The organism is Parasphingorhabdus sp. (assembly GCF_048269915.1).
In the GTDB taxonomy this organism is placed as follows: Bacteria; Pseudomonadota; Alphaproteobacteria; order Sphingomonadales; family Sphingomonadaceae; genus Parasphingorhabdus.
Genome location: NZ_JBLWTY010000001.1, coordinates 985,607 through 1,040,348 on the forward strand (window position 1 = coordinate 985,607; position 54,742 = coordinate 1,040,348).

Sequence of the window (54,742 nt, forward strand, 5' to 3'; positions counted from 1 at the left end):
TGAAGCTTTGTGGCAGAAATGGTATAGACAGGAGGCCCAATGCGACCGCAACGCCACTATATAGCAACCGGTAGCGGACAAAGCGCAATTGCAGCACCGCCAAGACCGCTATGCACACCAGGCCGGTTCGCGCTTGCGTGCCAATGGGAATGAGCAGGGCGGCGAATATAAGGGCGTAAGCAAATAGCTTGACTCGCCAGTCCGGCGGAAAAATCGTCCCGAAGCGTGCGAGCCAGAGGATGAGCGGGATGATGCAGATGGCGACAGTCGAGATAATTGATCCCTCGTACAGGCCACTATTATTGTCGACCAGCAGCACCAGGACACCATAGCCGCCGCCGGAAGCCAGAGTCTTTATCCCGCCGTTTATGATCAACGTACCGGCGCACAGCACCATGAACAGTGCAAGCGCTTCCATCCGCAATTTGGTTTTGAGGGTTAGCGGCAGGAAAATCGCAAAGACCAACGCTTTCCATACCCAGTCCCACTTCTCCAGCGCGGCGACCGGCACTTCCGCCTGCACTGTGGTATATCCACAATATGCAAGCAATAGAATCATCATCCCTTGCCGGATAGAAAAGCGGCTGTCCTGCTTGTTATCCGCGAATATATAGCCAAGAAAGGCTAGGGCAAAGACGATCAACGAGAGCGGCACCGAGTTGAGCATGAAATAGCTCAGACGCTGAGGAGCCACTATGTCGACATAGGCATAGACCAAGGTGAACAAAAACGGCCGCTTGAAGGCGAGGAAAAGCAGCGCCAGCAGATATCCGACAAAGAGGAGATCACGCATCCGGCGACGATCCTTTGGCGGAAGATTGTATCAGAAACCCTTCGGGCTCTTTGTCGCGTTCCGGCGGGTCCTCAACATCGAGATCGCTGCGGTGAATAAGGCGCCAGGCGGCAATCAACAGCAAGCCATGCGTCAATGCGATAGAAAAATTGTCTATCATCTCACCCCATTCATCCCGGCTCGAGCAGCGAAAACACGCTCTTCTATGACCGCGCGATACAGGGTTTGGGTTGACGGGACGTTAATCCTTTTTTGGCAAGGCTTTGTGCCATGATGCGGATATTACACATTCTTGATCACAGTCTGCCGTTGCACAGCGGATATTGCTTCCGGACTCGAGCGATCATGAAGGCTCAAATAGCCAGTGGCCTGACGGTGGCGGGGATCACCGGTGTTCGCCAGAATCAACATGGCTGTCGCACGAACCTGCCCGAGGAAAAAACTGATGATCTTCAGTTTTTCCGAACACTGGCCCAGGTGCACGGGCCATCGCCAGTGCGCGAGTGGCGGGAGGTTGCCGTTCTGGCCGACCGTATCGAGCAAGTCATCGGCGAGTGGCAGCCGGATATATTGCACGCCCATTCGCCCGCTCTCAATGGCATGGCCGCCTTGCGTGCGGCAAAAAAAACGGGATTGCCGCTAGTCTATGAAATCAGAGCATTTTGGGAAGACGCAGCGGTTGGCAATGGCACAGGCAAGGAAAATAGCCCGCGTTACTGGTTGACGCGGCAGCTGGAAAACCATGTCATTAACGGTGCGGACGCGGTCGCGGTGATCTGTGAGGGGCTGCAGACAGACTTGGTCGGGCGTGGAGTGAAACCGGAAAAAATAACCATTTCGCCCAATGGCGTCGATCTGGAATTGTTTGGGAAACCGCCGGCACGCGATCAGCAGTTGCTTGCTGAACTGAACTTGGCAGGAAAGTCCGTGCTCGGGTTTATCGGCAGTTTTTATGACTATGAAGGGCTCGATGATCTAGTCGCTGCCCTGCCAATGCTTCAGGTTTCGCACCCTGATGTCCATCTGCTGCTGGTCGGCGGCGGCCCGATGGAAGATGCTTTGAAGGCGCAAGTCGAGCAGTTGGGAGTCGGATCTGCAGTGACCTTCGCTGGGCGTGTATCCCATAGTGACGTTGAACGCTTCTATGGCTTGATGGATATCATGGTCTATCCCCGGAAGGCGATGCGGCTTACTGATCTGGTCACTCCGCTGAAGCCGTTAGAGGCGATGGCGCAAGGCCGGCTGGTCGCAGCATCGGATGTTGGCGGGCACCGGGAGCTGATCGAAGACGGTGTAACGGGCACGCTGTTCCCGGCTGGTGATTCCAAAAAAATGGCGGAGAAGCTGGCCAATTTGCTTGATGATTGTAGTTCGTGGCCGCAAACTATTGAAACAGCCCGGAAGTTTATTGACGCCCATCGTAACTGGTCGTCAAACATTTTACGTTACAAGCCCGTTTACCAAAGGTTGATTGCGCGCAAATCTTTCGAGTGCGCTGCCTGAGATGGTGGAGAATGATGTGAACGCTATAGAGCAGGATCTCGAACGCTTTAAGCAGCCTGCAATGGCGCTTGCAGGTGGTATTGCGGCAGCGCTCGTGATCGCGACCTTGCCACATGTCTATCTCGAAAATATTGTCGGCGCGACGGGGTTGTCCGAAATTTTGCCCGCTGCCGCGCCACCGTTGGGCAATACGGCGCGGAGCCTGATTGCCGTTGTAGCAGGGGCAATATCTGCTTCCGCAATTTATATGTTTTTAAATCATAAACCAAAATTTCTGGGAGGAGGCTCCGATATGAGCTTGGCTATTCGCAAAAATTTGACGACGGAACCGATCAACGGTGAGCAGGAGGGCAAGTCGCGATTTGCCGTATCCAAACTGAATCTGTCGGCCAGATCACTCACCAAGTTTCTCAAAAAACCAAAAAAATCTGCTGGCCAGATAAGCGAGTTGAAGGATTTGCCTGATGTCAGAGCGGCAGATCGTCATCCCGATGCTCCCGCACGGCAACCGATTTTCGCCTCTTCGGACCTGGGTGCGCCCCTTGCCGAGAAAATCCAGCGATTTGATCATTCGAAAATCGAGCAAAATGGGGCGGAGTCGACAAAGCAAGCTGAAGCGTCAAGTGAGGCTGAAGCGTCAACTGAGAAAGCTGCTGCCGTCGCTACGGATATGATATCACAAGCCTCAGTTAAAGAAGCGCAAGCCCCAGTCAAAGAAGCGCAGGCCCCAGTCAAAGAAGCGCAGGCTCCAGCCGAAGCTGAAGTGGCGCAGAAATCTGATCGATCGGGAAATAATATTCAGCGAGAAGCATCGGCCGGATCCCGTGAAGATCTGTCGAGCCTTTCAATTGCTCAACTTGCTGACCGTCTGGAAGCTGGTCTACGGCGTCTGGAGGCCTTGGAGCGCCGCGAGCGAAGTGCGGCACCCGCAGCACGCACCGAATCGCCGCCAAAAACTGAAAGAAAACTGCCATTGGCCAAGGTTGCCGAATCGCTCGCTCCGGTGGCTATTCCTCCGCTACGGTCGGTAGAACCAACAGAGGTTGAGACACAAGCCAGTCGCCAAGCTGATATGGATGCAGCCCTGAAGGCGGCGCTGGGGACTTTGGAGAGAATGACGGCCCATCGCTAATCTCTATTGATTTCGGTAATCTTCGACCGGGTCAATGATCGACAGGGCCTCGATTTGCACTCGATTTCCGGACCGTTTTGTTACCAGTATATCTGCGATGAAATGGCCGGCGATTGCGAAGTCATGGTCAGGTATCACTTTGGCGAGATTTTGGGCCGCTCGGGGATTGCCCGAACCCGCCCAATCGACGGAGAAACTATACAGCGTTCCGGTAAAGGTTATGCTAGCCCAGCGCCGCTCGCGCTCTAGTATAACGCAGGCTTGATCGCCGGCGAGTGTTTGTATCTGACTGGTAAGAAGCGAAGCGGAATCTCGTCGGCAGATTTGCGGGCGCACTGGATCAGTCGGCATCGCCCGCCCGCCATATGTTCATGAAATGTTCCACTCGTTGCGATACGGTTTTGCCGGGCTGGCGTCCGTTGCGCAGGTCCTGCACAAAGCGCGGGTCGCAAACGGCCAGCCGTCCGAATTTTGTCCAGGGCATGTTGGTTTCGTTCAGGAATATCTCTATTTTTCGCAATAATGGCACCGGGAATCTCCTTTTGGCTACTGATCGCTCTTCACAGCGACTCGCTGAATAGGGAAATTCCTATTTGAAATGCAATTTCCTACATGTCTAGGAATAATCCTATTGCCCCTTTCGGCCGATACCGCTATCTTGCGATCATTATGCCCGATGATCCGCGTGCCAATCTGGAAAAATTGATCCGTAAAAACGGCCATGATTTTGCGGCCATTTCCAAAATGCTTGGTAAAAATCCAGCCTATATTCAGCAATATCTGCGCCGTGGTTCTCCCAAGAAGCTGGATGAGGATGACCGGCGCAGGCTGGCGGAATTTTACGGGGTGGAGGAACGCTTGCTTGGCGCGCCTGACGTGCGCGCTGCCCGCCAATCCCATGACATCGTTCACGACGGGCTGCTTCGAATCAAGCAATTGCACGTGGGCGCTTCGGCTGGGCCTGGATCAATGGTGGATGATGAATATTCCGAGTCAATGGGATTTGGACCCAAATGGCTCCGGCGACTGGGTGCAGATCCCGCCAATTTGTCGCTCATTGCCGTTGATGGCGATTCGATGGAGCCAACTCTGGGCGACGGTGACGACATCATGGTAGATCATAGTGCCGCGTCCCGGCCCCTGCGTGACGGCATCTATGTGTTGCGTATGGACGACGTTCTGTTGGTCAAGCGCGTCGCCATGGGGCCTGCCGGGGCCTTGTCGATCCGTAGTGACAATCCGCAATATCCCGACTGGGACGATGTAAGCATCGAAAGCGTAAACATCATTGGCCGGGTGGTGTGGACGGGGCGACGCCTGTAAACGGCTAGCCGGCAGACTATGCAATAGGCGGCTTGCAACTTGGTGATGTTGACGCCACATAGCGAGACATGACAGATGCCCCTCTCAAGGCCGTGATTATACCGGTCACGCCACTTCAGCAGAATTGTACCCTTCTGTGGTGCACAAAGACCAACAAGGCTGCGCTCAGCGATCCTGGCGGCGATTTGTCGCGGCTTAAGGCAGCGGTCGAGGAGCATGGCGTAGATCTGGAAAAGATTATCATCACTCATGGCCATCTCGACCATTGCGGACAGGCAGGTATGCTCGCCGAGGAACTGGGCCTGCCGATAGAGGGGCCGCACGAGGATGACCGCTTCTGGATTGACCAGCTTGACGGCGACGGCGCGCGCTATGGCATGGTGGCAAAAAGCTTTGAGCCGGATCGCTGGCTGAAGGATGGCGATCAGGTGACCGTCGGCGACCTCGTCCTAGATGTTATTCATTGTCCCGGCCATACGCCAGGCCATGTGATTTTCTATCATCAGCCTTCCAAGCTGGCGGTGGTTGGCGACGTCCTGTTTCAGGGCTCCATCGGCCGCACCGATTTTCCGCGCGGCAATCATCAGGACCTGATCGATGCGATCACGCAGAAGCTATGGCCGCTGGGTGACGATGTAACCTTCATTCCCGGTCACGGCCCGACCAGCCAATTTGGCTATGAACGCCAAACCAACGCGTTTGTCGCGGATGATGTTTTGGCCGCGCGCTAGAACGGTTCAGGCGATATACGGGATCAAAATCGCGTAAATTCCAAGGCCGAGAAGCGTCAGCATAGTCACAATCGTACCGATCATCCGGCCTTTGCCGAACTTGCCGTCATCCATTCCAACGCCGTGTGCAACACGCCCGAGCAGAAACAGGCCACCGACAATCCAGAGCCAGGTGGGAGATGTGGTACTGGCCAGTTCGATAACTCCGACCAGAACCAACACCAATGGCGCGCTTTCGATATAGTTGCTGTGCGCCCGCATGCGGCGGATGACTTTCTCGTTGCCGCCATCGCCAATGCTGACTTTCTCGCTTCCCCGAACCTGGCCCACGCGCATCATTAGCCAGAGATTTATCAGCGCCGCAGCGCCAGCCACTGTCAATGTTATCGGTAAAATCATCCTGTCCCCCTAGATATGTTGAAATTATCGCTCTTCCATAGAAGCTCAATGCTTGCAACGCACGGGAAAATCATTATACGCGCCCCTTCGCGTGCAATCTGCTGAGCTTCAACCAGATGATTCTCCACTATATGGAGACTGGTATGTTTGGCTTGGATGCAAGCATAGGATTTTAAAATTAAAGAACAGGCTTAGCAATGGCTGTACCAAAAAGAAAAACTACGCCGTCCAAGCGCGGCATGCGCCGGTCTCATGATGCTTTGAAAGTCGAAGCTTATCAGGAATGCCCGAATTGCGGTGAATTGAAGCGTCCACACCACATGTGCGGATCGTGCGGTCATTATAATGGCCGTGAAGTCTTGGCCACCGATCTTTAATCGGCTAGTCTCTCGGCTTCTGACGCGCAATAAGGGGGAATAACCGGTGGGAATGAGGCCGCGAATCGCGATTGATGCGATGGGCGGAGATGAAGGCCCGCGCGTGATGGTTGCTGGTGCCGCTTTGGCGCGCAAGCGGCATGCGGGTTTCCAGTTTCTGTTCGTTGGCGATGAAGCGCAGATCCGCGAAGCCTTGAAGAATCACCCGAATCTCAGCGCTGCTTCCGAAATATTGCATGCAGAAAATGTGGTATCCGGCAATGACAAGCCGGGGCAAGCGCTGCGCAGCTCGAAGACAACATCGATGGGCATGGCCGTTAATGCTGTGAAGACCGGGGAAGTCAGTGCTGCTGTCAGTGCTGGCAACACCGGTGCCCTCATGGCTATTGCCAAGCTCGCGCTGCGCACCATGCCAGGCATTGATCGCCCCGCTTTGTCGGCGCTGCTTCCGACGATGAAAGACAGCGATGTCGTGATGCTCGATCTCGGAGCAAATGCGGAATGCAACAGTCGTAATCTGGTACAATTTGCGGTGATGGGCGCTGCCTACAGCCGGATTATGCACGGATTTGACCGTCCCAAGGTGAAATTGCTGAACATCGGGACCGAAGATGCAAAGGGTACCGGCACCATTCAGGAGGCCGCTGCGACGTTGAAAGAAGCCGCCGGTCTTCATATGAATTTCCAGGGCTTCACCGAGGCGGACAAGATTTCGACCGGTGAGGTTGACGTCATTGTAACCGACGGTTTTTCTGGCAATGTAGCGCTCAAGGCGCTGGAGGGCACCGCCCGTTTCGTCACTGACTTGCTGAAGCAAAGCTTTCTGAGCAGCCTCCGTTCCAAAATCGGGTTCCTCATATCCCGGCCGGCAACGGAAATGTTGCGCGAGCATCTTGATCCCAATAATCATAACGGCGCTGTGTTTCTCGGCCTGAACGGCGTGGTCGTAAAAAGTCATGGTAGCGCGGACGCCAAGGGCGTAGCCAATGCCGTAGAAGTTGCTGCACGACTGGTTGAGGATAGTATTTTGGAACGAATTAGCGAAGATCTGACAAAAATCAGTCAAGCGACACCAGTGTCAGCGGTAGCCGAATGACCGTGGTTGCAGCGAGGCGAGCGGTGATAAAGGGAACCGGTTCGGCCTTGCCGCGAAACCGCGTATCCAATGCTGAACTGGCAGAGCGAATTGATACATCCGATGACTGGATTGTCGAACGCACTGGTATCCGGTTCCGCCATATTGCAGAGGATGACGAAACAACGTCGAGCCTCGCTATTGAGGCTGCTGAGAAGGCTATGCAGGCGGCGGGTTTTAGCAGCGCGGATATTGACCTGATCATCGTTGCAACCGCGACACCCGACCAGACATTTCCGGCAACTGCCACTATTGTTCAGGATGCGCTGGGCTGCAACGGTTGCGTAGCGTTTGATGTCGCTGCAGTCTGCTCCGGTTTTCTCTATGCGCTTTCGGTGGCGGATAGCATGATCCGCGCCGGCAGCGCGCAAAATGCGCTTGTGATCGGTGCAGAAACGTTCAGTCGCATTTTGGATTGGGAAGATCGTGGTACCTGCGTGCTCTTTGGCGATGGAGCTGGCGCAATCGTGCTCGCGGCCGAACATGGAAAAAGCGGCGTTCTTGCGACCCGATTGCATGCGGATGGTGCGCATAATCAGCTGCTATATGTCGATGGTGGCCCCGGTACGACGGCAACCGTCGGCAAACTGCGCATGAAAGGTCGTGAGGTTTTTCGCCATGCGGTCGTCAATCTGTCTTCGGTTCTGAGCGAAGTGTTGAATGCAGCGGGAGAATCGATCGATCATGTCGATTGGGTGGTTCCGCATCAGGCCAATGCCCGGATATTGGATGCCACTGCCAAGAAGCTCAATCTTCCGCCAGAAAAAGTGATCAAGACCGTCGATATGCACGCCAATACTTCTGCTGCGTCGGTTCCATTGGCTCTGGACACTGCGGTGCGTGATGGCCGAATCAAGGCCGGGGATTTGCTGGTGTTGGAGGCCATGGGTGGCGGATTTACCTGGGGAGCGTCGGTCATCCGCTATTGAATCCGGTGCTGCGGCTGGCAGATTAGTCCGGATTGGTCGTCTTCATCGACAATTTTGCATCTTTGTCGAAAGCCAGTTGAGAAAATTGCACTCCGACCTTTAGCGTGGGGGCATGGACTATCCGACATCCACCCGCCTGACGATCTCGGCCCAGTTTCTGTACCGCGCCTATCTCGGCTGCTATGCTCTTCAGGCGCGCAAGCCGCAACTTTTGAGCGCGTTGCAATGTTCCGAGTCGGAATTGCGCGATCCCGGCTACCAACTCGGGGATGGCGCCATCGTCAATCTTTGTGCAGCGGCCCGGGGAGAACTCAACCGGATGGATATTCATTCGGCGATCGGCAAGAAAATGGTGCCGCAGGGATTTTCTGACCTAGGATTTTCTGCTTTTTTCCAGCCCAGTTTTGGGGAAGCATTGATTCAGCTTGTAGCAGAGCAGGGCTTGGGCGGTGAAAAGCCCATGGTAAGACTCATGCCGCTTTCCTCCGGTGATCGGCTGGTGTGGAATGAAGATATTACAGCGTCGCCGGATCTCGTGCATATCGTCTTCGCGCTTATCTATTATTTCGGCGAAGCGCTTTCCGGTGGAAGCTTCGACAGTGTGAAGTCGGTCCATTTCACACAGCCGCGGCCAGACGGTTTCAGAGGGTTGTCGCAAGACAGTCCCGACAGGAATCCAATTCCCTGCCATTTCAATCGCCCGTCCACCTATGTCGAATATCATCCCTTTGTTATGACCACGCCGACGCTGCGTCCCAATCCCGAGATTGTTTCAGCTGCCAGGCGCCAAAAAGATTCGTTCGCACGCCGCTTGTTCGAACCAGAAAATCACGCAAAGCTGATGTATGAATATCTTTTGTATCTGCTCGACAAATCCGGTCTCAGCCTCGACTCTGCTGCCGAAACATTTGGTATGGCGGAGCGCACATTACGGCGCAAACTGGTGGCCGAAGGTCTGTCTTATCGCCAGTTGCTGGAACAGGTCCGGCGGGATACCTGCCAGCTCTATTTTCTCGAGGGTCGTCGGAATCTTTCGGAAATAGCGGCAAAGCTGGGGTATAGCGAATTGAGCGCTTTTACCCGTGCCTATACAAGCTGGTATGGCCATCCCCCGAGTCAGGACACCGGTGCGTCGGCAGCGCTCGCCGCTTAAGTTTTCAATGTCCCGGAAATGGTGGGCGTAGAGAGAGTTGAACTCCCGACCCCTTCGATGTCAACGAAGTGCTCTACCACTGAGCTATACGCCCACACTGGAGGCCCTCTAGCCAGCCGCTTCGGCTGGCGCAAGGCTTAATTCAGGTCGCTAATATCATCCGGCTCAAACAGCCGGTCGACCTCCAAAACGAGATCCCGCAAATGAAACGGTTTTGATAATATTTTTGCCTTCGGAACAGTTTCCCCTGCGCGCAGCGTAACGCCGGAAAAACCGGTGATGAACATGACCTGGGTTTCCGGGCAGACGGCTGCGCAATGCTGGGCCAATTCGATTCCGTCCATTTCCGGCATCACGATGTCGGTCAGGAGCAGATCAAACTTCTGGGCATCAAGCAACGGAACGGCCGCTGTTCCGCGGTCTACGGCAACAACTTCATAGTTGGCTTTCTCGAGCGCCCGTGTAAGATACTCACGCATCGCCTGTTCATCTTCCGCGAGGAGAATCCTGATCATTTTTTCGCGCCTTCCAGAATATGCCTGAATACAGGCCGGCTCTTATGCCGAGGCCGGTATATAAGTGCAAATCGGTTAATTTTTTGCCGAAATCCATGAATTTTTGGCTTTCGACTGCCAGCCAGCGGGGCAGTCATCTTGTCTCCTATTAATTCCAGCGAAGATTTTCCAGTGGACCCTCTTTATTTCCTGTCCAATGCCGATACACCCAAATTTCCGATACTGGTCAGTGTGCCGCACTCCGGACGGGAATATCCTCCGCAGCTTCTCGACAATCTGAATGTTTCGGCATCCCATTTGTTGCGCCTGGAGGATCGTTATGCGGATCGACTGGCCGCTCTGGCCATTGCAGCCGGGTTTCCAGCAATTATTGCCCGAAAACCAAGAGCATGGGTTGACCTCAATCGCAGTGATATGGAAATCGACCCGGATATGATCGTCGGAATGGACCCGGAACGGATTCCACGAATCAGCAAAAAGGTCAGAGGCGGATTGGGCATATTGCCCCGTCGACTGCATGGTGCCGGAAATCTGTGGCGAGAAAAATGGCAGCATCAGGATGTCCTGGATCGGATTGAGCAGGATCATGAGCCTTATCACGCCATGGTTGGGAAGCTTCTCGACGAGATACGATCGGCCTTCGGCTGTGCGCTCCTTCTGGATTTACACAGCATGCCATCGGTGTTGGACGAGAATCGTCGTAAAATCGGGTTTGTCATTGGTGACCGTTTTGGGCGTAGCTGTGAATCTCGATATGCCGAACTGGCCGCGGTTCATTTCCGGATGGCAGGGCATCATGTCCAGACGAACCACCCCTATTCTGGCGGCTATATTCTGGAGCGACATGGCAAGCCTGAACGCAATATTCACGCATTCCAGCTCGAAGTCGACCGGTCCCTGTATCTCGATCAGGATCTGCGTGAACCAGTTGCTGCTGCCCGTTCCATTGCCGCGCTAATCCGCGATTGTTGCGTGATGCTATCCGAGCAACTGTCCGGTGGCTATCAGCTCGAAGCAGCGGAATGAGGGCGTAGCTATAAAAAAACCACCTCGCCAGATCGGCGAGGTGGCCAAGGTTCAGGGAGGTGGCATTTCAACGAAATGCCTGTATCGGCCTGATCGGGGGATGCAGACCCATACAATTCGTAATGTGGGCTCTCTCAACATCAGTTGCAAGACCCAAACGGCAGAAAATTATTCTCCCAAACGGTCACACTCAAGGACTGGTTGGAAAACCCCTGCGAACTGCCAGATTAAGCGCTTATATCTGTACGGATGGCGCTTCGGTTACCTGTGGCATCTTGCCCGCACTAACCTGTCTCGCGAACACATCGCGCATGAGCTGTAGCGAGAAAAGATGGGCGTAAATCAGCGGCAACATTCCGTTCTGGTTGATCTTCCGAAGCTCATCGCCGCGCATGTCGCGCAGTTTTTCTTCATTCACCATTTTGAACCCGCGATAGACGAATGGCTTTTCAACGTCGGCTTGCTGAATGGAGACTTCGCCATCCATTAGCAGGCCCATTTTTTCCAGTTCACTGACAAACTGGCCGGTCCGTTGACCCGCCTGTTCAAACTGTTCGCAAAAATTCAGGATATTCTTGGTGGTTTCGCTCGGTTGATCCTTGTCGAACAGAGCGTCCCCTTCCTTATAATCGCCAATTGCATCGGTTGTCGGGTCGAAGCAAAGCGACAGCTCTTCGGCATCCGGACGCAATTTTGCGAGCATGAAAGGATAGCGGCGAACATAGGCAGGGACATATGCAGGTTCGCTGAAATGACCTTCGTCGTTCATGAAGGTGTTCACCCCTTCGTTCAGGCCCATGAGAATCAGTGGAACGCTATTTTCGCCGACGGAGAACACAATCGGATAATTGCGCGACGCATTGGCGAATTCATCCGTGGTAATCGGAATGGCGTGTTGCGATTGCATGAAGGATGCATTGTCGAGCCCTTTGACTTTCCAATTCGCATGTTCTCTAGAGTTGAGTGGAACAAGGTCCTTGTAGAACATTGGTAGTGCTTGTGCTTGCGGCGTGCTCGCCATGGTTAGATTCTCCGAAAAATTACTGTTGAAACCGAATAGTTGACTTGCGCTTTAAGAGCCTGACTGGTTCGACGCAAGAGGGACAAGTTTCCCGGGGTTCATAATGTTTTTTGGATCAATCGCCGTTTTAATGGCGCGCAACATAGAGAGGCGGGCACCGGAAGACAGTCGCTCCAATTCTGTGCGCTTGTTTTGACCGATTCCATGTTCTGCCGAAATCGATCCTCCTGCTGCGATGACGAGATCATGGACCAGTGGCGTGATTAGCTCCCCGAATTCCTCCATCCATTCCGGTGTCTGTACACCGGGGGGGGCTTTGACATGGAAATGAACATTGCCATCTCCCATATGCCCGAACGCAGCAACTCTTGTGCCCGGGAATTTTGCTTCGATTGTCGGCGAAGCCTCATCGATAAACCGGGCCATGTCAGGGACCGGCACGCTGATATCATGTTGCAGCGCGGGACCGTTCGCCCGCTCCGCTTCGGAGATGGAATCCCGAATTTTCCAGAAGTCCTCGGCTTGCTTCTCATTGGCCGCGATGGTTGCATCTTCGATCAAATCTTGTTTCATCGCTTCTGCGAGCAGATTTTCGGCTACCAGCCTGGGATCTTGCGCGTCCGGTTGATCGCGGACAATTTCGATGAGTATATGCCATTGATGCTTGCCTTCAAGGGGAGGGCGCGTGCCGGGAATATGGCGTAAAACTGATGCCAGGCAAGTTTCGGGTATAATCTCAAAGCCTTCCAGCGATTGCGCCGTCCGGCGATTGAGGAAGCGGAATAGTTGATAGGCAGCGTTCGTGCTATCGACCGCAGCCCATGCAACGCAGCGATCAATCAGAGCGGGAACGGTTTTTAATGTTGCCGCCGTGACCACTCCGAGCGAGCCCTCTCCGCCAATGAATAATTGCTTCAGATCATAACCACGATTGTCCTTTTTCAGCGCCGCTAGTCCGTCGAGAATGCTGCCGTCTGGCAGCACGGCCTCAATTCCGGCCACCAGCGAACGCATTGTCCCGTGGCGCAATACTTGGGTTCCGCCCGCATTTGTAGAAATCAAACCGCCGACCGTGGCGGACCCTTTGCCGCCCAGAGTTAGCGGGAACCTCATCCCTTCGGCCGCGAGAGCCTCGTGCAAATTCTGGAGAATCACGCCAGCATCGCAAACGACCAATTGGTCTTCCGCGGCGATCGACCGGATTTGGTTCATACGGCGGAGTGACAGGAGCACAGATTGGCCACTGGCATCCGGGGTTGCGCCTCCGACCATGCCGCTATTGCCTCCCTGAGGAACGATAGCGACGCTGTGTTCATTTGCGATCGTGAGTATCGCTGCCGTCTCGCGGGTGTTTGCAGGGGATATCATGGCTGCGGCAGCGCCATGATAGCGGCCGCGCCAGTCGGTGAGCCAGGGGGCCATATCATCCTTGGCCCCGGTGAACCCCTTTTCCCCGACAACCGCCAGCATCTGGTCCTGCCATATTGGTGTTTGTGGCATATCGATTATTCCTGCTCTGCGGTTTGCATGACCGCTATCCGTTCGTTAAATTCCATTTCACCATGGAGCCGCTACAGACGGGTTGCCACGAGACAACAATAGATGGCAAACTCTCAGTTCATGCAATATTCAATCGCTGCTGATATAGCGGTGGCAAGGGTTAGTTAAGGGATTTTGGTGAGCCTGTCACTTACAGCGATATTGTTGCTATCTGTGCCGGAAACGCACGAGATACAGCCAGCGGATGCCTTGCCTTCAGGCGTGGCCGTCAACTATGTGGCGGCTCGGCCTGTCGCCTATGCACAGGTTCGAATCGAAAAACGGGTGATCATCCGCGTGCCTCACAGGCGACAGAATAGCTTGGCTCCAATGGCCGACTTTTCTCGGGAAACCCCGCCACAAACCTATCAAGAGAAAAAAATTGGCAAATGCCTGCCGATGAACAACATATTGGGTGTGCAGATGTTCTCGGATCGATTTCTCGATCTTGTCACCCGTGATCGTAAACGGATCCGGATGCGGCTGGAAAAAAACTGTCAGGCGCGAAGCTTCTATTCCGGCTTCTATATGGAAAAATCGAATGATGGCAAAATGTGTGCAGGTCGTGATATCCTGCACTCGCGCACCGGAGCCAAATGTGAAATTGATCGATTTCGCGAACTTGTTCCGGAACGCTAGATCAAGCGAGAAAGCTTGACAAATCCGGGATATGCGATCATGGCCCGGCATGGCCCAAGAGGCTAAGGCAGGATGCAAGGGTGCATCCTATATTTTTCCGGAACCACTATGAAATTTGCCGATATCGGCCTGTCTGAAGAACTGCTAAAATCCGTAGCCGAAGCTGGCTATGACGAACCGACGCCAATTCAGGCGCAGGCCATACCCTCCGTTCTGATGATGAAAGATATCATCGGCATTGCCCAGACCGGCACCGGCAAAACGGCGAGTTTCGTGCTGCCGATGATTGACATTTTGGCGCACGGTCGCTCGCGGGCGCGCATGCCACGGTCGTTGATCCTGGAGCCGACGCGCGAATTGGCAGCGCAAGTCGCCGAGAATTTTGAGAAATATGGCAAGAACCATAATCTTAGCATGGCCCTGCTTATCGGCGGTGTTTCCATGGGCGACCAGATCAAGGCGCTGGAAAAAGGTGTCGATGTTTTGATCGCTACCCCCGGACGTTTGATGGACCTGTTCGAGCGCGGCCGGATATTGATGTCGGGCTGCGAATTGCTGGTTATCGATGAAGCGGACCGGATGCTGGATATGGGCTTTATTCCGGATATCGAATCCATCTGTTCGAAACTGCCGGCAACGCGGCAAACGATGCTGTTTTCGGCGACGATGCCGCCACCGATCAAGCGGCTATCCGACCAGTTTCTCAACAATCCCAAATATATCGAGGTCTCGCGCCCTGCGACGGCCAATACGTCGATTGATCAATCGCTGATTGATGTCGCGCCAAAGGCCAAACGCAAGTTGCTGGTCGATATTCTGGATCATGAAGGCGTCGAAACCGCGATCATTTTCTGCAATCGCAAGACCGAGGTTCGCGATCTGTGCCAGAGCCTGCGCAAGGACGGCTTTGATGCCGGGCAGATTCATGGTGATATGGATCAAAGTTCGCGTCTGGCCGAACTGGAGCGGTTCAAATCCGGCGAGATCAATATTTTATGTGCGTCCGATGTCGCTGCACGGGGGTTGGATATCAAGGGCGTCAGCCATGTCATAAATTACGATATTCCCTGGCACCCCGATGACTATATTCACCGGATTGGTCGCACCGGCCGTGCTGGTGCAACCGGTGTTGCGATTACCTTTGTCACCCGTAGTGATTCGGAGCATGTTGAGAGCATCGAAAAGCTGACCGGTATGAAAATTCCCGTTCGCAAGGAGCGCAAAGAACGCAAGGGGCAAGCGGCCGATAAACCGGGCGGAAAATCTCCGGCAAAAGCGGACACGCCCCGGCAAGGCAAGCCACCACAGAAAAAGCAGGCACCGCAACAAGATAATTCACCACGGCAGGAAGGTGCGCCGAAGAAGCCGGTCCGGGCTGCAAAAGTCCGAAAAGAAAAACCGCCTGTGGTTCAGGACAGTGATGAGGATGGAGATAAAGGCAGCTGGAACGGTCCGATGCCCAGCTTCCTGGACGCCAAATTCGGTCGCTAGACTGCTGCTCCGCTAGACTGCTGCTATTGCAGGGTCAGGCTGTCGAGGATCGTTGCGGCCAAGGGATCGTCCGCCTCGGCTTGGTCGGCGGCATAGGTGATTTCTGCTTTTATCATCGTACCATCCGGTTTGCGCAGCATCCGCAGGCTTGATTTCTGGCCGTTGGTCAAGATTCCCGATGCCCGATATTCATTTTCCCCTACAGCAGCACCGGCCATGGCTTCGCCCCGATCATCGACGGTCTGAACGGCTTTGCTCCAGGCGGCATCTTCGCGATTTTCTATCCACGTGACGGCAAGTTTGGCACCGCTTTCTGCATCGGTATAAGTCTGACCATTGTCGTCGCTGTTCGCCTCGTCGACCTCCCAGCCGCCCGGAACCATGATCGTGTAGCCGCGCAAGGCGTTGGTATAACTGTCGAGCGTGGTGAGATCGATCGCCGTAGTCGCCTTGCCGCCCTCCGCGGCAGCCGCTTCATCGCGGATCGCCTGACTGGCAGCATCTGCCTGCTGGGCGAGTTCTTCGCTTGAGGGAACGTCACCCACTGCTTCCTGTTTTCCGCAAGCGGACAGGAGCAGCGCAAGCGTCGTGGTTGCACCGATTGGAAGAATTGGAAACATGTTTTTCATAGGGGGCAGACTTAAGACGAGCGGTCGGAAACATCAATGGCGATGTTGGATTTGGCAAATATCGGTGCGGCAATTGTTCTGGCCGAAAATGTCAAATTCCAACAAGCCGCAACCTTTTTGGCTGACGCCATTGCCGAGCATTTTCAGGCGGCGTTATCGATGCCGAGATCTGCCAGCTTGCGATAGAGAGTCGAGCGGCCGATACCCAGGCGCCGGGCAACTTCGGTCATCCGGCCGCGATAATGGCCGATGGCCAGGCGGATCACATCCGCCTCAATTTCTTCCAGCGGCCGTAAATTGCCATCTTCGCTGTAGAGCGTGATGCCAATGCCTTCCGGGCTGCTGACCAGATGCGGGTCGGCTTCTCCCGATTCGGCGACAAAAGAGCCGATTTGCGGAAATTCATCGCAGGTCAGGGCATTGTGGTCGCACATGACGGCGGCGCGGAAGAGCACGCTTTGCAACTGGCGGACATTGCCCGGCCAGCGATAGCTGCGCAGCAGATTCAGCGCTTCGTCGGTGATGCCGAGGCTGCGCAGGCCCGGCTGATGGGCAAGGCGCGCCAGAAAATGGCGGGCCAGTGCCGGAATGTCCCCGGTCCGGTCGCGCAGCGGCGGGATGGTCAGCTGGACGACGTTCATCTGATAGTAGAGATCCTCGCGGAAATTATCTTTCTCGACCTCTTTTTGCAGCTTGCGATTGGTCGCGGCGATGATGCGGACATCCAGTTGGAAACTGTTCGGACTGCCCAGAGGCTGGATATCGGAATGTTTCAGGAAACGGAGCAGGCGCACCTGTGTCTCGGGCGGGATGCGATCAACCTCATCGAGGAAAATCGTACCGCCCTCGGCTTGCTGGATCAGACCGATCTTGCGGTCGAAGGCGCCAGTGAACGCGCCCTTTTCATGACCGAACAGGATCGAATCGAGCAGATTTCCGGTGATCGCGCCGCAATTGAGTTTTAGCATCGGCAGCTTGGACCGCGGGCTGGCGGCATGGATCGCATCGGCGATCACTTCCTTGCCAACCCCGCCTTCGCCTTCGATCAGGACCGGAACGCGGGCCCTAGCGGCCTTGGCCGCGATGGCAAGGGCTGCGCGGAACGCCGGCGCGGCGCCAACAATTTCTTCAAATTCAAGCGGGGCCGAGATTTTTTCGGTTAGCGGACGCAGTTCGCCGTCATCCTTGGATGATTCGACGGCCGCATCAAGTGCCTGAAGCATCTGTTCGGGCGCAACCGGCTTGATCAGATAGTCGGTTGCGCCGGCGCGCACGGCATCAACCGCCTCGGCAATGGATCCGACGGCGGTGAGCATCAGGATCGGCAGGGCGGGGCGACGCGACTTGAGCTCGATGATCAGGTCTGTGGCTTCGGAACCCGGTACCCAATGGTCGAGGATGATCGCATCCAGCATCATCCCGTCCTGTGTCCCGAGTGTGGCAATCGCAGTTTCCGCGTCACGGGCATAGATCGTGCGAAATCCGGCCCGTGAAGCGAGCGCCGAAATCAGCCGACATTGCGCCGGCTCATCATCGATCAGCAGCAGTAATTTTGTGCCGTTTTGTGCCATTTTTGTCCCGATTGTCCCACAATGAAGCATTTTCATACCGGCAACCGGTAAAGAGCCGATTAAGGGATGGATAAATTTTCTATCCAAAATGACGGTGGGTAGGACTTGAGCAGGCGCTAATATAGGGTTACACCTCGCGCCAGTTTATGAACGAAAATGAAAATATGGGGAAATCATGACATCGGATAATAATTTGAGCGCCGCACAGGAAACCTACGCAGGCTTTTTGTCGATGCTGAAAGTCGGAACAATCCTGACCGCTATCGTGGCAATATTGGTGGTTATACTCATTTCCTAACGGATTGGAATCTAGCGTGAAAATAGCGGTATTGAAGGAACTCGCCGAAGGCGAGGCGCGCGTGAGCGCGTCGCCCGAAACGGTCAAGAAGTTCATTGCTCTGGGCGCCACCATGGCCGTCGAAAAGGGGGCGGGCGAATCTGCTGCTGTTGCCGATACGGACTATACCGATATGGGCGCAACGATCGGAACACGGGCCGCCGTCCTGAAGGATGCCGACATCGTTCTGGCCGTGCAGGGTCCCGATCCGCAATCGCTAAAAGGTATGAAAAAAGGCGCGTGGCTGGTGGCCAGCCTGAATCCTTTCGGTGAGCGCGAGCGGGTCGATGCTTATGCCAAGCTGGGCATTGATGCGCTGGCGATGGAATTTATGCCGCGGATTACACGCGCTCAGTCGATGGATATCCTTTCCTCGCAATCCAATTTGTCCGGTTACAAAGCGGTGATAGAAGCCGCGTCCGAATATGGCCGCGCCTTTCCGATGATGATGACCGCAGCAGGCACGGTATCGGCGGCACGCTGTTTCATCATGGGCGTCGGCGTTGCCGGGCTGCAGGCGATTGCTACGGCACGGCGGCTCGGCGCTCAGGTCAGCGCGACCGACGTGCGCGCCGCGACCAAGGAGCAGATTCAATCGCTCGGCGCCAAACCGATTTTCGTCGAATCGGTTGAAGGCATCGAGGGTGAGGGCAGCGGCGGCTATGCTACCGAAATGAGCGAGGAATATCAGAAGGCCCAGGCCGAACTGGTGTCCAGCCATATCGCCAAGCAGGATATCGTCATCACCACCGCACTGATTCCCGGGCGTCCCGCGCCGCGCCTGATTTCGGACGCGCAGATCGCGACCATGCGGACCGGCAGCGTGATCGTCGATCTCGCGGCGGAGCAGGGTGGCAATGTCGAAGGCGCGGTTTCCGGCAAGGTCGTCGAGAAGCACGGCGTCAAGATCATCGGTGCCAACAATATGCCGTCGAGCATGGCGGCCGATAGCTCGGCGCTTTTTTCGCGGAACCTGTATAATTTCCTCAGCGCTTACTGGGATGAAGAGGCGGGGCGGCCCGTGCTTCCCGATGATGACGAGGTTACGATTGGCATCCGTCTCACCAAGGACGGCAAGGTCGTCAACGAGCGCCTTCTGGCGAACTAGGGGGTTAGCAATGGACTTCATTTCAATTCTTTCAATTTTCGTGATGGCCTGTTTTGTCGGCTATTATGTTGTCTGGTCAGTGACTCCGGCTTTGCACACGCCATTGATGGCGGTGACCAATGCGATCTCCTCGGTGATCATTGTCGGGGCGCTGATTGCCGCGGCGGCGGGATCGCAGGCTGATGGCGGGCAGACCGCCAAATGGCTGGGTCTGGTCGGCGTTGTTCTGGCCAGCGTGAATATTTTTGGCGGCTTTGCCGTGACCGAGCGCATGCTCGCAATGTACAAGAAAAAGGAGCGCAAATAATGGGTGCTTCTTCTGATCGTCACCCCAGCGAAGGCTGGGGCCTAAACCAAGGGCGCCGTATCGCATCGAGATTGGGTTGGATCCCAGCCTTCGCTGGGATGACAGTTTTCGCGGCTTCCCCCGCGCTCGCCTCTTCCGGTGAACCGGTAAACCCGTGGGTTGCCACTGCTTATCTGGTTGCAGGCGTTCTGTTCATTCTCGCGCTGCGCGGCCTGTCTTCGCCTGAATCGAGCCGGACGGGCAACCGTTTCGGCATGGCCGGGATGCTGATTGCCGTGGTCACCACTTTATGGACCCACAGCATTGCCAGCCTGCCGGAAATTGCCGGTGCCATTGCCATTGGCGGCGTCATCGGTTTCGTCACCGCGCGCCGGATCGCGATGACCGATATGCCGCAGCTGGTCGCTGCCTTCCACTCGCTTGTCGGTCTGGCTGCCGTACTGGTTGGTATCGCCGCCTATCTCAATCCCGGTGCCTTTGGCATTTTGGATGCGACGGGCGAGATATTGACGGTCAGCCGCGTCGAACTGGGTCTTGGTGTTGCCATTGGTGCGATCACTTTCTCCGGTTCTGTGATCGCCTTCCTCAAGCTCAACGGCAATATGTCAGGTGCGCCGATCATGCTGCCCTTGCGTCATGTCATCAATCTCGGCGTGCTTGCCGGGATCATCGGACTGACCGCCTATTTCGCCATTGCGCCGACCATCGGTACGGGCGCGATTTTCTGGACCATCGTTGGCCTCAGCTTCCTCATCGGCTTCCTGCTGATCATTCCGATCGGCGGCGCAGACATGCCGGTCGTGGTGTCGATGCTGAACAGCTATTCCGGCTGGGCGGCTGCGGCCATGGGCTTTACCCTTGGCAACACGGCGATGATCATTACCGGCGCGCTGGTCGGTTCGTCCGGTGCGATCCTGTCCTATATCATGTGCAAGGCGATGAACCGCAGCTTCATTAGCGTGATCGCCGGCGGCTTTGGTGCCGACAGTGGTCCTTCGGAAGGCGCGGCCAAGATCGACCGTCCGTGGAAACGCGGTTCGGCCGAAGATGCCGCCTATATGATGAAGCAGGCCGAGAATGTGATCATCATTCCCGGCTATGGCATGGCCGTGGCGCAGGCACAGCATGCCCTGCGCGAAATGGGCGATATGCTGAAAGAAGAAGGCGTCAGCGTCAAATATGCCATTCACCCGGTTGCAGGCCGGATGCCGGGCCATATGAATGTGCTGCTCGCCGAGGCCAATGTGCCTTATGACGAGGTGTTCGAACTGGAGGATATCAACAGCGAATTTGCCCAGGCGGATGTCGCCTTCATCATCGGTGCCAATGACGTGGTCAATCCGGCGGCGAAAACCGACAAGGGATCGCCGATTTACGGCATGCCGGTGTTCGATGTTGAAAAAGCCAAGACGATTTTCTTCGTGAAACGCTCGATGGGCGGTGTCGGCTATGCCGGGGTCGACAATGAGGTCTTTTATATGGACCAGACGATGATGTTACTTTCCGATGCCAAGAAAATGTGCGAGGAAATCGTCAAGGCGCTCTAGACGCCGACTTCGTATATTTCAGGGATTGTAACTTCAATGCGGAAAATTGGCCTGATTGGCGGGATGAGCTGGGTATCGACTGCCAGCTATTACACGCGGATCAACAGCATCGTGCAAAAAAGGCTGGGCGGTTTTTCCAGCCCGCACATGCTGATCGAGAGCGTTAATTTCAGCGATTATGCGCGACTGCAGTCGGATGACGACTGGGATGCGGCTGCCGGCCTGATGACCCGGTCGGCCAAGCGGCTGGAGAATAGCGGTGCGACCGCAATATTCATCTGCTCCAACGCAATGCACAAAATCTATGATCAGGTGCAGCCGGAAGTCGGCGTGCCGATCCTGCACATTGCCGATTGCGTGGGCGACAAGATGGCGGCCGATGGCATAAAGACGGCGACTTTGCTCGGTTCCCGCAATGTGATGACCGAGGGATTTTATCGTAAACGTCTGGTTGCCAAGGGGATAACCCTGACCCCGCCCGATGACGAACGGGTCGAGGAGATCGACCGGATCATCTACGAGGAACTGATGTTCAACCAGGCCAAGCGCGAGTCCGAAAGGACGATGAAAACCTATATCACCAATATCGCCAAGGGCGATGTCGAGGCGGTGGTTCTGGGTTCCACGGAACTGGACCTGATCATCGACACCAAGGCCAATATCCTGCCAATCTACGACAGCACCGAAATTCATTCCGATGCGGCGATCGAATGGATATTGAGCGAGGCGTGAGCCTCACGCGCACCCCAATTCACCGACATTAGTCACTGACATCAATGTCAATGCTCTTGGCATCGGCCAGATTTTGCGGCACACTCTCTCGTTCCTGGAGGAGAGAGATATGATCCGCAGCTTATTGTTCGCCACCGCGCTGTGCCTGAGCGCGCCGACACTCGCAAAAACGATTACGGTGGAAGCCGGTGATGATGCCCAGGAGCGGATACAGGAGGCGCTGATTCTTGCCGAACCGGGTGATGTGGTGGAACTGGGCGCTGGCCGCTTTGATCTGATCGATGGTCTCTCGCTTGATGTCGACAATGTCACCGTCCGCGGCGCCGGGATGGACCAGACGGTGCTCAATTTTGCCGGACAGCTGGGCGCCGGTGAAGGCTTGCTGGTCACGTCCGACCATGTCGTGCTGCGCGATTTCGCGATCGAGGACAGCAAGGGCGATGGCATCAAGTCCAAGGGCGCGGACAATATTGTCTATTATAAAATCCGGGTGGAATGGACCCGCGGGCCGCATCCGGAAAATGGTGCCTATGCGATTTATCCGGTCGAGAGCCGCAATGTGCTGGTCGACAGCGTGACAACCTCCGGCTCTTCGGATGCCGGGATTTATGTGGGCCAGTCTGAGAATATCATCGTCCGCAACAGCGTGGCGCGCTTCAACGTCGCCGGGATCGAGATCGAGAACAGCATTGGCGCGGATGTTTATAACAATATCGCGGTCAACAATACCGGCGGAATCCTGGTGTTTGATCTGCCCAATATTCCGAAACAGGGTGGCCGCAATGTCCGGGTGTTCGACAATATCGTGGTTGACAACAACACCCCGAATTTTGCCCCCGAGGGCAATATCGTGGCGGATGTTCCGACCGGCATGGGGATCATGGTGATGTCCCATTATGAGGTCGAGGTGTTCGGCAACAAGCTCGCCGAAAATGGCACCGGCAATGTCCTGATCGTGTCCTATAGCAAGGGGCAGGATGATCCGAATTACAATCCCAAGCCGATTGGTGTGCGGGTATTCGAGAACGAGCATGGCCGCGCGGGCTACAAGCCGGCGTTCCCGGGCGGGGATCAGCTGAAAGCGGCCTTTGGCGGGGCGATCCCGCCGATTATCGAGGATGGCACGGGCGAAAACCTGTTGATTGGCGAGGATGTTGCGGTCCTGTCCATGGGGCTGACCACGCCCGGCCAGTCGCTGGCCGAGGCGCAGCCGACCATCTCGAGCGGCGCAACCGAGCCGTTTGACGGAAGGCAGCTGAAGCCAATCACCCTGCCCGAGGCGATGGAAGCCGCAATCCGATAATGCGCTTGCTGGCGTCCGCATGCGCTGTGCTGGCGCTGACCTTGACGGCGGGCGCGGAGGTGTCCGTTGCGGGCGAACCGGCAGGCGTCGCCGACGCAGTGATCCTGTCTGATGGCCTGCCGCGCAGCCTGTCGGACTATCGCTTCTTCAAGGATAAAGCAGGGTGGCAGCCGAATGACCGGGTCGTGCCCTATGCCCTGAACACGCCCCTGTTTACCGACTATGCGGAGAAATACCGGTTCATCTATGTGCCGCAAGGGAAGCAGGCGAAGGCCGATGGCGACGGATTGCTAGACTTTCCCGTGGGATCGGCGCTGATCAAGAGCTTCGGCTATGAGATTGATGGCAAGCCCCGCTTGCTCGAAACCCGGGTGTTGCTCCACCGCGCCGATGGCTGGCTGGCACTGCCTTATGTGTGGAACGACGCGCAGACCGAGGCGAAGCTGAAGGTCGCGGGCGCGCGCATCGCGGTGACCTTCACCGATCCGTCCGGCAGCGCGCGTTCGATCAGCTATGGCGTGCCCAACAAGAACCAGTGCAAGGAATGTCATGCCCTTTCGGGGGCGGTGACGCCGATCGGACCAAAAGCGCGCAATCTGACTCATGGCGGGCAACTTGTGGATTTTGCCAGGCTCGGTCTGATCGACCGGGAGCCGCAGGTCGACTATCCTATCCTCGCGTGGGGAGAGGCGACCGCATCGGTAAACGACCGTGCGCGTGGCTATCTGGACGTCAATTGCGCCCATTGTCACAATATCAACGGCTCGGCGAGCAACTCCGGCCTGTTCCTGACCTATGAGGAACAAATGCCGGTGCGCCTTGGCATCCACAAGCGCCCGGTTGCAGCGGGGCGGGGGAGCGGCACGCATGATTTTGATATTGACCCGGGTGCACCTGGCGACAGTATCATGATCTACCGGTTGAACAGTCTTGAACCTGGCATATCCATGCCCGAAGTGGGGCGGACGACAGTCCATGAAGAAGGGGTGGCTCTGCTCAGTCAGTGGATCGCGGCGATGGAAAAGAAGGATTGATTGTTTTAGACTAAAGCAAAACCTTATTTCGCCCGGGTCCAGTTCTGGCCCCGACAGACAAAGGCGATACAGCCTTTCATCTTGAGGCTGTTGGGCGAGTTCAGGCTGACTTCCGAGCGATAGGTTTTGCCGGTTTTCGGATCATAGACCTTGCCGCGCCAGATATCGCCATCGGGCTTGAATCCGGTCAAAATCGCCATGCCAAGCAGGGTACGATTGCGGAGGCTCTTGTCGGGATTGTGAATATCCTTTTGCCCCACGCCATTGGGCGGGGTCACCAGATATTTGTCGATGCGACCGCAAACATTCGCACCACATTTGGATATCTTGATGATCGCGTCCCGGTCTGCGGTAATCCATTCGCCGTTGATCGAATTTGCCGCCAGCGCAGGCGTGGCAAGCAAGAGACAGGCCGGCAACAGGCCTGCGGCCAGTGTAGAAAATGCAAGATTCAACCATGTCATGGCGCTGTCCTCCTGTCCGCTATTTACAGTTTTTGCCTATAGCCTGTCGATATTCAATAAAGATTCCCTGCTTACATTGGTCTGAACGCGGCGGAACAACCGACCCCTTTCTGCCCAGACAATTACCGCGAGGGATGCGGTTCCGCACACCAGAAAGCCCAGCGCCAGTGGCAACACAGTACCGTCAAATTGCAGTCCGACCGTCGCGCCGATCGATGCCGACATCGCAGAGCGGGCGAAATTCTGGAAGGAGGACGCGACACCCGCGATTTTGCCGAACGGCTGCATCGCGATCGAACTGAAATTCGCACCGGTCAGGCCGACCATCGCCATTGAGGGCACCAGCAGCGCGGTGAAGGTCCAGATATTGATGCCGCCCGCCATCGCGAGGACAAAATGGATGATTGAGACCAGAATGAAGAAAATGAGCGCCGACTGGGACACGCGCCGCGCGCCAAAGCGCATGACGATCCGGGAATTGGCAAAATTTCCGAGTGACATGGCGGCGGCGTTGAGCGCGAAAATATAGACAAAAATATCCTCCGCTCCGAATATATCGACAAATATCTGCTGCGCCGAAGCGATATAGGCGAACAGGGGGGCCATCATCAGGCCGCTTGCCATGACATGGCCGAAACTGTTGCGGTTGAAGATGACCTGATACCATGCGGAGGCAATCGCCCGCGGCCGGATCAGCGTCTTGTTGTCCGGGTGCAGCGTTTCCGGCAGACGGGTGAGCACCCAGAGAAACACCCCCAGTCCCGCTGAGGAAAGGACCGCGAAAATCGCCTTCCAGGGGGCAACCATCAGAACCATTTGGCCCAGCATCGGCGCGATAATCGGCACGATCATGAACACCATCATGATCGTCGACATTGTCCGCGCCATGGCGTCGCCTTCGTAGCGGTCGCGGATGATGCTGTTGACCAGCACGCCCATTGCCGACGCGCCGAGTCCCTGAATGAACCGGGCGATCAGCAGCAGGTCATAGTCCCATGCGAGGGCGCAGAATATGCCGAAGACGATGTAGATGGCGATGGTCACCAGCAATACCGGCTTGCGCCCGAAGCGGTCGGCGAGCGACCCGTGAGCAATCGAGCCAATCGCCATGCCGTAAATATAGGAAGTGATGACCCATTGCCGGTCATTGACGGCCGGCAGAGCAAAATCGGCGGATATCAGGCCCAGCGCGGGCAGCATGATATCGATTGCCAGTGCGTTGAGGGCCATCAGGCTTGCCATCAGGATGACAAGTTCGATGCGGCCGATCGGGAAGGGGAGAGCTTTGCTGTGCACGGACGGCCTATGGCAAGAACGGGCGAGTGTGGCTATAGCATATATGCTAGGCGAGATGCCACGGCCGGGCGCGGATATCGGGAGGTGCGGGTGACCAGACGATTATTTCTGACACTGTTATGGGTTGCCCTGATCCTGACTGGGGGCGGTTCGACAAGGGCGGAGGCTGATGAATCTGCCTTGTCCGACTGTCATTTTGCTCTTGGCGATATTTGGGACGATCGTGACATCCCGCAACATGAAATTGACGGCAACGAGCTTGGAGCCCTGTCCGATTTTATCCGCATGCTTGATCGTCGCGAGCCCGGTGTCACGATTGTCAAAGGTGGGGATTTCTCCGGTTGGGATTTTCGCGCGATAGTGCTGTCCGGCGTCTGCTTTGAGGAAAGCAATTTGGCGGGCGCCAATTTCGCCGGTGTCTCGGCACCCGGTGCGGGATTTATCAAGGCCGATCTGACCGGGGCCAATCTGGCCGGGGCGCACATGCCCGCTGTCATGTTTCGCAACGCCGGACTGAAGCATGTGGTGGCCGCGGGTGCCGATTTCTCCGGCGGCCATTTTGATGGCGGCTGGTTCGAGGGTAGCGTCGAGGGCTGGAATGTCGATGGTGCCAATATGACCGGTTTCACCTTCGTATGCGGTATGACGGTGTCGGACGGCTGCCCGGTCTATCAGGGCGGCGAAGGGATCAGCGCGAAGGGCGCGGATTTCACCGAAGCCACGCTGCACAGCTTTGGTCTGCACGATGTCGACCTCGCCGGTGCCCGAATCGACCGGACGATTATCGGGCCTGGACAGATAACCTATCTGGCGCAGGCCGACTTTCGTGGTCCGGTGATCCTGCGCGGCGGAGATCAGGATGTGTTGGTCAGTGCGGCAGAAACGCAGACATTATTGGTAGAAAATGCCAAGCAGGCGGCGCTCGAAAAGGTGGCTTCCTTTGATTGCGCCAAGGGAGCGAGCAAGGTTGAACGGGAGATATGCGGCGAATATGCCAGCGATCTGCGGCGGGCGGATCGCGATATGGCGGCGCTCTATGAGCGCGCAAAAGACGTCGATCCTGACGCCAAGCCAGGGCAGCTTGCCTGGCTGAGGCAGCGCAACAAATGCGCGGTGGCGGAATATTCCTCGGATTGCATCCGGGACAGCTATGATAGGCGCAAGGGCGCGCTGCTTGGCCTGCTCGGAGAAACGGCGTGGCTGGCTCCGGGGGAATCCGCCCTGTTCATCGATGATGTTCTTCCGGTTCCCGCCGCTTATCGCCAGTCAGAGCTGTTCGCCCGTATCACGCCGGCTCTGGTCGGGGCATCGATGACCAATATTTTGGTCGAACGGACCGGTGACGGACTCTATGCGATCAAGGGCAGCGCGGTCGGCGCCAATGCGCATTTGTGCAGCATCGGTGCGGCATCTCTCTATATCGATCGGGAGTCCGGCTGGTATATCCCGGTCTCGGAAGGTCCGGCTATCCCGATTTTCCGGATATTGGATGGCCGGCTGGAGATATTTGCGAATGGAAAGCCGGATTATGAGCAATATCCCGAGGTATCGGATTTCATGAGCTGCGGCATGCGCGCCGCTTTCGGGGAGACGACCCGTATCCATGCCGGTGAGGCGCTGATCAAGCGCTACCGCCAATCGCTGAGCGAAGAAATGTAGCTGCTCCCCAAGCAGGAAAACAGGCGCTAGACTGGCAGCATGTCCGATTCCGCTCCTGATCTGCTCCAGCGCAAGATCATCCATATTGATATGGATGCCTTTTTTGCGAGCGTCGAGCAGCGGGACTTTCCTGAATTGCGCGGCAAGCCGGTGGCGGTTGGTGGCTCCTCCAAGCGCGGCGTGGTCGCGGCGGCTTCCTATGAGGCCCGGAAATATGGCGTGCGTTCGGCGATGGCTTCGATCACTGCCAAGCGCCGCTGCCCGGACCTGATCTTCGTCAAGCACCGGTTCGAGGTCTACCGCGAAGTATCGCAGCAGATTCGATCGATTTTCCGGATGCACAGCGATCTGGTCGAGCCCTTGTCGCTCGACGAGGCGTTTATCGATGTTACGCAGGACAAGATGGGGATCGGCAACGCCACCCGCATCGCCGAGATGATCCGCGCCGAGATCCGGAAGCAGACGGGTCTCACCGCCAGCGCCGGGGTGAGCTATAACAAGTTTCTTGCCAAGATCGCTTCCGACCAGAACAAGCCCGACGGGATATGCGTGATCAAGCCGCACCAGGGGGCGGATTTTGTCGCACAATTGCCGGTGCGGCGCTTCTTCGGCGTCGGCCCGAAGACGGCGGAACGCATGGCGAAGCTGGATATCCACACGGGAGCAGACCTGCGTGCGCAATCGCAGGATTTTCTGCGCCAGCATTTCGGCAAGTCGGCGGGCTATCTGTTCCGCGCCTCGCGCGGCGTGGATCACCGGGAAGTGCGGTCGAACCGCATCCGCAAGTCGGTCGGCGGCGAACGAACCTATGGCGACGATCTGGTCAGCGACAGCGACATGCACGACGCGTTCGAGCATATCATCGATATCGTCTGGAACAGTATCGAGAAATGCGAGGCGCGCGGCCGGACGGTGACACTCAAGGCCAAATATGCCGATTTCCGGCAGGTGACGCGGTCCCGGTCGGTGGATCATTATGTTGCGGGCAAAGAGGAATTTGCGAGTATCGGTCGTGAATTGCTGGCGAGCATCATGCCGGTGGAAAACGGGGTGCGGTTGTTAGGCCTGACGCTGGCTAATCTTGAAGGTGTGGAAACTGTGGACGAAGATGAACCAACCGAGACGGAGCAGAAAGCATTTGAGTTTTAGAGGAGCGCCGCTCTTCACACATTACCTTGCTATAGATTATACCTTGCAATACATAGTAACAATGTTAAGCAAGGTAGTATGATGGGTGTCCCGAAAAATATAGAGTCGAAATGGGATGCCCAGCTTCGCAAAGGAACCCTGGAGCTTGTCATATTGGCGGTGCTAAAAGAGCGACGGCTATATGGTCTAGAGTTGCTTGGTCAGCTTCAGTCGCTGGAGACAACGGCGATAACCGAAGGCACTTTATATCCGTTGCTGGACCGGCTGAAACGGGATGGTCTTGTTGATGCCCATTGGCAACAAGACGGTGAGACCCGACCCCGAAAATATTACAAACTTACCCAGAAGGGTGAAGAGAAACTATCCGATCTCACGATCCGGTGGCGGAAGTCTGCCGAAGATATCGAATTTTTATTGAACAACCCGGGGCCTGGAGAAATCCGCCCGAAAGGAGATTAACATGTCAGACCGCGAGATGATTCACGATTATTTGAAATCGCTGATGAACTTCTTGTCCCGACTGGACAAAGAAGATGCTGATGATGTGTTGCGCGAAATTGAATGTCATATTTATGATGTGATGGAAATTCGGGAAGAAAACGGACAGATGATCGATGCTGCGACCATTCTCGAAGGTTTCGGGCAGCCGAGGGAACTCGCCAGCCAATATGTCGACCATATTTTGAAAGGCTCGCCGCCGCCCCGCGGTTTTAAAGCAATCCAGAAGGTCAAAAGGGGGGCCACCAAAGGCCTTGGATTGGCCACCGGATTTTTTGGTTATATCCTTGCCACTGCCTTGATCGCTATCGGACTGTATAAGCTTTTCGACCCGGATGCCGTCGGGTTTTGGGCGAGTGAATCGGGTGAGTCCGTTGTTATCGGTGCATTATCGGAAGTTCCCGCCGGGACGCGGGAATTATTGGGCTGGTGGATCACACCGGTCGCGATCGGACTGGGCATAGTCGCCGCCTATTTGACCAGTAGATTGCTAAGGATTGTAAAACTGAAAAGCTGATTTCTTCCAGCAACCTTCTGTCAGAAGCTCATCTCGTCATAGATCCGGCTGAGATCGCCGTTCCATTCGCCCTGATAGCGTTCGAGCAATTGTGCCGCCGGTGATTTGCCCTTGGCGACCACTTCGCGCAGCGGGTCGAGGAAGCCGCTTTCATTGTCGCCGCTGCTGTTCAGGCGGTTGCGCGCAGTCAGACCAGCGGAAGCAATTTCCAGAATTTCTTCTGCGAGATCCTTCAGCGTCTGTCCATTGGGGATCGGTGTGTCGAGACCAAGTTTCGGGACCGTGTTGCGCAGCGCCTCGCGTTCTTCCATGTTCCAGCCCTTCACCCGGTCCCAGGCGGTATCCAGCGCCGTCTGATCATAGAGCAGACCGACCCAGAATGCGGGCAGGGCGCAGATCCGGTTCCACGGACCACCGTCGGCGCCGCGCATTTCGAGGAAGCTTTTCAGACGCACTTCGGGAAAGGCGGTGGAGAGATGATCGGTCCAGTCCGACATGGTCGGCTTTTCGCCGGGCAGCACCGACAGTTCACCCTTCAGGAAATCCCGGAAGCTGAGGCCGGCGGCATCGATATACTGGCCGTCGCGGAAAACGAAATACATCGGCACATCGAGCATATATTCGGCGTAGCGTTCGTAGCCGAAGCCGTCCTCAAACACGAAGGGCAGCATACCGGTGCGGTGCGGATCGGTGTCGGACCAGATATGACTGCGGAAGCTCTGATAGCCGTTGGGCTTGCCTTCGGTGAACGGTGAATTGGCAAACAGGGCGGTCGCCAGCGGTTGCAATGCCAGCCCGACGCGGAATTTCTGCGCCATGTCGGCTTCGCTGCCATAATCGAGATTGACCTGGATGGTACAGGTGCGCAGCATCATGTCGAGGCCCAGATTGCCAACTTTCGGCATATGGTTCATCATGATCTTGTAGCGGCCCTTGGGCATCACCGGCAATTCCGCGCGGGTCTTGTCCGGCCACATGCCCATGCCCAGAAATCCTGTACCGGTTTTTTCGCCAATTGCCTTCACCTGTTGCAGATGGCGACCGGTTTCGTTGCAGGTTTCGTGCAGATTTTCCAGCGGGGCGCCGGATAGTTCAAGCTGGCCCGCAGGTTCCAGGCTGACCGCACCATCGGCACCGGTCAAAGCAATGACCTTGCCGTTTTCCTCTACCGGTTTCCAGCCGAATTCCTGCAGCGCGAGCAAAAGATCCTTTATCCCGCCGGGTTCATCATAGCTCGGCGCATGGTGATCTTTTGTACAATAGACGAATTTTTCGTGCTCGGTGCCGATCCGCCAGCGGTCTCTGGGCTTTTCGCCTTTAATCATTGGTTCAACCAACTGGGCGATATTTTCGATCACAGGATCGTTGCTGTCTGAAACCTGTCTGGTGCTCATGTTCCGGCCTTAGAAAATCATCGGCTGCGAGGCCATAGAAAAAAATGCTGTTGCGCTAAAAGCATTTGTTCCTTGTCACAGCAACCAGCGCAGAGCGGCGAACCCGCCGACGAACAGGACGCCGACCACGGTGGTGGCCAGGGCGAAATTCTTGTCGATCCAGTCTTTCATCGGCGGCCCGAAAAAGCGGAGCAGGACGGCGACCAGAAAAAAGCGGGCGGACCGGGCAATGATCGCCGCGCCAATCAGGATGTGCAGGGGCATGGCGGTGCTGCCGGCGGCGATGGTGATGACCTTGAATGGCAGCGGCGTGAAGCCGGCCAGCAGAACTACGATCCAGCCCTGTTCATTGAAATTCTGCGCGAAAATTTCAAATTTATCGGTGACACCGTAAAATTCGAGGATCGGCATGCCCACCGTTTCGAAGACGAAATAGCCGATGGCATAGCCGAGCAGCGCACCCAGCACCGACGCGACCGTGCAGATCAGGGCATACCACCAGGATCGCTCCGGCTTGGCCAGGCACATAGGCGCGAGCATGACATCCGGCGGGATCGGAAAGAAGCTGGATTCGGCAAAGCTGATACCAGCCAGCCATTTCGGTGCCTGCCGATGCGCTGCCTTGTCGAGCATCCAGTCATAGAGTTTTTTTAGCATTTTTTTTAAACCTCAAGCGCCGGGCGCAGGCATCCGCCTGCTTGGCTTTCCTCGCAAAAGCTCGGGCGCGCGGTCGCGCTTGCCTCGCTTCGCTCGGTTTGTCGGAGATAATTACGAGCGTAGCGAGGCAAGGCCGACCGGCCGCCGCGCCTTATTGGCGCGAAAGCCAAGGGCGCGGATGCGCCCGCCCGGCGCTTGAGGTTCAAGAAAAATCCCATCTAGTGACCGGGTGCGCCGGTAACTTCTTCCAGCAATTCCTTGGGTGTTTCGCGCCCATGATCTGTGCCAGCGGCGCGATTGCCCTTTGCCAGCGCGAAAACGACACCGGAGAGGGCGAGCAGGGCAATGATATTCGGTAGGGTCATGACCGCGTTGGAAATATCGCCGAGACGCCAGATCAGCTGCAACGGGGCGAAGGAGCCGATGAAGATCACCAGGCACCACAGGATCCGCCAGGCGAAGTGGAGCCGGTTTTCACCTTTCAGAGTGGCTCCGGGAGTCTGGTCATAGAGATAGGTGATTGCCCGTTCGCCATAATAGCTCCAGGTCAGCAGCGTCGTGAAAACGAACAGGATCAGCGCGACCGAGGCGATCAGCGTGCCGATCGGAATGCCGAAGACGGGAAAGGGGAAGGCGGCTGCATAGGCCCCGGAGGTCATGGCAAAGCCGTTGAGGTCCGACTGCCAGGCGTGTTCGACCACCTGTTTGACGCCATTGGCATCGGTAAAGGTGAAATCGCCGGCAACGGTAAGCATGACCAGTGCGGTCATCGTGCAGATCACCACGGTGTCGATGAAGGTACCCATCATCGCGAACCGGCCCTGTGCAGCGGGATCGTTGGTTTGCGCCACAGCATGGGCAATCGGGGTTGAACCCTGTCCCGCTTCATTGGAGAAGAGGCCGCGCGCGACGCCGGCGCGAATGGCGATGATGATCGCCGCACCCAGAAAACCCCCGCTGGCAGATTGTGCGTTAAAGGCACCGCCGAAAATACGTCCGAAGGTTTCCGGCAGGTCGGGCAGGTTGATGATCAGGGCGATCAGCGCCATCAGCAGATAGGCACCGGCCATCCACGGAACGATGGTTTCGGCGACCCGGCCAATGGATTTGATTCCGCCAATAATGACGACGAAGACTGCGATGGCCGCGACCGCGCCGCCGATCCATTCCTCCACTCCGAACAGCTCGTTGGCACTGTCACCGAGGCTGTTGGCCTGAATGCCGTTGCCTGTTACGAGCGCGGAAAATAATGTACCGACGCAGAATAATATGGCCAGCCATGTCCATTTCGGGCCGAGGCCGATGGTGATATAGGTCATCGGTCCGCCACGATAGGTACCGTCTTCTGCTTGCGAGCGGAAACGCACGGCGAGCGAACCTTCGGCAAAGGCCAGCGCCATACCGAACAATGCGGTCACCCACATCCAGAATATTGCACCGGGTCCGCCAAGGGTGATGGCGGTGGCTACGCCGGCCAGATTGCCCGTACCAACCTGACCGGACAAGGCTGTTGATAGCGCCGCGAAAGGCGAAATCTCGCCCGCGCCCTTGCTTGAGGATTTTCTGAACAGACCGGCGAGAGAGGGGAAAAGCCGGCGCAGGGGATAGCCGCGAAGACCGATCATGAAATAGATGCCGGCACCGAGCAATATCACGACCATGGGCGGTATCGGGAGTATTTCGGAACCTTCCCATGTGCCGGCCCAGATAAAGTCCGAAATATTGGTGATCGGCGCGATCGCCGCTTCAAAACCTGAAACCGGTGCTGCACTCACAAAAATTCTCCCCGATGGCGCACATGGGCGCATATTCTGTCCCGTGCGGCAGGATTAGCAGGCGGAGGGTTTTTGGCAAATGCTTTTGCCATCTGGTCTCCAGTCCGTATGCTGGGCGGAATAAGCAAAACAGGATGGAGCGGGATTGATGCAGAGCTTGTGGGTGAAGAAAGATGAACTCTCGCAATCGGAATGGCATGAAAGTGATGTGCCGGCTCTGGCCGAGGGTCAGGTGCTGCTGGCGGTCGAGAAATATGCCCTGACGGCGAATAATATTACCTATGCCGTGGTCGGCGACGGCTTTGGCTACTGGAATTTCTTCCCGACCGGTGATGCCGCTTGGGGCATTGTCCCGGTCTGGGGCTTTGCCAAAGTTGTCGCCTCGGAAAATGCCGATATCGCGGTGGGGGAGCGGGTCTACGGCTATTTGCCGATGGCCAGCCATTTGCTGGTTGCGCCGACCAATGTTCAGGATAGCGGCTTTGTTGACGGTGCGGCGCACCGGCAGGGGCTGGCGATCATATATAATCAATATCACCGGCTGGGGCTGGGAGAGGGGTCTCATGAGGCGGAGCGCGCGATCTTCCAGCCGCTTTTCACCACCAGCTTTCTGATCGAGCATTTCATGCGGTCGAATGACTGGTTCGGGGCCGAGGCGTTGCTGATGACCAGCGCTTCCTCCAAAACCGCGCTGGGCCTGGCGATGGTTGTGAAAAACCTGAGCCCCGCCATCAAGCGCATTGGTCTGACATCAAGCGGCAACAAGGCATTTGTCGAGCAATCGGGGCTCTATGATGACGTCCTGACCTATGATGATCTGTCGACAGCCGATGCCACCATGCCGACCGCGTCGGTCGATTTCGCCGGCAATGGTTCGCTGCTCGGCGCTATCCACGCGCATTGGGGCAACCGGCTCAAGTTCAGTTCGCTGGTCGGTGCAACCCATGTCGCGGAACGGGGCGGCGCGGATGATCTGCAAGGGCCGAAGCCGGAGCTGTTCTTTGCTCCGACGGCAGCGGAAAACCTGATGAAGGAAATTGGGCCAGCGGAATTCCGCGCGCGGGTCGATGAACAATTTGTAGCCTTTGTAACCGGAGCCAGCGCCTATCTGAAGGTGGAGGATCTGGAAGGGTGCGATGCTCTGCAATCCGCCTATCTGGCGATGCTCGCGAATGAGGTTGCACCCAGTCGCGGGTTGATCTGTCATCTGGCGTAAAGGCGCTTTGACTTGATTGTGGATCAACTAGGCTGGATAACAGGCGAAGGCGGGTCGCACCGATAGGGGATTTAGCGTGGCTGAACCGACTGAAATGCCAGATCTCGGGCGGCATGCCTTGTTTGAAGACGTGCCGCTGGAGGCGCTGACCGCGCTTCAGTCCGTTTCTGCAACGAGACATATCGCGGGCGGCGAAGTGCTGGTTCATCAGGGCGATGATGCCGATGCGCTCTATTTTGTCGAATCCGGCCGGTTTCGCGTGGTCATTAACAAAAATCGGATCGTGGCGCATATCGAAACGGGAGAAGCGGTCGGAGAGCTTGCCTTTTTTGCCGACGGCCAGCGAACCGCCGATGTTGTTGCGATGCGCGATTCGATCATCCGGGAAGTCTCGCGAAAGGCGTTTGATGACATTGCCGTGCGCTATCCGGAACTGAACGCCGCGATGCTGAAGCTGGTCTCGGAGCGGCTGGTGGTTGCGACGGCGCGAACCTCGTCCATATTATCGAGCCATCCGCGGGTGATTGCCTTGCTGCCCGCCGGAACCAGCACGCTGCCGGATGGATTTCTGATGCGCATGGCAGAGGCGTTTGATGCGGTGGTACGGCCGGATACGCCAGTGGTGCCGATCGACCGGGCGACGAGCGAAGCAGCCGATGCCCACGAATATCAATCGTGGCTGGCGGAACAGGAAGCGAGGGGTGCCTATGTCCTGATCGATGGCAGCGGATCGGAGGATTGGGGCCAGATGGTGTGCCGCAATGCCGATGCGCTGGTGATGGTGGCGCGGCCCGGCCCGACCAATCCCCAACCCAATGCGATGGAAGATGCCGCGATGGGCTGGATTGCGGAGCCACAACGAACCTTGCTGCTGCTCCGGACAAGCGCCGACAAGCAAATCAGCAAGAGCGGCGAATGGATTGATCCGCGCAGGCCCAAGCTGCATCATCATGTCGCGCTCGATAGCGATGCGGACTTTCACAAGGTTGCCCGTTTTCTGACCGGCCGGGCCGTTGGCGTGGTGCTGGCCGGCGGTGGCGCGCTGGGCTGTGCTCATCTCGGCGTGATCAAGGCTTTGCGACAGGCCGATATCCCGATCGACTTCATCGGCGGCGCGAGTGCTGGCGCGGCGATGGGCGGCGCGATTGCCCGCGGGATGACGGTGGAGGAGACGCTCGACCAGATGGAAGCGATGTTCATCCAGGCCAAGGCGATGAAGCGGCTGACCCTGCCGCTCTATTCCCTGCTCGACCCGACCGTATTCGACAGCGAGCTACGGAGCCGCTACGGGACCCGGGATATTGCCGACCAGCCGATCAATTTTTTCGGCGTCTCGACCAATCTTTCGAATAATGGTCTGCATATTCACCGGCGCGGTCCTCTGTGGGAATGCGTTCGGGCCTCGGGTTCGCTGCCTACGATATTGCCACCATTTATCGACAAGGATGGCAATATATTGGTCGACGGCGGGGTGCTCGACAATATCCCGGTCAAGGTCATGCACGGGCTCAAGGCCGGGCCGAATATCGTCGTGTCCCTCGGCGACCCACATGAAATATGGCGCACCGATGTCGAATATGACGATATTCGCGGGCGCTGGAGCTTGCTCAAGGATGTCATGTTGCGGCGCAAACGGAAGGCCGAATTCCCATCTATTGTTGAGATTATGTCGCGTTCGATGGTGGTGGCCAGCCGGATGGCGTCGAAGGAAATGCTCGGCGACCAGGACATATTGGTGAACCCTCCGATCATTCCGGACATGCAAATTCTCGACTGGCATCTTGGCCGGGAGTTGGCGGATATGGCGGCGGCATATATCAGCGAACATGTGCTGCCGACGATTGATCTGAACGATCAATTTACCAAATAGGTAAAAATATATTGACATCGTCACGCTATTTAGGTACAAATCAGGAACATCGAGAAATTGTGATTCGGGCCGACCGGCTCTGGACAGCACCGCCGCTCCGGCAAGGCTGTTCTCTCCGGACGGCCTTTTTTGTGCCCGGACCGTTTGTCGCGATCCGCGAAGGAGTATTTTATGGCCGCAACAGAAAGCGAGGGATGTTTGGATGACCGGCGCAAGCTGCGCTTCCTGAAATGTCTGGCAACCAGCTCGCATGTGAGCGCATCCGCAGAAGCGGCTCATATCTCTTTGTCGACCCTCTATCACTGGCGCACCCGGGATCCGGAATTCCGGCGCCGCTGGATGCAGGCGCTGGCGGCCGGCTATGAAATGCTGGAAATGGAATTGCTCGACCGGGCGCGCAACGGGGTGAAGAAGCATATTTTCCGCAACGGCGAGCCAGTCGCGACGGTGCGCGAACATAATGACGGGATCGCGGTCAAACTGTTGCTGGCGCACAAGCAGATGGTCGCGCTGACCCGTGCGGCAGAGGAGGAAATGAGCGCCGAACAAGTGCGCGCAAGCCTCGACCGCAAGCTCGGCAATATGCGCGCGAAGCTGCTCCGCCGCCGGGCGCTCGCCGAACAGCAAAACGGCCCGTTGGCGACAGCCGCCGATGAATGAGATATCCGAGGCGGAAATTTTCGCCGAATGGACAGCGGCCGAACGGAAGCAATTTCTCTCCCGTCTGAGCGCAAGCGAGCAGCAGGAATTTCTGTACTGTTGGCCCTTCTGGGCGCGGCCCGAACAAAAGCCTCCTGCCGGCGACTGGGCAATCTGGCTGATCATGGCGGGCCGCGGTTATGGCAAAACCCGGGCCGGGGCCGAGTGGGTGCGCAGCATCGCGGAAAGCGATGGCAGTGCCCGCTTTGCCCTGGTTGGCGCGAACTATGGCGAAACCCGCACGGTCATGGTCGAGGGCGAAAGCGGCCTGCTGTCAATTGCGCCGCCCCAGCAACGCCCAACATGGGAACCGTCGCTGAAGCGCCTCAGCTGGGAGAGCGGGGCAGAGGCGCATCTCTATTCGGCTGCCGAACCGGAAGGCTTGCGCGGCCCGCAGCACAGCCATGCGTGGTGTGACGAGATTGCCAAATGGATGAACAATGCCGGCCAGGCCGAAGCCGCCTGGGACAATCTGAAAATGGGACTGCGCCTCGGTTATCGGCCGCAGCTGGTCGCGACGACAACACCGCGGCCAGTGCCGCTGGTGCGGGCGCTGGCCAAGGGTGACGGGATTGCGATCAGCAAGGGCCGGACGCTGGACAATGATTTGCATCTGCCGGTTCCGTTCCTGACCGCTATGACAGCGGATTATGGCGGCACAAGGCTGGGGCGTCAGGAACTGGACGGGGAACTGATCGAGGAAGTTGAAGGGGCCTTGTGGACAAGGGCGATGATTGAGGCGTGTCGGGTCGGCGATGCGGCCGTTCGTGTCGAGCGAAGTCGAGCCACTTGCGCCAGCCGGAACCGGTCTCTCGACTACGCTCGAGATGAACGGAAGATTGGCTTTGCCAGAATCGTGATCGGTGTCGATCCGCCAGCCTCCGCAACCGGTGACGCTTGCGGCATTGTCGTCGCGGGACTGGGGGTTGACGGGAAAGCTTATATTCTGGCCGACTGCAGCGTTGAAAAGGCCAGCCCGGAAACCTGGGCGCGCAAGGTGGCTGATGCAGCAGACCGCTTCGCTGCCGACCGGGTTATCGCCGAAGCCAATCAGGGTGGCGCGATGGTTAAATCGGTGCTGCACGCGGCGAAGATTTCGCTGCCGGTGAAACTGGTCCACGCTTCGCGCGGGAAAGTCGCGCGGGCCGAACCGGTGGCGGCGCTTTATGAAAATGGGCGTGTCCATCATGTTGGTGCCTTTCCGCAGCTGGAAGACGAGATGTGCGGGTTGCTGGTTGGTGGCGATTATGAGGGGCCGGGGCGTTCGCCGGACCGGGCGGATGCCCTGGTCTGGGCGCTGACGGAATTGATGCTGGGGAAGGCGCGGGAGCCGAGGGTGCGGTGATGTGCCTCTGCGCAGGCAGGGGTCCATCTCGGGAAGCTATGGCATTCGCAATGGGGCTCGTTTGCGCCAAGAGTTGGCTGGAGCGCTCGCCTATTCCCGAGCGAATTTGAGATAATGCAGGAGATGTGCCCCTGCCTGCGCAGGGGCACAGGAGAACAAAAATGACATTCTGGGAAAATCTCTCCCTCGCCTTCAAGGGCGGGCGTGGATCATTGCGGCCGCCTTTGGGGCGCAGCTATATCGGCACTTATGGTGGCGCGGCTTTTTCGGGGGACGCGCCATTTTCTTATGAGGGCCGGGTGCGCGAGGCCTATGTCGAAAATGCCATTGCCCAGCGCGCGGTACGCATTGTTGCCGAAGGGGTCGGCGGCGCGCCGCTGGTGCCGGTCGATGACACAGTCGCCGGCCTGGTCGACGCGACCAGCGCCAGCCAGTCATTGCTCGAAACCATCGCCGCGCATTTGCTGCTCCATGGCAATGCCTATGTGCAGCTGATCTGCGGCGCGGATGACCAGCCCAGCGAACTTTATGCGCTGCGGCCCGACCGGATCACTGTCGAGCCGGATGCCAAGGGCTGGCCGATAGCCTATCAATATCGCGCCGGTGAACATCGCACGCGTTTTGCCGCGCAGGATGCGATGGGTCGGCCGGCGATCGTGCACTTGAAGGGCTTTCACCCGACCGATGACCATTATGGGCTCGGCTGTCTGGGTGCGGCGGCAAAAGCAGTGGCGGTGCATAATGCGGCGGCGAAATGGAACAAGGCGATCCTGGATAATGCGGCGCGGCCTTCGGGCGCGCTGGTCTATGATCCGGGTGCCGATGGATCGGCGCTGACCGGGGAGCAGTTTGACCGGCTGAAGGCCGAAATGGATGCAAGTTTTGCCGGGGCGGGCAATGCCGGGCGGCCGATGCTGCTCGAGGGCGGTCTGAAATGGCAGTCGATGAGCATGACCCCGGCGGATATGGATTTTGTCGCGCTGAAAGAGGCAGCAGCGCGGGAGATTGCGCTGGCCTTTGGCGTGCCGCCGATGCTGCTCGGGCTGCCCGGCGACAATAGCTACGCCAATTATCGCGAAGCCAACCGGGCGCTCTGGCGGCTGACGATATTGCCGCTGGCGGGGAAGATACTGGATGGCCTGTCGGGTGCGCTACGGGCCTGGTGGCCGGACGTGAAGCTGGCGGTGGATCGCGACCAGATTCCTGCCTTGTCAGAGGATCGGGAGCGGTTGTGGAAACAGGTTTGCGAGGCGGACTTTCTGTCGAAGGAAGAGAAACGGGCGATGCTGGGGGTGTGAAGAGTCTATTTGTCTCGCGGCAGTTCGCTGCGCGAACGCCTCCGACGGGGTGTTTATATTTTAACCTCAGACGCCGGGCGCGGGCATCCGCCCGCTTGGCTATCCTCGCTACGCTGCGGGCGCGCGGTCGCGCTTGCCTCCCCTTCGGGTCGGTTCGGCGCCTTCATTCGTGGCTAGTTTTTAACCGAGGCGGAGCCGAGGCAAGGCCGACCGGCCGCCGCGCCTTATGGCGCGGAAGCCAAGGGCGCGGATGCGCCCGCCCGGCGCTTGAGGTCTAAAAAAGGAACATCAATTAAAATGACTAACGAGGAAATGCTCGCCCGCCTGATGGCGCAGGCGGAAGGCGATGGCGCTGATCTGGTGACATTGCGGGCGATTGTCGAGGAGGCGACGGACAGCGGCGCGGTACGGGTGCTTGACCGGCTGGGTCTGTCCGATCCGGGCGCGGAGGATGATATTGACGAATTGCGCGAGCTGCTCCGGGCCTGGCGGGACGCGAAGGCGAGTGCATGGAAGGCGGCGATCCGCTGGATCGTGCGGGGGGTGCTGGCGCTGTTGCTGGTTGGGATCGCGATGCGGCTGGGTCTGGGGCATCTGGTATCGTGAGCGGCCTGCGCTTCGCCGGCTATGCCGCGATCTTCGACCGGATCGACAAGGGCGGCGATATCATTCGCCCTGGTGCGTTCGGAGATCTGGCGGACGGGCAATCTTTGCCGCTGCTCTGGCAACATGATCCGCACCAGCAGATCGGCCGCGTCGACCATGTGCGCGAGGACCGGCGCGGGTTGCGGGTGATTGGCACGATATCGACGGCGACGCGGGCGGGCCGCAATGCGGCGGCCGGTCTGGCGAGTGGCGCGGTGCAGGGATTGAGTTTCGGCTATCGGGTAAACCGCTCATCCGGTCAGGAGCCGCGCGAGTTGATGGATATCGACGTCGCAGAAATTTCGCTGGTGACATTTCCGATGCAGCCATGGGCGCGCGTTCACCGGGTGGACGGACAGGCCGATTTTTCTTGATCGCCTCCTGTCGAGGAGTATTATTACACTAATACACTGAGGAGGAAGACATATGAAAACCCTTTTTGCGACCGTGCTGGCGCTTTGCTTTGCGGCTCAGCCGGCTCTTGCGGATGACAGCGCCGGCGAGGCGCGCGAACCGGTTCGGGTGATGGTGCTGGGTGCCTATCATTTTGCCAATCCGGGTGCCGATCTGAACAATGCAAAAGCCGATGATGTGCTCACACCCAAGCGGCAGGAGGAGCTTGCGACTCTGGCGGAGACGCTGAAGAGGTTTCAACCGACGGTTGTCGCCGTCGAAGCAAGAGCCAAGCCGCCTTATGCGGATGCCGGCTTTGCCGAGTTCCAGCCGGAGGATCTGACAAGGGAACGTAACGAAGTGGTGCAAATCGGCTACCGCGTCGCCCATGCCGCCGGCATCCGGAAAGTCTATGCGATTGATGAGCAGCCGTCAGAGGGAGAGCCGGACTATTTTCCCTATGGCCGCGTCCAGCAACAGGCCGAGGAAACCGGCGACGCCGAGCGTCTCAAGATCATGTCGGATTTTGGTCCGATGATGGCCAGGTTTGAAGAGGAGCAGAACATCAAGTCCATTCCAGAGTTGCTCATGTTCTGGAATGGCGACTCACTGCCGGACGAATTCTACTGGAACATCATCACCATCGGCGAGGGCGAAAAACAGACGGGCGCCGAACTCGCGGCCTACTGGTTCATGCGCAATGCGAAAATATTCAACAAGATGGTGCAGGTGACCAAGCCGGGTGACCGGGTAATCCTGGTCTATGGCAGCGGCCACAGGGCCTGGCTGCGCGAAATGATCGAGAAAACATCAGGCTACGAGCTGGAGCCGGTGCTGCCCTATTTACAGCAGGCTGCTGACGCCCTGTCCGACTAGAAAAGGACCAACCAGAAACTCAAGGCCGCCCCTCACCGGGCGGCTTTTTTTATGCCCAGAAGAAAGGAAGAATATGGAACGCTCCCCCGAAACGCCGCTCGAAACAAAGGCCGATCCGCTCGCAGAATCTTTTGACGCGGTGCTGATGGCCGAAGATGTCGCCAATCAAAGCCATGAAATCAAATCGCTGCGCACGGATGTGGATGGCCTGAAAACGCAAATGTCCGATATCTCAAAGGCTTCGGCCCGGCCCGTGCTGGACGGCGCGAAGGGGTTGCCGTCTTCGCCCGCCGCGCAGGAATTTGTCGCCAAATATCTCCGGCGCGGTGATCATCGCGGTGTCGAGCTGAAAAGCTTTTCCGGCGCGTCCGGGCCCGAAGGCGGCTTTGCTGTGCCGCAGGAAATTGATGCGCTGATCGGGGCGACGCTCAAGGACATCTCGCCGATCCGTTCGATCGCGACGGTGGTGCAGACCGGCAGTGCCGGTTATCGCAAGCTGGTCACCACGGGCGGCACGCCATCCGGCTGGGTCAGCGAGACCGCTGGCCGTCCGGAAACCGATACGCCGGATTTCAACGAGATCGCACCGCCGAGCGGAGAGCTTTACGCCAATCCGGCAGCGTCCCAGGCGATGCTCGATGATGCCGCTTTTGACGTTGAGTCCTGGCTGGCGGACGAAATTGCTCGCGAATTTGCCCAAGCCGAAGGCGCGGCCTTTGTCGGTGGCTCTGGTGTCAATCAACCACGCGGTTTTCTCAATGCGGCGGTGACCGACGAGGCTGATGATGTCCGGGCCTTTGGCTCGCTGCAATATGTGCCGTCGGGCGCGACAGGTAGCTTCGACAGCGAGGATGCGCTGGTCGATCTCGTCCACACGCTGCGTCCCGCTTACCGGCAGGGCGCGTCCTTCGTGATGAACAGCTCGACGCTCGCCCATATCCGCAAGTTCAAGACCGCGGACGGGGCGTTTCTGTGGCAGCCGTCGCTCGCCAACGGACAGCCGGCGACCCTGCTTGGCTATCCGGTGGTCGAGGCCGAGGACATGCCCGATATTGCCGCCGACAGTCTGTCGATCGCCTTCGGCAATTTCCGTGCCGGCTATCTGATCGCGGAACGCAGCGCGACCAGCATCCTGCGCGATCCGTTTACCAACAAGCCATTTGTCCATTTCTACGCAACCAAACGCGTCGGCGGGCAGCTCATGAATTCGGAAGCGATCAAGCTGATGCAGTTCAGCGCTTCCTGAAGCCCTTGCTGCGCTTCGGCGCAGCGCGCCCGTGCCGGTTGCTCCCCCTCTCGATCCGGCACGGGCGCATATTTCGAAAATCTAGTGAAAGGATGCCGCGACCGTGAGCTTCCCCATTGCAGACTGGCCGGATGTGCCGGCGGATCTGATCGCTGAGGTCAGGGATTTTGTCCGGATTGATCATGACGCCGATGACGCCGCCATCGACGCGTTTCTGCGCAGCGCCGCGTCGTTGTGCGAGGATTTTACCGGGCAGATGCTGATCATCCGGTCGGTGACCGATATGTTGCCGACGCGCCAGGCGTGGCAAAAGCTGAAGCGGCTGCCGGTGCAGTCGATAGCTTCGGCCGAGCAGGTGGGCGCGGACGGGCCTGCGGCGGTACTGGCGGTGGAAGATTATGCCGTCGACATTGATAGCGACGGTATCGGCTGGATCCGGCTGCACCGGGGCGACGGCGGTTCGCGGATTCGCTTGAGCTATAGCGCTGGATTGGCGACGGATTGGGACGAACTGCCTGCTGGTCTGCGCCAGGGGATCGTGCGGATGGCGGGCTATTTCTATGCCAATCGTGACGGCGTCGATGCCGGTGGCCCGCCGAGCGCGGTGACCGCTTTGTGGCGACCCTATCGGCGGATGAGGGTAGCGTAATGGAACAGGAATTTTCCGGCATCTTGCGCGAACGCATATCGATTGAGCGGCAGACTGCTGGTCGCGATGCGCTGGGCTCCGCCGAGCTGCAATATACCACGGTTGGCGTCTTCTGGGCAGCGGCAGAAGCTCTGCACGGCGGAACCGCCAGTGAAGCGGAGAGCCGTTCGGCCATGCCGCGCTGGCGGTTCATTTTGCGCGAAACATACGCGATCAAGCCGGGCGACCGGCTGGTCTGGGGCGACCGGATCATGACCATAGCGAGCGTGATTCCGGAACATCGCTTAATCCCGAAAACCATTCTGCAGGCGGAAGAAAAAAGATGATGGAAAAGTTGCAAAAACGCGGCGATGCCCTTGCCAGGCAACATCTGGCGGATGCCAGATCCGAAATCAAATCCGCGCTGACCGCAGAACTACCGGAAAATGCCCGTGTCACCGAAACTCCCGGCGGCGTCCAGGTGGAGGCGCCGCAACTCGGGAAGCAACTGATCGAGAATGGCAGCCTGCGCGATGTCGCCTTTCTGATGCGGGGTGTGCGATGAGCAGCGCGCTGGAAGCGGTGCAGCGGCAACTGATCATGGCGCTGAACGCTCATCTGCCGCTGACCGCCGAGATCAGCGGCATTTTCGATGGCGCGCCGCCGCGTGCGGCTTTTCCCTATATCGCGCTGGCCACCGGAGCATCGCTCGACTGGAGCCACAAGAGCGGGATTGGCCGGGAGCTGAGTCTCGCGCTCTCCATCCACGACGACGGCGCGGCAGCGGCGCGGCTTCATCGGCTGATGGCACTGGTCGAAGAGGCGCTGGAACCCGGGCTAATCGACCCCGAAGGCTGGCAGCTTGTCACCTTTGACTACCGCCGAAGCCGGATTATCCGCAGCGCGACTAGCGCCTGGAACGGCCTGATCGAATATCGCGCGCGCGTGTTGAGAGATTAGTTCCCCTGCGCGGGATCGCAAATTCCCTAAATGAAGGAACCCAGAATATGGCAGCAGAAAAAGGCAGCGCCTTTCTCCTGAAAATCGGCGATGGCGAGAGTCCGCCGACTTATACGACAATCGCTGGTCTCAGGACCACGCAAATGACCGTGAATGGCGAGCCGGTGTCGATCACCAGCAAGGATAGTGGTGGCTGGCGACAGCTTTTGTCCGGTGCGGGGATTCGCTCGGTTTCGGTCTCCGGGGCCGGAGTATTCACCGGCTCGGATGCCGAAGTCCGGATCAAGGGGCATGCGCTCGGCGGCGTCATCGATTCCTATGAACTCAGTTTTGAAGGCGGCGAGCGGATGCAGGGCGATTTTCTGGTCGCGCGGCTGGATTATAGCGGCGATTATAACGGCGAACGCAGCTATACGCTCAGCCTTGAAAGCTCGGGCGCGGTGATCAATGTCTGACCCGGCTAATATGCTTCGCGGCGAGGTCAGCTTGCTGATCGAGGGTGAGCGCATTGTTCTGCGACCGACCTTCTCTGCGCTGGTCGCTGCCGAAGAGGAGCTCGGTTCCCTCTTCGATCTTGTCGAGCGAGCATCGCGCGGGCAGTTGAAGCTCGGCGAGATTGCGGTTCTGTTCTGGCATTGCATCCGCGACCGACCGAATCATTTGACGCGCGACAAACTGGGCACGGCTATTGCGGCATTGGGCCTCACAGGGGTGACGCCATCGCTTAAAATCTTGCTCAAGCAGATATTGCAAGGCCAGTCCCCGGAAAGCTGATGGCCGAAAGATTTGGCGCATCCGCAGCGCATCTGGCGGGTCTTGTGCCACTCATCCTTGGCTGGACACCGGACCAGTTTTGGCGCGCGACTCCGGAGGAGCTGACCGGCCTGTTCCGGGCTCTCGGCGTCCAGGAAACTGGTCTTGGCCTGGCGTCGCCGCTCGACCGTTCCACCTTTGAACAACTGAAAGAAACCTATCCCGATGGATGAAGAAATCGAACGTCTGGTGGTTAGCGTGCGCGCTGATACCGCCGGCTTTGCCAAGGATGTGGCGGACATGAAAGGGCAGCTCGACGGCCCGTTTGCATCTGGACTGCAACGGGCAGGCTCGGCTCTGGAAAGCACCCTCAGCCGCGCGATCCGGCGTGGCACTCTGGATTTTGAAGATCTCCGCCGGGTCGCGCTTTCGGTAATCAATGACATTGCCAGCGCCGCAATCAATGGCGGCCTGCAAAGCTTGTTTGCTGGCGGCTCTGGCAGCTATGGTGGCGGCTTGGTCAGTATCGGGACATCCTTGCTCGGTGCCTTTCTGGGTGCGCCGGGCCGGGCAACCGGCGGTCCTGTTACCGGCGGGCGGGCCTATCGAGTCGGCGAGCAAGGGCCGGAGACATTCATTCCTGCGTCGGCGGGACGCATTGAACCGAGTGTGCCCGCTAGCGCCGCACCCAGTATCCGGCTTACGATCAACATTTCAGACCATGGCCAGGGGAGCGCACCGGAACAGATGCGCCGATCCAGTCGCCAGGTGGCGCGGGCGGTGCGCAATGCGCTGGCCGCGAAGGCGGGCTGATATGGGTTTCTGGCTGGCAGACAAAAGAACAGCGCAGCGCAGCAGCTTCATCCAGCGGTTCGATCCCCGGTTCTGGACGATCAATTTCCCGCGTCCGATGATGGCCTCGGTGGTGACAACGGCACCCGATGCGTTGCGCATCGATGCGGTCTTCTACAATAGTGACGATCTGGCGGGTCTGGTCTGGGACAGCGAAGACAGGCTCGACCACCCTCTTTTGGCCTATGAAACCCTGACCGATTATTCGCGGCTCAGCTGGCAGTTTCGCTGGCGATCCTCCGGCATCATGCCGCTCGATGCAATTAATGGCCCGACGCTGACGATTGAAGGGCGGGATGCAGCGGGTGTAACGAAATCCTGGTATGTCCGTCTGTGGAACTACGCCAGCGGCACACCGACGGATGCGCAGATTTCTATAGAATTTTCAAAGGTGGACGGGGGCTTTCTGTTACCCGGAGAGGCCGATCCGGTCTTCCCCGAAAATATCGACCGGCTGTTCATTTCGGTCATTCCGCCGGAATATGATGAGCAGGGCTTGCGATACGCTACGCCGAAAATCGGCTGGATTGAAATGAGTGCGATCCGCACCGACGGACAGGGCGCGGTGCTCGAGATCGGCGATGTCATGATCCCGGAAAACGGCCTCGCGATGGCGACCGCTTATGACGACAGTTTCAACCAGACACCGGAACGATTGCTGCGGATGATCCGTGCGCTGGGCTATCGCGGGTCGATCAATCATTATCTCGGGATGAGCCATTATTTCCGGCTCGAGAGCGCAGGGGAAGGTCTTTACGTGACCCTTTCTGCGTCTCAATCGGGGGAGGAATATGCGGCTATCAACCAGCCCGCAACCATGTGGCACCGCGATCTGATCACCCGCGCCGAGGCGATGGATTTCACCGTCATTTTGTCGCTCTCTTATGAATTATTCGATGCACATTGCTGGCACGACTGGAAACAGCGCGCGGAAAATGGCGATCCGGCACTGACCGGCTGGGAACCACCTTCGACCTTGCTCTCGCCGGCCAATGGCAATGCCATGGCCTATCTGCAGGCTATCGCGCGCGCTTTCGTGGCAATCGCGCGCGACGCTGATGCCAGTATCCGCTTCCAGATCGGCGAGCCATGGTGGTGGATCATGCCGGACAAGCGCATTTGTCTCTATGACGCCGCCGCGACTGCAGCTTTAGGGGTGAATTCGGTCGGTATCGCATCGATTGAAGGGCCAAAAACTGTTCAGCAGGAAGCGATGCTCGATCAGGCCGGAGCGATTTTGGCGCAGTCCACCGCCACCTTGCTGGACGCGGTCAGAGACGAGGCCGGCGTTGTCCCGGTCGAAACGCTGCTGCTCGCCTATTTGCCGACGATTCTTGACGAGGACGCGCCGGAGGCAAAGCGCGCAAATTTGCCGACGGGATGGGCAACGCCGGCCTTCGATATCTTGCAACTCGAAGATTATGACTGGGTGATTGCCGGCAATCGAGCGGCGACCGGCAGCGGCATAGAAATGGCAACCCAGCGGCTCGGCTATCCGGTCGACCAGCAGCACTATTTCTCCGGCTTTGTCCTCGCCGCCGAAGACCGGCCGGTCTGGACCTATATGGCGGACGCTATCGCCGACGCAAAGCAACGCGGCACGTCGGAAATCCATATCTGGGCGCTGCCCCAAGTTGCGCGCGACGGATTCACCTATTTTCAGGAAGAGGAAGAGGATGTGAACGCCTTTGACGACATACAATTCCCGCTCGCAATTGGCCGCGGGGCTAGCGTGTCACCGGGATTTTCCACCAATATCGTGACGACCGTTTCCGGCCATGAAACCCGCAACAGCGACTGGGCCGATGCCCGGCTCGAAATCGACGTCGGGCCAGGCATCAGAAGCGAGAAGGAATTGCGTGATCTGATTGCCTTTTTCCGGGCGCGCCGGGGGGCGGCAAAGGCGTTTCGCTTTCGAGATCCTTATGACTATAGTTCACATGACATGGTCAGTGCACCGACGCCATCCGACCAGGTTCTCGGCAATGGTGATGGCCAGCGGACCCGATTTCCACTGGTCAAAAACTACGGTGATGCTGCCGGCGAAGCGCAGCAACGACGGATCACCCGGCCCGATCCGGATTCGCTCCAGGTAGCAATTGACGGGCAGTTGGTCGGCAACTGGTCGCTGGCTGAGGCCGGGATGGTGGCGTTTGTTACACCGCCACCCGAGGATAGCGAAGTCACCGCCGGCTTCCTGTTCGACGTTCCCGTGCGATTTGCCAGCGATCAGTTGTCGGTCAGTCACACGACATTTCTGGCCGGGGACATAGCGGAGGTATTTTTGATCGAGGTAAAGGAAACGTCATGAACCTCGACTGGTTTGACCGGGATGTCACCACCACCGCCTATCTCTGGCGGCTGGAGCGCGCAGACGGGATCGTGCTTGGATTTACGTCGCATGATCGCGATCTGGTTATCGACAGTTTTCGCTATCGCGCGACGCCGGGAATGGTGCCATCATCAATCGCGCTCTCCGACAGTCTGGCTGTCGACAATGTCGAAATTGCCGGTGTCATGACGAGTGCGGCGATTGCAGAAACGGACATCGATGCCGGACGATGGGATGGTGCGCTGCTCTATATCTCGCTCGTCGACTGGGAACAGCCGGATGCACAGCCATTGCCGCTGATTTGCGGCGAATTTGGCGAAATTGTCCGGTCAGGGGAGATGTTTACCGTTGAAATCCTGGGGGCATCCTCGCTTTTGAACGAGCCGATAGCGCCGCTGACATCGCCGACTTGCCGAGCCGAATTTGGCGATCGGCAGTGTAAGCTCAGCCTCCATCGTCACCAGTGGGAAGGCCGGATTTTGTCGGTTGATGGAGAAGAGATAAAGATCGACGGTCCGGAGGATATGGCGGTCGATTTTATCTTCGGTTCCCTGCGTATTCTCGACGGTGCCAGTTGCGGGCTCAGCCTGGCGATCATCGACGGGCAGGGGACAATTGTCAGGCTGGCCGATCCGCCATCGCCGTGTCTTGCTGAAGGCACCAGGATATTGCTTACCGAAGGGTGCGACAAGAATTTTGCAACTTGCCGGGACCGGTTTGCCAACAGCGTGAACTTTCGCGGCGAACCCTATTTGCCCGGAAATGATTTGCTGACGCGCTATCCCGGCGCGTGAAACATAAGGATTGGAGGCCAATAAAAATGGCGGAAAAGGCAGTGTCGCTGTGCGGCGCGCGATTTTGCCTGCACGGGCGGGACGAAACAACCGGACTGGATTGTATCGGACTCGCCGCGCAATGCCTGATTGCCGCTCGTTTTCAGTGCGATATTCCCAACGGTTATTCGATTCGGGGCGGGTCAGAGCAGGCGATTGGGGCATTCATGGCAGAAACCGGTTTCGAGCGGTTCCCGCCGACTGCCGAACTGTGCGAAGGCGATATCGTTCTGGTCAGGCCCAGTCCGGTTCAGTGGCATTTTCTGATCCGCGCGCAAAATGGCTTTGTCCATGCCCACGCCGGACTGGGCAAGGTTGTATTTTGTCCCGGAGAGGCACCATGGCCGATCGTCTCGATTTTCAGATTGGCGGAGGATTGAATGGCGACTTTGGTGTTAACCGCCGTGGGTTCTGCGGTCGGTGGACCGATTGGCGGCGCGATTGGCGCGATAATTGGCCAGCAGGTTGATCAGAATATTCTTTTCGAACCGAAGGGCCGGGAAGGTCCGCGGTTGCCGGAACTGGCCGTTCAGACATCGAGCTATGGAGCGCAAATTCCCCGCCTATTCGGCAAGATGCGTGTCGCCGGGACGGTGATCTGGGCGACCGACCTGAAAGAAACCCGCAGTCGGCAAGGGGGAGGAAAAGGACGGCCGAGCACAACGGTTTACAGCTATTCTGCCTGTTTCGCCGTGGCCCTGTCCTGCCGCCGGATCCGCGACATCGGTCGCATTTGGGCGGATGGCAAAATATTCCGGGGGGCGGCCGGAGATTTTAAAACCGAAACGCAATTTTCCTTTCACGCGGGATGTGAGGACCAGCTTGTCGACGGGCTGATGGCCAGTGCAGAGGCGGCGGGCGGGACACCTGCCTATCGTGGCTATGGTTTGGCTGTTTTCGGCGATATGGATCTGGCGGAATATGGCAATCGAATCCCGTCGCTGACCTTTGAAGTGATGGCCGACGACGGCTCGATAATGATCGCCGATATTATTGCGGATATTTCGGGTCAGCGTATTGCGTTGTCAGCGGGTGAAGCGGTCATTGGCTTTGCGGCCGGGGGGGAGGATCGACAGGCTGCCTTGCGGTCGCTAACCGATTCGATTCCCTTGTCCTTCTCATCCGACCCAGACGCGATTGACCATATTGCTGCGGAGGTTCGTGCCGGTGCGGATATAGCGACCGCCCTGACAATCGACAGCGATGTTGTGCACGCGGCTGGAAATCAGGAGATCGCGCCCCTGAAACAGCACACAGCCTCGGCTGCCGCAGCACCCCGGCAGATGTCGGTCCGCTATTATGATCCGGCGCGCGACTATCAAGCGGGCATTCAATCCGCGTTTCGGCCGGGAACCGGCCGGCTAGCGCATGTCCGAGAATTTCCTGCGGCGATAACGGCCGACGGCGCCAAGACAATCGCCCGCTCAGCGCTTTGGTCGGAATATGACGGGCGCTCGACCTTAAGCTTTTCCGTGCCCTTGCGCGGCACTATCTACCGGCCCGGCATGCTGACGAAATTCGAAGCATTTCCAGGGCTGTGGCGGATTCGTCAATGCGAAATGCGTTCGGGCTTTGTGCAATTATCCCTGACCAGAGCGCGTGCCATCAGAGGCCTGACTCTGGTCGGATCGGAAGAAGGCAGAATCATAGCGGATTCCGACCTCCGTGCCGGAGTGACTCGTCTGGTTCTGGTCGACTTGCCATTCGCGCTTGATGCGCCAGCCGCCGTGTCAGATTCAGCCAGACTTTACGCTGCCGCAGCCGGGGACATCGGATGGCGAAACGCGCAGCTTTTTGCGTCTGGTTCAGATGGTACGCCGGGAGAATATATCGGTCAGATACCTGCGCCGACCATCATGGGCGTCGCGTCAGCGGCGCTCGGCTCGGCGAATGCTGCATTGGTCGACCGGTTAAATCATATCGACGTGGACTTGCAGCATTCTGCGATGGCGCTGCGCCATGCTGATGACCCGCAATTGCTGGCCGGGAGTAACATTGCCATGATCGGTCAGGAAATTATCCAGTTTGGGAAAGCTCTATCGCTCGGAAATGGCCGATACCGGCTGTCTCGCCTTTTACGCGGTCTCGGTGGAACAGAAGCCGAAATTACGCGGCATAGCGTTGGAGAAGCTTTTGTGTTGCTTGACGCCGGGTCGATGCTGGAAATTGGCTCTGCCGCTTATATGCCTTTCTCCCCCGCTGAGCTATTTGCGCTAGGACGAGATGACGGCGTTCCTGTCTTCGCTGCGATAGCGACGCCGGGCCGGGCATTGATGCCCTGGTCACCGGTTCACGCGAAATGGCACTTCCTCGACAATGGAGATCTAGAAATTGGCTGGACCCGACGGTCCCGGGGCGGCGTGATCTGGGCGGATCATATCGACGTGCCGCTGGCCGAGGAAGTCGAGAAATATCGGGTGGAGTTGTCGATGGATGACGATTTCGAAGCAGCGATCCTAATGGAGGCCGGCGTTCCGTATGTCATTATATCTTCGATCCAGATCGCACCGCTAATATCCGGTAACGTCGATCATGTAGCCGTCAAAGTCCGGCAAATTGGATTGTACGGTCTTTCCGAGCCACTGGCGTTTCAAATCTCACTTTGAATCCATTCTGTTTTAACTTCGCAATATTCCGGGAAAGACAAGAACATGACGATATTGGAAACAGCACGGTTTAGACTTGCACTTCTGTCGGCGGGACAAGCGCACAAAGAATTGTTTCACAATGAAGCGCTGGCGCGGCTCGATTTTTTGATTCACCCGACGGTACAGGCAATAGAGACTGATCCAGCAACCGTCGTACCGGTTCCGGGGCAGTCATGGTTGGTGGGTCCGGGCGCGGTCAATGACTGGTTTGATCATGATAATCAAATCGCGGGCTGGACGGAAAATGGCTGGTTGTTCATCTCGCCGATAATGTCGATGCGTGTGTTTGTCGAATCAAGTGGATGTTTCGTAGTTTTCAACGATTCGTGGCACTTGGCGGATGCAATAGGAAGTCCGGTAGGGGGCGCTGTCGTTGATACAGAGGCCCGAGTGGCCATCGATTCGATTTTGGCTGCGCTGCGGGTGCAGGGAATTTTCAAGCCCGGCCCTTAAAAACGTATTATGATGGTGATTGGTCAGACATTTTTACCAATTCGAAAGATTTCGAACGCGATTTTTCGGACTAAATGCCGAAAATGGCGACATTTTCGCAACAGTTCTGCAATTTGGTCGCTTGCACTGGCCAGAGCGAGAGGTTAGAAAGCAGCGTGAATTTAGAACCTAAATGAGAAGGGGAATATAAATGCGGAAGCTTGCCTTAGGAATGGCGCTTGCCTCCACGGCGCTTGCTACGCCAGCACTGGCTCGTGATGACCAGTGGTATGTTGGTGTAGAAGGCGGCGTAATGATCGTTGAGGATCTTTCAATTGATCTCGGCGGTGTTAGCAATGCACTAGAAGTTGATCATGACGTAGGTTATGATTTTGACGGTATCGTCGGTTACGATTTCGGTGGTTTCCGATTGGAAGCTGAAGTCGGATATAAAGCTGCTGCGACCGATCGTTTGCAAGCTGGCGCGCCTGGTATCGCTTCAATCGCCAACGGCGGTGGAAACTTCATTGGCGTGACCCCAATCGCTGGCGAAACCAACGCTCTCAGCTTCATGCTGAATGGCTTGTTGGACTTCGGTGATGATGACGGCCTGCAGGGTTTTGCTGGCGGTGGTGTCGGCGTTGCCCGGACCGAACTGTCGCATATTTTTGCCGGACCCTATCTTGATGATTCGGACACGGGTTTTGCATGGCAGTTGCTCGCAGGGGTTCGCGCTCCGTTGAGCGATAGCTGGGATGTTGGTCTGAAATATCGCTTCTTCAATGCCGATAAGGTTAATCTCGTTGACCAGCGTGGCAACGAAGCCAACACGCGTCTGCGGTCGCACTCGGTGCTGGGTAGCTTGATCTATAACTTCGGCGGCGAACCAGCGGCACCACCACCGCCACCGCCTCCACCACCACCACCACCACCACCGCCACCGCCACCACCGCCACCACCGGCAGTATGTGCGCCTGGCCCTTATATTGTGTTCTTTGACTGGGATCAGTCGGATATCACACCAGAAGCGGCTTCGGTGCTCGACAATGCGGTTACCGCATATGGTGATTGTGGTTCGGCTCAGGTCATGCTGGCTGGTCACGCTGACAAATCTGGTTCTGCCAGCTACAACGTCGGTCTGTCCCAGCGTCGTAACGAAGCTGTTCGTGCGTATCTTGAATCGCGCGGCATCAGCGGCGGCGTTATCTCGAGCGAAGCCTTCGGTGAATCGCGTCCTCGCGTTGAAACCGCAGACGGTGTTCGCGAACCGCAGAACCGTCGTGTGGAAGTTATGTACGGACCTGGTTCCGGTAACTAATACCAACACGGTAAGTAATTATGAAAAGGGCTGGTCTTCGGACCGGCCCTTTTTCTTTTGCGGACGGGGTAAGCCTCTAATTGGTCGCGGCATGTCTATGATATTTCGAGCTCGGATGAACGGCGGGCGATCGATTTCAGCCCGGCTATTGCTTTTGCCATATTAGAATCGCACGTGCAGCAAGGGCACGAATTTTTGCGGGACCGGCACAGCCGAACGAACCCGCTGTTCGAACTATTCTAGCTGAACAGGCTTTCGAAAAGTTTTAATCCGTCGGTGCCGCCGTGTTTGGCATCAATGGCGCGCTCGGGATGCGGCATCATTCCCAGGACATTGCCTGCCTGGTTGATGATGCCGGCTATATTACGGGATGAACCGTTGATGTCGCTTTGATAGCGAAAGACAATCTGCCCTTCATTTTCCAACCGGTCCAATGTCTGATCGTCGGCAAAGAAATTGCCGTCATGATGCGCCACCGGGATCGAGATCGCCTCGTTTTCCTGATAGCGGGAGGTGAACAGGGTGTTGGCATTGACGACGTCCAGATTGACATCCTTGCAAACAAAATGGATGTTTTTGTTCCGCATCAGCGCCCCTGGGAGCAATCCGGTTTCGGTGAGTATCTGAAATCCGTTGCACACGCCCAAAATCCGCACGCCGCGTCCAGCCGCTTCAATAACCGCCTTGATGATGTGGGAACGGGAGGCCATGGCAC

Annotated in this window: 61 protein-coding genes and 1 tRNA gene (2 of these 62 cut by a window edge); 45 read left to right on the forward strand and 17 right to left on the reverse strand. The window is 57.4% G+C overall.

Annotated features, from left to right (window positions below):
* Together ACN0WX_RS04680 and ACN0WX_RS04685 are read right to left on the reverse strand one after the other, a co-directional pair.
* Window positions 1-793 carry the 5' portion of a putative O-glycosylation ligase, exosortase A system-associated gene (locus ACN0WX_RS04680; RefSeq protein ID WP_417621109.1) on the reverse strand. The gene continues 620 nt to the left of window position 1, outside the view, so 793 of the gene's 1,413 nt are visible here — the first part of the coding sequence; the start codon lies at window positions 791-793; its stop codon lies beyond the left edge, outside the window.
* On the reverse strand, window positions 786-953 hold the full coding sequence (locus ACN0WX_RS04685) for a hypothetical protein (protein WP_417621110.1): 168 nt from the start codon (window positions 951-953) through the stop codon (window positions 786-788). The genes ACN0WX_RS04680 and ACN0WX_RS04685 overlap by 8 nt, the downstream gene beginning before the upstream one ends.
* Window positions 954-1,063: 110 nt before the next feature.
* Here ACN0WX_RS04685 and ACN0WX_RS04690 point away from each other — a divergent pair, with 110 nt between their 5' ends.
* Complete coding sequence (locus tag ACN0WX_RS04690; protein ID WP_417621111.1) at window positions 1,064-2,296, forward strand: TIGR04063 family PEP-CTERM/XrtA system glycosyltransferase; 1,233 nt, start codon at window positions 1,064-1,066, stop codon at window positions 2,294-2,296.
* 1 nt (window position 2,297) lies between these two features.
* A complete protein-coding gene (locus ACN0WX_RS04695) occupies window positions 2,298-3,428 on the forward strand; it encodes a hypothetical protein (protein WP_417621112.1) in 1,131 nt (376 codons plus the stop codon).
* 3 nt (window positions 3,429-3,431) lie between these two features.
* Here the strand turns inward: ACN0WX_RS04695 and ACN0WX_RS04700 are convergent, their stop codons facing one another.
* Window positions 3,432-3,779, reverse strand: coding sequence for a hypothetical protein (locus tag ACN0WX_RS04700; RefSeq protein WP_417621113.1), 348 nt, complete (start codon window positions 3,777-3,779; stop codon window positions 3,432-3,434).
* A complete protein-coding gene (locus ACN0WX_RS04705; RefSeq protein ID WP_417621114.1) occupies window positions 3,769-3,957 on the reverse strand; it encodes a hypothetical protein in 189 nt (62 codons plus the stop codon). The genes ACN0WX_RS04700 and ACN0WX_RS04705 overlap by 11 nt, the downstream gene beginning before the upstream one ends.
* A 140-nt stretch (window positions 3,958-4,097) precedes the next feature.
* Between ACN0WX_RS04705 and ACN0WX_RS04710 the strand changes: the two genes are divergently transcribed.
* Together ACN0WX_RS04710 and ACN0WX_RS04715 are read left to right on the forward strand one after the other, a co-directional pair.
* Entirely contained in the window at window positions 4,098-4,751 is a 654-nt protein-coding gene (locus tag ACN0WX_RS04710; protein ID WP_417621205.1) for a S24 family peptidase, read from the forward strand.
* Between the two features lie 68 nt (window positions 4,752-4,819).
* Window positions 4,820-5,482 (forward strand): MBL fold metallo-hydrolase, encoded by a 663-nt coding sequence (locus tag ACN0WX_RS04715; protein WP_417621115.1) that lies wholly within the window; start codon window positions 4,820-4,822, stop codon window positions 5,480-5,482.
* A gap of 6 nt (window positions 5,483-5,488) precedes the next feature.
* Here the strand turns inward: ACN0WX_RS04715 and ACN0WX_RS04720 are convergent, their stop codons facing one another.
* A complete protein-coding gene (locus ACN0WX_RS04720; RefSeq protein WP_417621116.1) occupies window positions 5,489-5,881 on the reverse strand; it encodes an MAPEG family protein in 393 nt (130 codons plus the stop codon).
* A gap of 197 nt (window positions 5,882-6,078) precedes the next feature.
* Between ACN0WX_RS04720 and rpmF the strand changes: the two genes are divergently transcribed.
* The 4 genes from rpmF to ACN0WX_RS04740 all read left to right on the forward strand — a co-directional run bounded on the left by rpmF (window position 6,079) and on the right by ACN0WX_RS04740 (window position 9,475).
* Window positions 6,079-6,258: a 50S ribosomal protein L32 gene (gene rpmF / locus ACN0WX_RS04725; protein ID WP_348038522.1), complete on the forward strand. Its 180-nt coding sequence runs from the start codon at window positions 6,079-6,081 to the stop codon at window positions 6,256-6,258.
* 52 nt (window positions 6,259-6,310) lie between these two features.
* Entirely contained in the window at window positions 6,311-7,354 is a 1,044-nt protein-coding gene (gene plsX, locus ACN0WX_RS04730; RefSeq protein WP_417621117.1) for a phosphate acyltransferase PlsX, read from the forward strand.
* Window positions 7,351-8,322, forward strand: a complete 972-nt coding sequence (locus tag ACN0WX_RS04735; protein ID WP_417621118.1) for a beta-ketoacyl-ACP synthase III — start codon at window positions 7,351-7,353, stop codon at window positions 8,320-8,322. The genes plsX and ACN0WX_RS04735 overlap by 4 nt, the downstream gene beginning before the upstream one ends.
* 112 nt (window positions 8,323-8,434) lie before the next feature.
* Complete coding sequence (locus ACN0WX_RS04740) at window positions 8,435-9,475, forward strand: helix-turn-helix transcriptional regulator (RefSeq protein WP_417621119.1); 1,041 nt, start codon at window positions 8,435-8,437, stop codon at window positions 9,473-9,475.
* A gap of 19 nt (window positions 9,476-9,494) precedes the next feature.
* Here the strand turns inward: ACN0WX_RS04740 and ACN0WX_RS04745 are convergent.
* Both ACN0WX_RS04745 and cpdR read right to left on the reverse strand, forming a co-directional pair.
* Window positions 9,495-9,569 (reverse strand) — tRNA-Val (locus ACN0WX_RS04745).
* A gap of 43 nt (window positions 9,570-9,612) precedes the next feature.
* Complete coding sequence (cpdR, locus tag ACN0WX_RS04750) at window positions 9,613-9,990, reverse strand: cell cycle two-component system response regulator CpdR (RefSeq protein WP_417621120.1); 378 nt, start codon at window positions 9,988-9,990, stop codon at window positions 9,613-9,615.
* Window positions 9,991-10,161: 171 nt separating this feature from the next.
* Here cpdR and ACN0WX_RS04755 point away from each other — a divergent pair, with 171 nt between their 5' ends.
* Window positions 10,162-11,016 carry an N-formylglutamate amidohydrolase gene (locus tag ACN0WX_RS04755; RefSeq protein ID WP_417621121.1) on the forward strand — a complete coding sequence of 285 codons (855 nt, stop codon included), beginning with the start codon at window positions 10,162-10,164 and terminating at the stop codon, window positions 11,014-11,016.
* A gap of 235 nt (window positions 11,017-11,251) precedes the next feature.
* Here the strand turns inward: ACN0WX_RS04755 and ACN0WX_RS04760 are convergent, their stop codons facing one another.
* Together ACN0WX_RS04760 and ACN0WX_RS04765 are read right to left on the reverse strand one after the other, a co-directional pair.
* A complete protein-coding gene (locus tag ACN0WX_RS04760) occupies window positions 11,252-12,037 on the reverse strand; it encodes a SapC family protein (RefSeq protein WP_417621122.1) in 786 nt (261 codons plus the stop codon).
* Window positions 12,038-12,088: 51 nt separating this feature from the next.
* On the reverse strand, window positions 12,089-13,537 hold the full coding sequence (locus ACN0WX_RS04765; RefSeq protein WP_417621123.1) for an FAD-binding oxidoreductase: 1,449 nt from the start codon (window positions 13,535-13,537) through the stop codon (window positions 12,089-12,091).
* 177 nt (window positions 13,538-13,714) lie between these two features.
* Here ACN0WX_RS04765 and ACN0WX_RS04770 point away from each other — a divergent pair, with 177 nt between their 5' ends.
* Together ACN0WX_RS04770 and ACN0WX_RS04775 are read left to right on the forward strand one after the other, a co-directional pair.
* Window positions 13,715-14,215 carry a hypothetical protein gene (locus tag ACN0WX_RS04770; RefSeq protein WP_417621124.1) on the forward strand — a complete coding sequence of 167 codons (501 nt, stop codon included), beginning with the start codon at window positions 13,715-13,717 and terminating at the stop codon, window positions 14,213-14,215.
* A gap of 108 nt (window positions 14,216-14,323) precedes the next feature.
* The gene (locus ACN0WX_RS04775) at window positions 14,324-15,706 is read left to right on the forward strand and encodes a DEAD/DEAH box helicase (protein WP_417621125.1); all 1,383 of its coding nucleotides are present in this window, start codon (window positions 14,324-14,326) and stop codon (window positions 15,704-15,706) included.
* Window positions 15,707-15,729: 23 nt separating this feature from the next.
* Here the strand turns inward: ACN0WX_RS04775 and ACN0WX_RS04780 are convergent, their stop codons facing one another.
* Window positions 15,730-16,326: a hypothetical protein gene (locus ACN0WX_RS04780; protein WP_417621126.1), complete on the reverse strand. Its 597-nt coding sequence runs from the start codon at window positions 16,324-16,326 to the stop codon at window positions 15,730-15,732.
* 152 nt (window positions 16,327-16,478) lie between these two features.
* Window positions 16,479-17,906 carry a sigma-54-dependent transcriptional regulator gene (locus tag ACN0WX_RS04785; protein ID WP_417621127.1) on the reverse strand — a complete coding sequence of 476 codons (1,428 nt, stop codon included), beginning with the start codon at window positions 17,904-17,906 and terminating at the stop codon, window positions 16,479-16,481.
* A 175-nt stretch (window positions 17,907-18,081) separates the two neighbouring features.
* Between ACN0WX_RS04785 and ACN0WX_RS04790 the strand changes: the two genes are divergently transcribed.
* The 7 genes from ACN0WX_RS04790 (at window position 18,082) to ACN0WX_RS04820 (ending at window position 24,274) form a co-directional block, all read left to right on the forward strand.
* The gene (locus tag ACN0WX_RS04790; RefSeq protein ID WP_417621128.1) at window positions 18,082-18,204 is read left to right on the forward strand and encodes an aa3-type cytochrome c oxidase subunit IV; all 123 of its coding nucleotides are present in this window, start codon (window positions 18,082-18,084) and stop codon (window positions 18,202-18,204) included.
* A gap of 16 nt (window positions 18,205-18,220) precedes the next feature.
* Entirely contained in the window at window positions 18,221-19,351 is a 1,131-nt protein-coding gene (locus ACN0WX_RS04795) for a Re/Si-specific NAD(P)(+) transhydrogenase subunit alpha (RefSeq protein ID WP_417621129.1), read from the forward strand.
* Between the two features lie 10 nt (window positions 19,352-19,361).
* Entirely contained in the window at window positions 19,362-19,658 is a 297-nt protein-coding gene (locus ACN0WX_RS04800) for an NAD(P) transhydrogenase subunit alpha (protein ID WP_066743604.1), read from the forward strand.
* A gap of 98 nt (window positions 19,659-19,756) precedes the next feature.
* On the forward strand, window positions 19,757-21,205 hold the full coding sequence (locus ACN0WX_RS04805) for an NAD(P)(+) transhydrogenase (Re/Si-specific) subunit beta (protein ID WP_417621130.1): 1,449 nt from the start codon (window positions 19,757-19,759) through the stop codon (window positions 21,203-21,205).
* A gap of 36 nt (window positions 21,206-21,241) precedes the next feature.
* Window positions 21,242-21,937 carry an aspartate/glutamate racemase family protein gene (locus tag ACN0WX_RS04810; RefSeq protein WP_417621131.1) on the forward strand — a complete coding sequence of 232 codons (696 nt, stop codon included), beginning with the start codon at window positions 21,242-21,244 and terminating at the stop codon, window positions 21,935-21,937.
* A 109-nt stretch (window positions 21,938-22,046) separates the two neighbouring features.
* The gene (locus tag ACN0WX_RS04815) at window positions 22,047-23,240 is read left to right on the forward strand and encodes a parallel beta-helix domain-containing protein (protein ID WP_417621132.1); all 1,194 of its coding nucleotides are present in this window, start codon (window positions 22,047-22,049) and stop codon (window positions 23,238-23,240) included.
* Window positions 23,240-24,274, forward strand: a complete 1,035-nt coding sequence (locus tag ACN0WX_RS04820; RefSeq protein ID WP_417621133.1) for an SO2930 family diheme c-type cytochrome — start codon at window positions 23,240-23,242, stop codon at window positions 24,272-24,274. The genes ACN0WX_RS04815 and ACN0WX_RS04820 overlap by 1 nt, the downstream gene beginning before the upstream one ends.
* Before the next feature lie 23 nt (window positions 24,275-24,297).
* On the opposite strand, the gene ACN0WX_RS04825 is transcribed toward ACN0WX_RS04820, so the two are convergent.
* On the reverse strand, window positions 24,298-24,738 hold the full coding sequence (locus ACN0WX_RS04825) for a DUF2147 domain-containing protein (RefSeq protein ID WP_417621134.1): 441 nt from the start codon (window positions 24,736-24,738) through the stop codon (window positions 24,298-24,300).
* Between the two features lie 36 nt (window positions 24,739-24,774).
* Window positions 24,775-26,034, reverse strand: coding sequence for a multidrug effflux MFS transporter (locus tag ACN0WX_RS04830; RefSeq protein ID WP_417621135.1), 1,260 nt, complete (start codon window positions 26,032-26,034; stop codon window positions 24,775-24,777).
* A gap of 90 nt (window positions 26,035-26,124) precedes the next feature.
* On the opposite strand from ACN0WX_RS04830, the gene ACN0WX_RS04835 reads away from it, so the two are divergent.
* The 4 genes from ACN0WX_RS04835 (at window position 26,125) to ACN0WX_RS04850 (ending at window position 29,857) form a co-directional block, all read left to right on the forward strand.
* Window positions 26,125-27,693, forward strand: a complete 1,569-nt coding sequence (locus ACN0WX_RS04835) for a pentapeptide repeat-containing protein (RefSeq protein WP_417621136.1) — start codon at window positions 26,125-26,127, stop codon at window positions 27,691-27,693.
* Window positions 27,694-27,732: 39 nt separating this feature from the next.
* Window positions 27,733-28,842: a DNA polymerase IV gene (gene dinB, locus ACN0WX_RS04840; protein WP_417621137.1), complete on the forward strand. Its 1,110-nt coding sequence runs from the start codon at window positions 27,733-27,735 to the stop codon at window positions 28,840-28,842.
* 78 nt (window positions 28,843-28,920) lie between these two features.
* Complete coding sequence (locus tag ACN0WX_RS04845; protein ID WP_417621138.1) at window positions 28,921-29,301, forward strand: PadR family transcriptional regulator; 381 nt, start codon at window positions 28,921-28,923, stop codon at window positions 29,299-29,301.
* 1 nt (window position 29,302) lies between these two features.
* Window positions 29,303-29,857, forward strand: a complete 555-nt coding sequence (locus ACN0WX_RS04850; protein WP_417621139.1) for an HAAS signaling domain-containing protein — start codon at window positions 29,303-29,305, stop codon at window positions 29,855-29,857.
* A gap of 20 nt (window positions 29,858-29,877) precedes the next feature.
* On the opposite strand, the gene ACN0WX_RS04855 is transcribed toward ACN0WX_RS04850, so the two are convergent.
* The 3 genes from ACN0WX_RS04855 to ACN0WX_RS04865 all read right to left on the reverse strand — a co-directional run bounded on the left by ACN0WX_RS04855 (window position 29,878) and on the right by ACN0WX_RS04865 (window position 33,683).
* Window positions 29,878-31,251, reverse strand: coding sequence for a glutamate--cysteine ligase (locus ACN0WX_RS04855; RefSeq protein ID WP_417621140.1), 1,374 nt, complete (start codon window positions 31,249-31,251; stop codon window positions 29,878-29,880).
* Between the two features lie 75 nt (window positions 31,252-31,326).
* Window positions 31,327-31,908 (reverse strand): YqaA family protein, encoded by a 582-nt coding sequence (locus ACN0WX_RS04860; protein ID WP_417621141.1) that lies wholly within the window; start codon window positions 31,906-31,908, stop codon window positions 31,327-31,329.
* Between the two features lie 218 nt (window positions 31,909-32,126).
* Window positions 32,127-33,683 carry an alanine/glycine:cation symporter family protein gene (locus ACN0WX_RS04865; protein ID WP_417621142.1) on the reverse strand — a complete coding sequence of 519 codons (1,557 nt, stop codon included), beginning with the start codon at window positions 33,681-33,683 and terminating at the stop codon, window positions 32,127-32,129.
* A 148-nt stretch (window positions 33,684-33,831) separates the two neighbouring features.
* On the opposite strand from ACN0WX_RS04865, the gene ACN0WX_RS04870 reads away from it, so the two are divergent.
* The 23 genes from ACN0WX_RS04870 to ACN0WX_RS04980 all read left to right on the forward strand — a co-directional run bounded on the left by ACN0WX_RS04870 (window position 33,832) and on the right by ACN0WX_RS04980 (window position 54,027).
* A complete protein-coding gene (locus tag ACN0WX_RS04870; RefSeq protein ID WP_417621143.1) occupies window positions 33,832-34,899 on the forward strand; it encodes a DUF2855 family protein in 1,068 nt (355 codons plus the stop codon).
* 76 nt (window positions 34,900-34,975) lie between these two features.
* Window positions 34,976-36,769, forward strand: a complete 1,794-nt coding sequence (locus ACN0WX_RS04875) for a patatin-like phospholipase family protein (RefSeq protein ID WP_417621144.1) — start codon at window positions 34,976-34,978, stop codon at window positions 36,767-36,769.
* Between the two features lie 171 nt (window positions 36,770-36,940).
* Entirely contained in the window at window positions 36,941-37,429 is a 489-nt protein-coding gene (locus ACN0WX_RS04880) for a hypothetical protein (RefSeq protein ID WP_417621145.1), read from the forward strand.
* On the forward strand, window positions 37,422-38,813 hold the full coding sequence (locus ACN0WX_RS04885) for a DNA-packaging protein (RefSeq protein ID WP_417621146.1): 1,392 nt from the start codon (window positions 37,422-37,424) through the stop codon (window positions 38,811-38,813). Before ACN0WX_RS04880 ends, ACN0WX_RS04885 begins: the two co-directional genes overlap by 8 nt.
* A gap of 161 nt (window positions 38,814-38,974) precedes the next feature.
* Entirely contained in the window at window positions 38,975-40,111 is a 1,137-nt protein-coding gene (locus ACN0WX_RS04890) for a phage portal protein (RefSeq protein WP_417621147.1), read from the forward strand.
* 297 nt (window positions 40,112-40,408) lie between these two features.
* A complete protein-coding gene (locus ACN0WX_RS04895) occupies window positions 40,409-40,717 on the forward strand; it encodes a DUF6127 family protein (protein ID WP_417621148.1) in 309 nt (102 codons plus the stop codon).
* Entirely contained in the window at window positions 40,714-41,130 is a 417-nt protein-coding gene (locus ACN0WX_RS04900; RefSeq protein WP_417621149.1) for an HK97 family phage prohead protease, read from the forward strand. Before ACN0WX_RS04895 ends, ACN0WX_RS04900 begins: the two co-directional genes overlap by 4 nt.
* Window positions 41,131-41,182: 52 nt before the next feature.
* Window positions 41,183-42,025 (forward strand): DUF5694 domain-containing protein, encoded by an 843-nt coding sequence (locus ACN0WX_RS04905; RefSeq protein WP_417621150.1) that lies wholly within the window; start codon window positions 41,183-41,185, stop codon window positions 42,023-42,025.
* Window positions 42,026-42,098: 73 nt separating this feature from the next.
* Window positions 42,099-43,271 carry a phage major capsid protein gene (locus tag ACN0WX_RS04910; protein WP_417621151.1) on the forward strand — a complete coding sequence of 391 codons (1,173 nt, stop codon included), beginning with the start codon at window positions 42,099-42,101 and terminating at the stop codon, window positions 43,269-43,271.
* A 103-nt stretch (window positions 43,272-43,374) separates the two neighbouring features.
* Window positions 43,375-43,920, forward strand: a complete 546-nt coding sequence (locus tag ACN0WX_RS04915; RefSeq protein ID WP_417621152.1) for a head-tail connector protein — start codon at window positions 43,375-43,377, stop codon at window positions 43,918-43,920.
* Window positions 43,920-44,246 carry a head-tail adaptor protein gene (locus tag ACN0WX_RS04920; RefSeq protein ID WP_417621153.1) on the forward strand — a complete coding sequence of 109 codons (327 nt, stop codon included), beginning with the start codon at window positions 43,920-43,922 and terminating at the stop codon, window positions 44,244-44,246. The genes ACN0WX_RS04915 and ACN0WX_RS04920 overlap by 1 nt, the downstream gene beginning before the upstream one ends.
* Window positions 44,243-44,464, forward strand: a complete 222-nt coding sequence (locus ACN0WX_RS04925; protein ID WP_417621154.1) for a hypothetical protein — start codon at window positions 44,243-44,245, stop codon at window positions 44,462-44,464. Before ACN0WX_RS04920 ends, ACN0WX_RS04925 begins: the two co-directional genes overlap by 4 nt.
* Window positions 44,461-44,859 carry a DUF3168 domain-containing protein gene (locus ACN0WX_RS04930; protein WP_417621155.1) on the forward strand — a complete coding sequence of 133 codons (399 nt, stop codon included), beginning with the start codon at window positions 44,461-44,463 and terminating at the stop codon, window positions 44,857-44,859. Before ACN0WX_RS04925 ends, ACN0WX_RS04930 begins: the two co-directional genes overlap by 4 nt.
* A 47-nt stretch (window positions 44,860-44,906) precedes the next feature.
* A complete protein-coding gene (locus tag ACN0WX_RS04935) occupies window positions 44,907-45,314 on the forward strand; it encodes a phage tail tube protein (RefSeq protein WP_417621156.1) in 408 nt (135 codons plus the stop codon).
* Window positions 45,307-45,633 (forward strand): gene transfer agent family protein, encoded by a 327-nt coding sequence (locus tag ACN0WX_RS04940; RefSeq protein ID WP_417621157.1) that lies wholly within the window; start codon window positions 45,307-45,309, stop codon window positions 45,631-45,633. Before ACN0WX_RS04935 ends, ACN0WX_RS04940 begins: the two co-directional genes overlap by 8 nt.
* Window positions 45,633-45,845: a phage tail assembly chaperone gene (locus ACN0WX_RS04945; protein ID WP_417621158.1), complete on the forward strand. Its 213-nt coding sequence runs from the start codon at window positions 45,633-45,635 to the stop codon at window positions 45,843-45,845. Before ACN0WX_RS04940 ends, ACN0WX_RS04945 begins: the two co-directional genes overlap by 1 nt.
* Window positions 45,838-46,425 carry a tail tape measure protein gene (locus tag ACN0WX_RS04950; protein ID WP_417621159.1) on the forward strand — a complete coding sequence of 196 codons (588 nt, stop codon included), beginning with the start codon at window positions 45,838-45,840 and terminating at the stop codon, window positions 46,423-46,425. The genes ACN0WX_RS04945 and ACN0WX_RS04950 overlap by 8 nt, the downstream gene beginning before the upstream one ends.
* Before the next feature lies 1 nt (window position 46,426).
* Window positions 46,427-48,775 (forward strand): DUF2460 domain-containing protein, encoded by a 2,349-nt coding sequence (locus tag ACN0WX_RS04955; RefSeq protein WP_417621160.1) that lies wholly within the window; start codon window positions 46,427-46,429, stop codon window positions 48,773-48,775.
* Entirely contained in the window at window positions 48,772-49,590 is an 819-nt protein-coding gene (locus ACN0WX_RS04960) for a DUF2163 domain-containing protein (protein WP_417621161.1), read from the forward strand. Before ACN0WX_RS04955 ends, ACN0WX_RS04960 begins: the two co-directional genes overlap by 4 nt.
* A gap of 26 nt (window positions 49,591-49,616) precedes the next feature.
* Entirely contained in the window at window positions 49,617-50,009 is a 393-nt protein-coding gene (locus ACN0WX_RS04965) for a peptidoglycan endopeptidase (protein ID WP_417621162.1), read from the forward strand.
* Window positions 50,010-52,235 (forward strand): phage tail protein, encoded by a 2,226-nt coding sequence (locus ACN0WX_RS04970; RefSeq protein WP_417621163.1) that lies wholly within the window; start codon window positions 50,010-50,012, stop codon window positions 52,233-52,235.
* A 45-nt stretch (window positions 52,236-52,280) separates the two neighbouring features.
* Window positions 52,281-52,730 (forward strand): DUF2793 domain-containing protein, encoded by a 450-nt coding sequence (locus ACN0WX_RS04975; protein ID WP_417621164.1) that lies wholly within the window; start codon window positions 52,281-52,283, stop codon window positions 52,728-52,730.
* A 190-nt stretch (window positions 52,731-52,920) separates the two neighbouring features.
* Window positions 52,921-54,027: an OmpA family protein gene (locus ACN0WX_RS04980; RefSeq protein ID WP_417621165.1), complete on the forward strand. Its 1,107-nt coding sequence runs from the start codon at window positions 52,921-52,923 to the stop codon at window positions 54,025-54,027.
* 239 nt (window positions 54,028-54,266) lie between these two features.
* Here ACN0WX_RS04980 and purQ read toward each other — a convergent pair whose 3' ends face one another.
* Window positions 54,267-54,742 carry the 3' portion of a phosphoribosylformylglycinamidine synthase subunit PurQ gene (gene purQ, locus ACN0WX_RS04985; RefSeq protein WP_417621166.1) on the reverse strand. Its footprint extends 181 nt past the window's final position, so the window shows 476 of its 657 coding nt (coding positions 182-657); its start codon lies off the right edge, out of view — the gene reads right to left on this strand; it ends in the stop codon at window positions 54,267-54,269.

Excerpts from the sequence above, each read along its gene's own strand:
- ACN0WX_RS04850 (WP_417621139.1), top strand. The coding sequence starts at position 29,303 with ATGTCAGACCGCGAGATGATTCACGATTATTTGAAATCGCTGATGAAC.
- dinB (WP_417621137.1), top strand. The coding sequence starts at position 27,733 with ATGTCCGATTCCGCTCCTGATCTGCTCCAGCGCAAGATCATCCATATT.
- ACN0WX_RS04820 (WP_417621133.1), top strand. The coding sequence starts at position 23,240 with ATGCGCTTGCTGGCGTCCGCATGCGCTGTGCTGGCGCTGACCTTGACG.
- ACN0WX_RS04805 (WP_417621130.1), top strand. The coding sequence starts at position 19,757 with ATGACAGTTTTCGCGGCTTCCCCCGCGCTCGCCTCTTCCGGTGAACCG.
- ACN0WX_RS04765 (WP_417621123.1), bottom strand. The coding sequence starts at position 13,537 with ATGCCACAAACACCAATATGGCAGGACCAGATGCTGGCGGTTGTCGGG.
- plsX (WP_417621117.1), top strand. The coding sequence starts at position 6,311 with ATGAGGCCGCGAATCGCGATTGATGCGATGGGCGGAGATGAAGGCCCG.
- ACN0WX_RS04785 (WP_417621127.1), bottom strand. The coding sequence starts at position 17,906 with ATGGCACAAAACGGCACAAAATTACTGCTGCTGATCGATGATGAGCCG.
- ACN0WX_RS04975 (WP_417621164.1), top strand. The coding sequence starts at position 52,281 with ATGACGATATTGGAAACAGCACGGTTTAGACTTGCACTTCTGTCGGCG.
- ACN0WX_RS04950 (WP_417621159.1), top strand. The coding sequence starts at position 45,838 with ATGGATGAAGAAATCGAACGTCTGGTGGTTAGCGTGCGCGCTGATACC.
- ACN0WX_RS04970 (WP_417621163.1), top strand. The coding sequence starts at position 50,010 with ATGGCGACTTTGGTGTTAACCGCCGTGGGTTCTGCGGTCGGTGGACCG.
- ACN0WX_RS04690 (WP_417621111.1), top strand. The coding sequence starts at position 1,064 with ATGATGCGGATATTACACATTCTTGATCACAGTCTGCCGTTGCACAGC.
- ACN0WX_RS04740 (WP_417621119.1), top strand. The coding sequence starts at position 8,435 with ATGGACTATCCGACATCCACCCGCCTGACGATCTCGGCCCAGTTTCTG.
- ACN0WX_RS04935 (WP_417621156.1), top strand. The coding sequence starts at position 44,907 with ATGGCAGCAGAAAAAGGCAGCGCCTTTCTCCTGAAAATCGGCGATGGC.
- ACN0WX_RS04710 (WP_417621205.1), top strand. The coding sequence starts at position 4,098 with ATGCCCGATGATCCGCGTGCCAATCTGGAAAAATTGATCCGTAAAAAC.
- ACN0WX_RS04815 (WP_417621132.1), top strand. The coding sequence starts at position 22,047 with ATGATCCGCAGCTTATTGTTCGCCACCGCGCTGTGCCTGAGCGCGCCG.
- ACN0WX_RS04700 (WP_417621113.1), bottom strand. The coding sequence starts at position 3,779 with ATGCCGACTGATCCAGTGCGCCCGCAAATCTGCCGACGAGATTCCGCT.
- ACN0WX_RS04910 (WP_417621151.1), top strand. The coding sequence starts at position 42,099 with ATGGAACGCTCCCCCGAAACGCCGCTCGAAACAAAGGCCGATCCGCTC.
- ACN0WX_RS04695 (WP_417621112.1), top strand. The coding sequence starts at position 2,298 with ATGGTGGAGAATGATGTGAACGCTATAGAGCAGGATCTCGAACGCTTT.
- ACN0WX_RS04685 (WP_417621110.1), bottom strand. The coding sequence starts at position 953 with ATGATAGACAATTTTTCTATCGCATTGACGCATGGCTTGCTGTTGATT.
- ACN0WX_RS04960 (WP_417621161.1), top strand. The coding sequence starts at position 48,772 with ATGAACCTCGACTGGTTTGACCGGGATGTCACCACCACCGCCTATCTC.
- ACN0WX_RS04980 (WP_417621165.1), top strand. The coding sequence starts at position 52,921 with ATGCGGAAGCTTGCCTTAGGAATGGCGCTTGCCTCCACGGCGCTTGCT.
- ACN0WX_RS04885 (WP_417621146.1), top strand. The coding sequence starts at position 37,422 with ATGAATGAGATATCCGAGGCGGAAATTTTCGCCGAATGGACAGCGGCC.
- ACN0WX_RS04890 (WP_417621147.1), top strand. The coding sequence starts at position 38,975 with ATGACATTCTGGGAAAATCTCTCCCTCGCCTTCAAGGGCGGGCGTGGA.
- ACN0WX_RS04790 (WP_417621128.1), top strand. The coding sequence starts at position 18,082 with ATGACATCGGATAATAATTTGAGCGCCGCACAGGAAACCTACGCAGGC.
- ACN0WX_RS04715 (WP_417621115.1), top strand. The coding sequence starts at position 4,820 with ATGACAGATGCCCCTCTCAAGGCCGTGATTATACCGGTCACGCCACTT.
- ACN0WX_RS04760 (WP_417621122.1), bottom strand. The coding sequence starts at position 12,037 with ATGGCGAGCACGCCGCAAGCACAAGCACTACCAATGTTCTACAAGGAC.
- ACN0WX_RS04920 (WP_417621153.1), top strand. The coding sequence starts at position 43,920 with ATGGAACAGGAATTTTCCGGCATCTTGCGCGAACGCATATCGATTGAG.
- rpmF (WP_348038522.1), top strand. The coding sequence starts at position 6,079 with ATGGCTGTACCAAAAAGAAAAACTACGCCGTCCAAGCGCGGCATGCGC.
- ACN0WX_RS04845 (WP_417621138.1), top strand. The coding sequence starts at position 28,921 with ATGATGGGTGTCCCGAAAAATATAGAGTCGAAATGGGATGCCCAGCTT.
- ACN0WX_RS04955 (WP_417621160.1), top strand. The coding sequence starts at position 46,427 with ATGGGTTTCTGGCTGGCAGACAAAAGAACAGCGCAGCGCAGCAGCTTC.
- ACN0WX_RS04780 (WP_417621126.1), bottom strand. The coding sequence starts at position 16,326 with ATGTTTCCAATTCTTCCAATCGGTGCAACCACGACGCTTGCGCTGCTC.
- ACN0WX_RS04945 (WP_417621158.1), top strand. The coding sequence starts at position 45,633 with ATGGCCGAAAGATTTGGCGCATCCGCAGCGCATCTGGCGGGTCTTGTG.
- ACN0WX_RS04860 (WP_417621141.1), bottom strand. The coding sequence starts at position 31,908 with ATGCTAAAAAAACTCTATGACTGGATGCTCGACAAGGCAGCGCATCGG.
- ACN0WX_RS04720 (WP_417621116.1), bottom strand. The coding sequence starts at position 5,881 with ATGATTTTACCGATAACATTGACAGTGGCTGGCGCTGCGGCGCTGATA.
- ACN0WX_RS04800 (WP_066743604.1), top strand. The coding sequence starts at position 19,362 with ATGGACTTCATTTCAATTCTTTCAATTTTCGTGATGGCCTGTTTTGTC.
- ACN0WX_RS04895 (WP_417621148.1), top strand. The coding sequence starts at position 40,409 with ATGACTAACGAGGAAATGCTCGCCCGCCTGATGGCGCAGGCGGAAGGC.
- ACN0WX_RS04940 (WP_417621157.1), top strand. The coding sequence starts at position 45,307 with ATGTCTGACCCGGCTAATATGCTTCGCGGCGAGGTCAGCTTGCTGATC.
- ACN0WX_RS04930 (WP_417621155.1), top strand. The coding sequence starts at position 44,461 with ATGAGCAGCGCGCTGGAAGCGGTGCAGCGGCAACTGATCATGGCGCTG.
- ACN0WX_RS04925 (WP_417621154.1), top strand. The coding sequence starts at position 44,243 with ATGATGGAAAAGTTGCAAAAACGCGGCGATGCCCTTGCCAGGCAACAT.
- ACN0WX_RS04870 (WP_417621143.1), top strand. The coding sequence starts at position 33,832 with ATGCAGAGCTTGTGGGTGAAGAAAGATGAACTCTCGCAATCGGAATGG.
- ACN0WX_RS04855 (WP_417621140.1), bottom strand. The coding sequence starts at position 31,251 with ATGAGCACCAGACAGGTTTCAGACAGCAACGATCCTGTGATCGAAAAT.
- ACN0WX_RS04965 (WP_417621162.1), top strand. The coding sequence starts at position 49,617 with ATGGCGGAAAAGGCAGTGTCGCTGTGCGGCGCGCGATTTTGCCTGCAC.
- ACN0WX_RS04810 (WP_417621131.1), top strand. The coding sequence starts at position 21,242 with ATGCGGAAAATTGGCCTGATTGGCGGGATGAGCTGGGTATCGACTGCC.
- ACN0WX_RS04880 (WP_417621145.1), top strand. The coding sequence starts at position 36,941 with ATGGCCGCAACAGAAAGCGAGGGATGTTTGGATGACCGGCGCAAGCTG.
- ACN0WX_RS04825 (WP_417621134.1), bottom strand. The coding sequence starts at position 24,738 with ATGACATGGTTGAATCTTGCATTTTCTACACTGGCCGCAGGCCTGTTG.
- ACN0WX_RS04735 (WP_417621118.1), top strand. The coding sequence starts at position 7,351 with ATGACCGTGGTTGCAGCGAGGCGAGCGGTGATAAAGGGAACCGGTTCG.
- ACN0WX_RS04775 (WP_417621125.1), top strand. The coding sequence starts at position 14,324 with ATGAAATTTGCCGATATCGGCCTGTCTGAAGAACTGCTAAAATCCGTA.
- cpdR (WP_417621120.1), bottom strand. The coding sequence starts at position 9,990 with ATGATCAGGATTCTCCTCGCGGAAGATGAACAGGCGATGCGTGAGTAT.
- ACN0WX_RS04905 (WP_417621150.1), top strand. The coding sequence starts at position 41,183 with ATGAAAACCCTTTTTGCGACCGTGCTGGCGCTTTGCTTTGCGGCTCAG.